Source organism: Marinobacter sp. V34, from assembly GCF_055524115.1.
Genome location: NZ_JBUPZY010000007.1, coordinates 115,343 through 173,013, shown reverse-complemented (window position 1 = coordinate 173,013; position 57,671 = coordinate 115,343). Strand labels below are relative to the sequence as shown.

Below are 57,671 nucleotides of genomic sequence, written 5' to 3'. Positions count from 1 at the left end.
GTGATCGAGAGCAAAGTCGCAGCCGCATAGAGCATACCATTCAGGACGTCCGTGCTAGCCTAGAGAAGTTGAAAATGGAATCCCAGGCGCTGGAGATTCGCGCTGGCAATCATTTGGAGCAGCTCGAGGAACTGGATGTCCGCCTGCAGGAGGTGCTGTCTACCCTGCCTGATGATGCCAGCGAGAAAGCCTGGGCCGAAGACCTGGAAAAAATTGGTTCCCGGATTCAGCGCCTGGGTGCGATCAACCTTGCGGCCATCGAGGAGTATCAGGTCCAGAGCGAACGCAAAACCTATCTGGACAGCCAGAATGAAGACCTGATGGAAGCGCTGGAAACCCTGGACAACGCCATACGCAAGATCGATCGTGAAACCCGTCAGCGCTTCAAGGAAACGTTCGATCAGGTCAACGGCGGGCTCCAGGCGTTGTTCCCGAAAGTATTCGGAGGTGGCAATGCCTACCTTGAGCTGACTGGCGAAGACCTGCTGGAAACGGGCGTTACCATCATGGCGCGGCCGCCGGGCAAGAAAAACAGCACGATTCACTTGCTCTCCGGTGGGGAGAAGGCACTGACGGCCATCGCACTGGTGTTCTCAATCTTCCAGCTCAATCCGGCCCCGTTCTGTATGCTGGACGAGGTGGATGCTCCGTTGGACGATGCCAACGTGGGTCGGTACGCCAACATGGTCAAGGAAATGTCAAAACAGGTACAGTTCATCTACATTACCCACAACAAGATTGCCATGGAGATGGCCGACCAACTGATGGGGGTCACGATGCATGAGCCGGGATGCTCTCGACTGGTATCAGTCGACGTGGAGGAGGCAGCCGCGTTGGCTGACGCATAATGCCATGTCGCTGGCGGAAAGGCGGTCAAGGTTCGAGCAAAAATGACAAAACGGCCATCTGGCCTGTGTTTGCGTTGTATTCATTACAGGCTTTTCTTAGAGTAGCAACGATATCTGATCTGCAAACAGGACAGCACCACTATGTCTCTTAGGGAATGGTTAATTGCCATCGGTACCCTGGTCATCCTCGGTATTGTAATTGATGGCCTGCGCCGGATGAGGCGCGCCCGCAAGGAATCAATCGCGATCTCCTCTGGTATGGGCGCGGATGATCTCGACGATTCGCCGTTGGAACAGGACCACAACCCTGAGCTTCCCAACGGTGGTGCACGCACCATTTCACGGGATACGCTGGAAGAACGTGGCTATGTAAAACCCGAAAAGAGCCGTTTTGCCAAGCCCAAACCCAAGCCGACCAGGCCGGTAGTGAGTAGCACCGATGCCGCCGTTACAAGGGGGGCTGGAGACGGTGCTGAGGGCGCTGAAGAAGATGCCGCAGAGGGCGCGCAAGAACCGGCCGCCTCACTGGAAGCCGAACCTGACAACCTGGCGGCCAGCGAGGCCGATGACCACGGCTATGATTCCGACACCGGTTGGGGCGCCGTTGACGACGAGCCGGAGGCCGATCTCGCAGAGGCAAGCACTGAAGATAAGGGGATTCCCCCCACGGTGACCTCCGAGGTAGAGGAAGACACCGCAAGGCGGGAAGCCGCCACTCGCCAATCCGGCCAACCCCTCGCCGGAGCCAATCGCCCGGAGGCCCGGGAAGTCATCGTTATCAATGTGCTGGCAAAAAGCGAGCAGAATTTCGAGGGCACCAAACTCAAGGCGCTGTTCGAAGCTTGCGGCCTGGAGTATGGCGACATGGACATCTACCATCGCCACGAGCAGTCTGACACCTCCAGCCCGGTGCAGTTCAGCGTGGCCAGCGCCGTGGAGCCCGGTACCTTCAAGCCCGAGGATATGCCAGCCTTGTCCACGCCGGGTATCAGCTTCTTTATGAGCATGCCCGGACCTACCAATTCCATGCAGGCCTTCGAGTTCATGCTGGAAACGGCTCAGTGCGTGGTACGTAACCTCGGCGGAGAACTGAAGGACGAGCGCCGCAGCGTGATGACTCCGCAAACCATTGAACACTGCCGCCAGCGCATCCGCGAATTTGAACGTAAGCAACGATCCCCCAGACAATGACCAAAGCCTCTCCCGACGTTATCAGGCGGGCCGGAGAACTCCGGGATATCATCACTGAGCATAACTACCAGTACTATGTTCTGGACGATCCCAGGGTTCCGGATGCCGAGTACGATCGCCTGTTCCGCGAATTGCAGGACCTGGAAGCGCAATACCCCGAGATCGTAACGCCTGATTCGCCTACTCGCCGGGTGGGGGCTTTGGCGGAAACCACCTTTGATGAGGTGGTTCACCGGATTCCTATGCTTTCCCTGGACAATGCGTTCAGTGACGAGGAGCTGAGGGACTTTGATCGCCGGGTAAAAGACCGGCTTAAGACCGGCGACGACATTGAGTATGTCTGCGAGCCCAAGTTGGACGGGCTGGCGGTAAGCCTTCATTACGAATCCGGCGTGTTGACCCGAGCTGCCACCCGAGGCGATGGCTATACCGGTGAGGACATAACCGCCAATATTCGTACCATTCCGTCGGTGCCCCTGAGGCTTCGCGGAAGCAACGTTCCTGAACTGGTGGAAGTCCGAGGCGAAGTTTATATGCCCCGGGAAGGATTTGAAACGCTGAACAGGCGCCTGGCGGACAAGGGAGAGAAGACGTTTGTTAACCCCCGGAACGCAGCCGCTGGCAGTCTGAGACAGAAAAAACCCACCGTGACGGCCCGCCGCCCACTCGAACTTTGCGCCTACAGCGTCGCACTTGAGGATGAAAGCCGGCTGCCCGCCACACATTGGGAGGGCCTGCAACAGGTCAGCGCCTGGGGTTTTCGGATCAATCCTGAAATGCGGCGGGCGACCGGCGTGGAGGACTGTCTGCAAGCCTACAATGAGCTGATGGATAAACGGCCCAGCCTGCCTTACGAAATAGATGGCATTGTCTTCAAGGTAAACAGCCTGGCATTGCAGCAGCAGTTGGGGTTTGTGTCCCGTGCCCCTCGATGGGCCATTGCCCAGAAATTCCCGGCGCAGGAAGAACTGACGGTCATTGAAGGCGTTGAGTTTCAGGTGGGCCGTACCGGCGCCATCACGCCAGTCGCCCGGCTCAAGCCAGTGTTTGTGGGAGGCGTCACGGTTAGCAACGCCACGCTGCACAATATGGACGAGATTCGCCGGTTGGACGCCCGTGTCGGAGACACCGTTTTCGTTCGGCGGGCCGGGGACGTGATTCCCCAGGTGGTCAAGGTCGTGGCCGAACGTCGCCCCGACAACGCCCTTGAGGTTGAACTGCCAGACGCCTGCCCGGTATGCCAGTCCGACATTGTGCAGATCGAGGGCGAAGTGGTGGCCCGCTGTTCTGGCGGGCTGTTCTGCCCGGCACAGCGCAAGGAAGCCATCCGACACTACGCGTCCCGAAAGGCCCTGGATATCGAAGGGCTGGGCGACAAGTGGATTGATATTCTGGTGGACAGAGAACTGGTGACCACCGTTGCTGATCTGTACCTTCTGAAGAAAGCCGACCTTACCGGCCTTGAGCGTATGGGGGAGAAGTCGGCGGGTAATCTGATCGAAGCCATCGATCGATCCAGCAATCCAGTCCTTTGGAAGTTCCTCTACGCTCTTGGCATACGGGAAGTGGGTGAAGCGACTGCCAAAGCCCTGGCCAGCCATTTTGGAACCCTGGAAGCCATCAGTGAGGCTGACGAAGATACCTTGCAGTCGGTGCCGGACGTTGGGCCCATTGTTGCAGGCCACATTCGTAGTTTCTTCGACCAGTCCCACAATCAGGAAACCATCCAGGCCCTGAAAAGCGCAGGGGTTCAATGGCAGACGGAAGAGATCACGGCTAGTGAAAAGCCTCTAAAGGGAGAAACCTGGGTACTGACGGGGTCGCTGTCGGACATGACGAGGGACGACGCCAAGGCAAAACTGGAGTCCTTGGGAGCCAAAGTGGCGGGAAGCGTTTCCGGCAAGACCTCCTGTGTCGTTGCCGGTGAAGCCGCCGGTTCGAAACTGACGAAGGCCGAGAACCTGGGTGTCCCGGTGATGGACGAGCCTGCTTTCGTCGAATTTCTTGCAACCCACGATCTGAAATAAAACCTCAAGCCACGGCGGATACTGTGATCCGTCCGTGGCCAGAATCTGAGAACTCGCGCAGATCCTACCTCCGTGAAATTGATTACCATGAGCCTGTTCTGTAACGGTGTGTAAAGCACCCATAAAAACAACGCTCTGAAACGGACTTTTTCATGCGCGCCGATTCGCTCTCTTGCCTCACTTTTACTCTTCGCCGCTTTCCCCGTGGGGGCTGTTTTGCCCTGTTGTCACTGATCGTGGTTGTCATTGGCGGTTGCAAGACCGAACAGGACGCCGAAGATCCCTACATTCTCGGAACACCGCCGGACGAAGCTTATCTGGGCGTTGAATACGCCTACAATTTTGGCGCCTTCGACAGCGACGACATCCTCGATTATTCGCTCACCAATGCACCGTCCTGGCTGGCTCTGGAAGACACCAGCAACAAGGCACGCCAGGGCGTCATTATGCGGGGTGTGCCGGGGCTGACAGGTGGTTCCCGGGGCCGGAATGACCTGGGCACCACGGAAAACATTACGCTGGTTGGCAATGACGGCCGCGCGGCCGGCAGTCAGCCATTCGAGATCGAGGTTCAGGAAAACGTGCTCAGCCTGGCCATTGACGATTTTACCGAAGGTAAAGAAATAGAGGCACCGGAGGACCGGGATAATCGGTGTGAGGCTCCGGAGATCGGAGAAATCGGTCGCCAGACATACGAGGTAAACGAATACGACGATGATGGCGCCGTCGTTCAAACCGTTCAACGTACCAGCGACACCTATCCCGTTATTGTGCGCGTACTGCTTGATCAGCCTTCTGTCACCCGTGTGGCGGTGGCCTTTGAGCTGGATTCAAGTTTCAACCCACAACGCTGTGACGAGGACATTGATCCCCCACACCAGCGTTGTGAAAACGGGGCTGCCAACGACAACGAGGCGATCATCGGCAAGGACATTGTCGGTTTGGGAACACAGAGCGAACCGACCTTACCGGTGCCTTCCTATCTTCAGTATCAGCCTGACGATGATGGATTCCTATCCAAGGGGGTGATCACTCTGGAACCGGGCATCACCGAATGTTACATCCGCCTGGAAGTCATTGAGGACACCGAGGCAGAACCCCTGGAAACCCTGAACATCCGGCTGACGGAGGTAAGGTCAGGGCTCGCCGGGCTTGGCAGCTCCAATTCCGGTGTCAGGGAGTTACTGCGGATCAATGATAATGAGCCCGTCGTGCGACTGGAAACCGAGGACGGCGGCACCCGCGATGCGCTCAATGTTGGAGATGTTCGCGAGTACGTTGCATTAATCAGCGGTGAACGTGCTGGCGCGTATAGCGTTAAACTCGGTGAGGATGACGACTCCGAGGCTATTCTGGGCGACGACTTCCTTGTGGAAGTTCGGGACGAGGACGGCGAATGGGCGGAAGGGGATCTTCTGACCTTTGCAGAGGGCGTTGATGAGATGCGCTTTCGCATCCGGATTCCCAACGATTACACCAACAGCCAGTTGGAAAACGATCGTTTCATTCTGCTGGGCCTTGATGAACGCTATCAATCGGGAAGGGAAAATTTTGCCGCCTCGGCGGACGCCGACAAGCTACGGGTGAACATCAACGAACTGACCTCACCGCTTGAGGTGGGTAACAGTGCGGAGTTTATTCCCACCGACACGGCCTTCGGGCACAACGGCCGTCTTTTCATTGCTGGCTATCGTGTTGATGACGGCAATCGGCCTTGGGTGCGTATCGTCACGCAAAAAGGGGAGATCACTGAGCAGTCGCTATCAGACGCCGCGGTTGCTCAGGGGGCCGAACCGGTGATCGGCTTTATGGAACGCGAAGTCAAGGAAGGGGATGAAGATGTCACCCGCTACGAATTCGTGGTTTCATTTGGCAGTGAACAAACACCCTCCGGAACCCCCGGTAGCAATGGTGTTGACACCTATACCCAGCTTTACTTCTTCGATACGGCCCAGGATCCGGACAGCTACGTACCCGTCTGGAGCATCGTGACTGGAACCTCCGGCGATGATGTTCCCAGGTGGACAGGGATCGATGAGGGCAGTGGGTACGTAGTGAACGCGGGGGAAACCAGTGGCCAGTGGCCTAACGAGACTGCCGCAGGTGGTGTGGATAGTTTTCTCCAGAGAATCGACACCACCGTTGATGGCAACTCGGTTGTGCCGGTGGTTGCCTGGACACGACAGGTGGGATCGGCTGGCCATGATGAGTCGGTTGTGGGAGGCAGTACCTCCACCAGCAGCCCGCTGCTGATCGGGGATTCCTCCGGCGCGGTGAGTGGTCAGCCTCAACTTGGAGGAAAAGATGCGTTCTTTTTTATCGCCTCCAGCGCAGACAGCACGATCAACGTCAGGCAGCGGGGAACCTCCGGTAACGAAACCCTCTCCGACGGCATCTATGGAACGAACAATGTTTGGCTGGTGGGCCAGGATACCGGTAATTATCGCGTCGAATCTGGCGACGGAAACCGCTCATTGCGGCGCCGGCAAATTAACAGTCAGGCCGGTTTTGCGTTGTCCTACACAGCATTGGGAGATGTGACTCGGGCCTTTACCTTCAATGACCGGGATGATGCATCCACCGAGTCGCTGCGCGCGGTGCGCACTTACGACCGAGACATCGTTGTTGCAGGAAGTACCAACGGTAATTTCAGCGAAAGCGAGGGAAATAGCCTGATCAATCCAATCCTGGCGAGGATTTCACTGGAGGAAAGTAGTGAAGATGGCGATGACAGGAGTCGGGAATGGAAAGCGCAGTTGCCACTGGATGGCGCAGAGGGCGAAATAGAAGGGCTGGAAAACTACCGTGATGACGAAATTTTGACCCTGGTCAAAATCGTAGGCGCTGCCTCGGACACCTGGGAGATCCGGCTGTTCACTGGAGAGGGGCTATCGTTGCATTAACTGAGGGCGGGCGGCATTCCCGATGCTATACGCTGCCCTCATGTCGGCTGGCGTTGGCGTACAACTTCAGGTAATCGGTGCTGGTGACGATGCCTGATGACAGGCCGTTTTCGTCAACGACCAGGGCGGCATTAAGTTGATGAGCGAGCATGAGTCTTGCCAGCTGATGGGCATCCGTCTCTGGAGACGAGGTCAGGAAGGCCGGTAGTTCAATATTGACGAAACTGGCGCTCATGGCGTTCGCATCGGTTTCGTGGAGCCAGGCTAGCAGCCAGCGTAAATCAACAAGTCCTGCTACGTTACCGTCTGCTGTAATCACGATATGGTTGACGCCGTTTTCGTCCATGGCGTCCATCGCTTCGGCAACGGTTGCGGCGGCTGGCAGGGAGTGTAGGGCAGGGGTGCATATCTGGGATACCGGCAGGTAGATCCGTCGTTCTTTGGGCTCACCGGACGCTGCGGCACCGTATTCCTCGATGGCACGCTGTCGACCGGAGCGGGCGGCAAGCTGGAATTCGGCGTCGGTCGTTTCGCTGTGCCGAACGTCGATATTATGGGATTCGCTCAATTCCGTAATATCGCCTACACGGCGGCCCCGGAATATCTCCGGAAGGCGTGTCCCAATGGGTCTGCCGGGTTCACTGACATGAATAGACATAATGATCTGCTCCGGTTACAACAAGGCCTTTTCCGGTTATCGGCAGAATATTTGATTTCTTCAGGCGCTAATAGTTTCCTGTTCTGTTATTTCCACGCGGTGGCATCGGCCCGTCGCGACCCGTTTTGCGAGGGAGCCGGGGAGGCAGGCAGGCTGCCCGGAGAGTCGGTCAGCGAGGTATTCCGCGAGCAGCGGAGCGTAACTCAACCCCTTGCTGCCCAGCCCGGTAAACAGGTTGATTCCTTCCAGTGGTTGGCCGTAGGCGTCCATTAGCGGGCCAGCGACCGGCTGATAATCATGGGTAGTGCATCGAAACGCGACCTTGCCATCAAGTGTTGCCGGATCAACGTCGCCTGCGTCTACCGCACCCGGAACCATTGCATCAAGCATTGAAAGGTTCTCCCGGTGGCTTTCGATGGAAAGGGTCGGTGATGGGTTATGAAGATCGAAAGTCGCACCAGCCAGTGTCATGGCGCCGTGGGCGGGATTGAGATACCCAGATCCGCACACCACCACATCAGGGCATTTTACCGCCTTCGCAGGCAAGTGGGTTACTTGCCCACGAATCGCGCGGAAACGGAAGCCACCCTTTAGCGGAATAAGATCCGGTGTCTTATGGCCGGCACATATAACGACTCGGTCGACCACAACATCCTGCTCGCCGTTACCTGCGATATGCCATTTGCCATTGCAGGGGGTGAGTCGGTGAACATCAAAGCCAAAACACTGAAAGATTCGCTCGTGCTCCATCAATGCCAGGCAAAGGCCGCCGGGCTCAAGCCATCCGCTGCGAGGGAACCAGAGGCCGCCCCGGCTCAGGGGAATGCCTGCAAGCTTAGAAGCCTGTTCCGCACTGATCTGCTGTAATACAGCGCTGGGGTAGTCGTTGCGGGCTATGAAACGGTTCTGGCGGTCTTGCTCGCTATCACTGTGGGCCAGTTGAACAAGTCCGGAGGGGTGCCAGTGCTCTCCGCCGAACTGTTCATAATAGCGTTGACTGAACAGCAACGATGAGAGACCGAGCTTTGCCTGATCATTGAACTCAATGCCCAGTTTGACATACAGCGCACCCTGGATATTGCCAGAGGCTGCTGTTCCAGCCTTACGAGCCTGGTCAATCACGGTAACATGCAGTCCTCGCTCCGCCAGATTCCGGGCGAGCAGGCTGCCCGCAATCCCGGCGCCAATTATGGCAATGGATTCAATGTCGTTTGCGGCCGGGGGTGTTGCGGGGCTGGTTGCGTCACCCAGTGTGCCGGTCAGCATGTCCCATTTTTGGCCAAATCCCGGCGCTTTCCGCATGGTGAAGCCAGCGGCAATCAGTCGTCGCTGAACCTCGTCAACTGATGCGGAGGTGGCGAGGGTGGTGCCGAGCTTGCTGTGGCCCGGTATGGCGTCGATGACTTCACTGGTCCACATGTCCGGATTACGGGCAGGTGCGAAACCATCCAGGAACCAGGCATCCGCCTGAAAATCCAGCTCACGCAGTGCATCGGCTACGTCGCCGAAAAACAATGTCAGCCTGACGCGACCATCGGCAAGCACCAGGCGATGGGTGCCCGCGATGGGGGCCGGATATTGTTCCAACAGTTGGTCAGCGTAGACCTTGAGCTCCGGCCACATCGCGAATGCTCGGGCAAGGTCGACAGGAGTCAGTGGATGGCGTTCAACAGAGACGAAATGCAGGCAACCATTGCCCGCTGTGGCTGACTCCTCCCAAGCATGCCAGGCTGCCAGGAAATTCAGGCCTGTGCCAAACCCTGTTTCTGCGATGACAAAGGAAGAGGCTGCGGGTAATAAGGAAAAACGTTCGTGAAGCCGGTTCTGGTCGATAAAAACATATCGCGTTTCTCCCAGGCCATTTTCGCTGCAGAAGTAAACGTCATCAAAGCGGCGACAGCGGGGCGCGCCGTTACTCCAGTCAATGTCGGCGGTTTCAACGGATGGGAGCCTGGGGTCAGTCACGGTCAGTGTATCCGGTTAGTAGGCTTAACGTGCTACTTCGCAGCGGTATCGGTTTGCCGGACCGAAACGCTACGGATAATGACGGGTTCCTGTGGCACGTCTGCCATGTTTCGGGACCGAACCGTTTTCTTGCTCGCAATGGCGTCCACGACACCCATTCCCCCTGTCACTTTGCCAAATACCGCGTAGCCCGGGCCACGGACACCTGCGTTCAGGAAGCCGTTATCGGTCAGGTTGATGAAAAACTGGGACGTGGCAGAGTCCGGTGAACTTGTGCGGGCCATGGCGATCGTACCGCGAAGGTTCTTGGCGGTTGGCTTGGCTTCGTTCCGGATGGGGCTACGGGTCTGCTTTTGCTTCAGATCCTTGTCAAAACCGCCACCCTGGATCATAAAACCCGGAATGACCCTATGGAACAGTGTTCCCTCGTAGAATCCATTTTTTGCGTAGGTGATGAAATTCTCAACGGTTTCGGGAGCAATGTCTGGGCGCAGGGTCACTTCAATGGCGCCTTCACTGGTTTCGATAATGACCTGGGGCAGCGCGTTTTGCTGCCCCTCAGCGGCCAGGCAGTTGGCAACACCCAGCATGAAGGTTACAGATAGAGCGATTTGCATCACATATCGAAACGGTTTTACGGAATTTGTCATTCTATAATGGCTCACGTAGTTAGTTCAGGGAATATTAGCTGCGATACTGTTCCCATGAATCGAGTCTGTTGCAGGATGTTAGCAGATAAAACTTGTCAAGTCGGGCATATTCCCTGCGGAGTTCATGACTATCAACTAACCTTTTATCGCATCAGTGTCATTGGTGCACTCTGACCGGGCCAGGTTGTACGGCAACTACTGTGAAGCTATTGGAGGCATACCTTGAAAATCCGTCAGGGCTTCGAAGAAAAATCCCGTCTCGGTCGGTTGTTGATAAACCGGGGATACCTTTCCGAAATTCAGCTGGAAGAGGGCTTGCGCCTACAGCATGAGACCGGTCAACGGCTCGGCGAGGTGTTTATACAGTCCGGCTGGATTACCGAGCGCGAGCTACATCGCGTGCTCAGGCACCAATCCCGTTACCGCAACGCAGCTGCATTGGTCACCATGGCGGTATTGCCATTTCAGCCACTGGTCAGTTTTGCTGCTGGCAGCACCACGAATGATTCACGAGATGTTACCGACGCCGGCCAATTGTACGAGCGTGCCGGTTTGTCTCCACTTAATGACGACGAGCTGGCCGGTGTGGCTGGGCAGGGTGATCAATCGTTGTTGGATCGTATTGCCAATGTGTCTGCCATGGCCGGTAATCATGACGGTACAGGAGAGGTTGACCCGGATGCCATTGAAGGCCTGAAACTAACGGCGAACATTTTCGTGCCGGTGCTGAGCTTTCTGGATTCCGATCTGACGATATCCGGGGTGCATTATCGGGATGACGTTCCCCGTTACGCGGTCCGTGACGATGGCGGGCTCACCTTGGCCTTCCCGGAAAGGATCGAACAGATCCGCATGGACAATATACGGGTCAGCGGCAGCCAGGGGCCATCGATGGGGAACATTGCTCTCGACAATATCCGCTTCCATCCGGATTCACAGATGACGATCTACACTCGATAATGAGGTGTTTTGGGCTCCGATGTTTACGGAGCCCAACGGCCAGTCAGGCGCTCGCCAGGATGGTACGGTGTGATACGGCTTTTTGCTCGCCCTGAGCGCCGTAGAGGGTCTGGTGGCCAGCAACACCGCGAAATATATCAGTCAGACGTGAAAGGCGTTTCTGCAGATGGCTGACAACCCGCCCATTATTGCTATTCAGCTGGTGACAGACCTTAAGGCGTTCATCGGCGTCCCGCCACAAGTCGTACACATCTGACAGGCCTGCACTGAGAATAAAGCGCGAGGGTGCTCCGTTTTCAGGTCGAAAACCCATTGATACCAGCAGGCGGATTTTCAGTTTGGCCCGATCACGAACCTGACCCAGCAGAGTGTTTTTCTCGCCAGTCAGGGTTTCGAGTTTACGGATATCAGACGTGGAAAGGCAGGCTTTTTCCTGCTTCAGGATGTCCGCCAGGGATTCAAGTTGGCGGATATCCTGGGATAAAAGGTCTTTCAATTCATCAATTGCGGCCATGATTTACTCACCCGAAAATGCTTTCATCCATCTCAAGCATTTTCTGGGCCAGTTTCTCTGCGTCAATCTTGTAAGAGCCGCTTTCCAGGGCAGAGCGGATCTGCTCGATACGATCATCGTCCATTTCCGGATAATTACCGAGCTTCTGTTCGAGCTGTTTCAGGTTTTTCGCCTGGCTGCTCAAATTGACATTTTCACCGCGGGCACTTTGCGCCTGGGTCTTTGCCTGCTCAGCCGTAGAGGGCTGAGTGCTCTGGGCACCGGAAGATTTGTCGGCCGTGGTTTTCTGGGTGTTGACCTGGCCTGGGCCTATTCCATTAAAGTCAACTGACATAACGTTACCTGCTTAGCTGATCAGCCGCGTTGGGCGGCTCCACGAATTTCATACCTGTCTAACGGCATGGTTTGACGTTTCTTTAGCGATTTTTGCAAGAGTTAAATGACACTCTTGTCATCTTTCCCAAAAGCCGGCAATAAATTGCCGTTTCCGGTGAATCAATGCCGGGAACGGGGCTACATGGGAATCTCAACATGGCCGGGTGCAGTCACACGGGCACGCACAGTACGGGAAGACGAGAGGTTCTCAACCAGAACCTGTTCTCCGATGCCGCCACTGGCCAGGGCCTTACCCCTTGAGTTTACCGAAAAATTGCCGCTGCGGGCGCTGATGATAACATGGTCTCCCCGTTCGATCGCTGCGGGCGCCAACACCAAATCCGGGGTAAATACGGTTCCGGCGTTCACTCCACGGCGCATTTCCATGCCCACAAGTTGCTCGACGTTGGTTATTGCACCCCGTCGAATCGAATTCACTACCACGTGATCTGATTGTATTGCCGTTTTTGTCAGCCGTTCGCCGCGGCCGAGCGGGCGGGCGGCGACCATGGCTTCACCGGTTATAGTGACCGATACCGGAAGGAACATGCGCCAGGGGCGGTCACCCTCGCAGGATACCAGCAGCGAGGGCTGCGTGGTCTTCCAGGGGTCGCCGCTGAACGACACACTGAGTGGTTTCTCACAGGTAGCGAGCGAGAGGCGGGCGTCGAGTTGGCCGGTATCGTAGGAAACCGTAAAGCCTTCTTCTGCCTGAGCGCCTGAAAATGCCGCCAGAAACTGTTCCGCGCCACCGTGAATCTGTTCCGCCGTGGTCATGGAAGCCATTGCAGGGCAGGCCGATACGGCGATTAGCAGTATGATAGTCAAATTGGTAATGCGCATACGCGGCAGTTTGTCCTATGCTGTCATTAATCAGGCAAGGCCCCGAGTTCGGGAATGTCCTAATGATTTCCGGATCCGGCCGTTAAACCTATTGAGTGAGTCAATAAACCGGCACATAGCTGGTATCAAGCGACTTTATAGATCAACGCAGCAAGATGCGTGCCGGCAGCAAGATGTTTTGAGCGGGAGATAAAAAACGATGGCAGGGGTATTAGACAGTGTAAATCAGCGCACCCAGCTGGTGGGGCAGAATCGCCTGGAACTGCTGTTATTTCGCCTTCGCGGCCGGCAGATGTACGGTATTAACGTCTTTAAGGTCAAGGAAGTGCTGCAGTGCCCCAGGCTGTCATCGTTGCCGAATAGTCGCCCTATGGTGCGGGGTGTAGCCCATATTCGTGGCGAGACTATCCCTATCATTGACCTTGGCATGTCAATCCGGCTTCCCGGTATTCCCAAGGAAGAAATGGCCACCAGCTTCGTGATCATTACCGAATACAACCGCAAAACCCAGGGTTTCCTGGTGGCCGGTGTTGACCGCATCGTGAATATGAACTGGGAAGACATCCTGCCGCCACCCAAGGGTGCGGGCAAAGACGTTTACTTGACGGCGGTAACCCACTTTGAAGACAAGCTGATAGAGATTATCGATGTTGAAAAGATACTCTCCGAAGTCTCTCCCTTTGAGGAGGATGTCACCGAAGACGTTCGCAACCGTAGTTCAGAGCGGGTGCCCGGCCATCTGCCGGTACTCGTCGTGGATGATTCCGCCGTGGCCCGACGTCAGATAGAACGATGCCTCACGGCCATCGGTATGGAGGTGGTGACAAAAAATGACGGCAAGCAGGCCTTGGATTACCTGAAAGAGATTACGGCGGATGGTTCTCGCGCCGTCGACCACCTGTGTTTGATCATATCCGATGTCGAAATGCCCGAAATGGACGGGTACACTCTGGTCACCAAGTGTAAAAATGAGCCTGCAATCAAGGACGTATTTATCATGCTGCACACGTCCCTGAGTGGTGTGTTCAACAAGGCTATGGTGCAGAAGGTAGGCGCTGACGATTTCATGGCTAAATTCAGCCCCGATGAGCTGGCCGAACGGGTCATGGAAATTGTCGATCGCGAGCAGTGACGCTCTTCCGTTACATCCGAGTCACTCGATAATGAGATCCAATGAAAGCTGAAATAACGCCACAGGAATACGAGGCCTTTAAATCATTCCTGCAGGATGCGTGTGGCATTTTGCTCGGGGAGAACAAGCAGTACCTGGTAAAAAGCCGTTTGCGGCGCATCATGGAAGAGAACAAGCTGAGTACCCTGGGTGACCTGCTTGATCGCGTGAAACGAACTGGTCGTAGCAGTTTGAAGGAAGTCGTGATCGACGCGATGACGACGAATGAAACCCTCTGGTTTCGGGACAATCACCCGTTCCGCATCCTGCAGGAAAAGCTGCTGCCGGAATTCGGCGATAGAAAATCAACACAGTCGCTTCGTATCTGGTCTGCCGCCTGTTCGACAGGGCAGGAGCCCTATTCGGTAGCGATGATTACTGAAGAATTTCGTCGCCAACGGCCGGGTAGGCTGCGGGACGTGAAGATCACCGCCACCGACATATCCAAAAGCGTTCTTGAGGTTGCCCGGCGCGGCGAGTATGAAATGATTGCCATTGGTCGGGGCCTGTCACCCGAGCGGCAAAAGCAGTTTTTCACCCCCGCAATGAACGGTAGCTGGCAGATCCGACCCCAGATCAAGAGCATGGTGGAGTTTCGGGAACTGAACCTGCTTGAACGCTACATGCTCGGAAAGTTCGATATTGTTATGTGCCGAAACGTACTGATCTACTTCTCGGCAGAGCTTAAAAAGGACATCCTGACCCGTATCCATGCCACTCTCAATCCCGGTGGGTATCTGATACTGGGAGCATCGGAATCGCTGAACGGGTTACCTCACCTCTATGAAATGGTGCAGTGCCACCCAGGGATCATTTACCGCAAGAAATAGGCCCCCCCAATGCCGATCAATGTATGGATACTGGTCGCCGCCCAGGCGCTTGCCATGTGTACAGCGCCTTTCATCGTTTTTATCGGAAGCATTCACGGACGTCTTCTGGCGCCATCACCCGAGTGGGCAACCTTGCCCGTGGGCCTTGTGGTTGTTGGGACGGTCCTGTCCATCAAGCCGGCGACGTGGATGATGGCGCGCCTGGGGCGCAAGCCGGTGATGTTGCTTGGTGCGCTGGCGGGTACGTTGTCAGGGTTACTCGGTGCGGTGGCAGCCTGGAGTGCAAGTTTCCCGTTTTTATGCGCTGCGGCGGTTGTGGGCGGAACCGGGTTGGCGGTGGTTCACCAATACCGCTTTGCCGCCATGGAGTCGGTGGCACCCGAGATGGCGGGTTCCGCCGCGGCCAGGGTCCTTCTCGGCGGTCTAGTAGCGGCTTGGCTGGGGCCGGAAATTGCGTTATTAGGTGGCGGAGGTCAGGCTGAACACCCCTTCATGGGCGGCTGGCTTGCCCTGAGTGTCGTGCAGGTGCTCGCCATGGCCGTTCTGGTGCTTGGCTACCGTGCCAGCGGCGAGCGGGTACGGGAAACCGTGGGTGAGGGCGGTCGCCCGATGACTTCCATCCTGCGGCAGCCGGTCATATGGGCGGCCATCAGCGCCGCGGCTATCGGTTACGCACTCATGAGTTTCATCATGACAGCAACACCGCTGAGCATGACGGAAGTCGCGGCTCACCCACTTGAGGATGCCAAATGGGTCATTCAGATCCACATCATGGCTATGTATTTGCCGTCGCTGATCAGTGGCTGGTTGATTCGTGTGGTGGGTATTCCAAGGATGATGGGGCTGGGATTGCTGGCCTACCTGGGGTGTGTGGCCCTGGCGTTTAGCGGCATCAGCTTTCACCATTACCTGTTTGCGCTCATCCTGTTGGGGGTTGGCTGGAACTTCCTGTTTGTCGGCGGCACCACGCTGTTGCCGCAGGGATATCGCGATGAGGAGCGGTTCCGGGTTCAGGGGCTCAATGACCTGATGGTATTCGGCTCGCAGGCGACTGCGGCACTGAGTGCTGGTGCGGTATTGGTGGCGTTTGACTGGAATGGGCTGTTGTTGATTGCCGTGCCGTTCCTGGTGTTACACGGTGTTTTGATGGCGGTTTGGCTGACGAGCCGGCCCCAGGGCAGGGGCCGGCATCCCGCCTAATCCGTTATATCAGGTTGTAGACGAACACGACGGCCACAGCAATGGGTGTAAAGTAACGCAGAACGCGATACCAGACCGAGAATGTGCCCGGTGACATGGCCAGTTCGCTTTCCAGAGTCTGTCGAGACAATGTCCAGCCGACAAACACGGCGACCAGCAGTCCACCCAGGGGCAGCAGGATATTTGCGGTCAGGAAGTCCAGAAGGTCAAAAATGGTTTTGCCTTCAAACATCGCAAACATACCCAGCGGTGTCACATCCGACCACAGGTTCAGTGAAAGGACGGAGGCCACACCCAATAACCAGCAGACGATACCTGCCCCGACGGTGCTCACCGTACGATTCATTCCCTTCTGTTCCTCTAGCCATTCAACAATGGGCTCCAGCAGCGAAATGCCGGATGTCCAGGCGGCAAAGATAAGTAACACAAAGAACAGCGTGCCGAAGAGGCTGCCCATGGGCATTTGCCCGAATGCCAGTGGCAGGGTTTGGAAAATCAGGCCGGGACCCGCGCCTGGCTCGAGGCCATTGGCGAATACGATCGGGAAGATAGCCAGCCCGGCCAGCAACGCCACGGCGGTATCCATGATTGAGACGGTTACGGAGGTCTTGGCGATGGAGATATTCTTCGGCAGATAGGAGCCGTAAGCCATCATGACACCCATGCCGAGGCTGAGCGTGAAGAAGGCGTGGCCCAGGGCAACCAATACGCCGGAGGTGGTAAGCTTCGAGAAGTCAGGCTGGAACAGGAAGGCTACCGCCTGGCCAAAGTGGCCAGTGGTCATGGCATAGCCCACGACAATCAGCAGCAGCACGAACAGGGCCGGCATCAGAATACTGACGGCACGCTCAAGCCCTGAACGGACGCCTCGGGCGACGACGACCATCACTAACGCCATGAACAGGGTGTGCCAAAGAAGCAGCTTCATCGGATCGCCCAGCAGTCCGGAGAAGATGGCGCCTATGGACTCAGCCGACTGACCAGCCAACTGGCCGGTGGCGGCGGTGCCCACATAGGAAATCGCCCATCCGCCGATCACCGAATAGAAAGAGAGGATCAGAAACCCTGCAAGAACTCCGACGGCAGCCACCCAGCGCCAGGCTGGTTTCAGACCCTCCTGGTTGGCTATGGCCCGCATGCTGTTAACTGGGCTGAGGCCGCCCCGGCGACCAACTAATACCTCGGCCATCATGATGGGCAGGCCCACCGCTGCAATACACAGAAGGTAAACCAGGACGAAGGCACCACCACCATTTTCACCGGTGATGTAGGGAAATTTCCAGATATTACCCAGGCCCACCGCTGAGCCTGTCGCGGCAAGTATGAATGCCAGGCGCGAGGACCACAGCCCACGCTTGGCTGTTGCCGGGCCCATGGCACCGCCTTCAGCGGATGAAGAAGCATTGCTCATTGTATTCTCCTGCTTACTGTTTTTGTTTTCGGGGGAGTGAGTGATGGCGGTTCGGCCGCCATCAACGGGATTTGTGCTGGAATCGCTCTTCAGCGAGTTGATCGGCAATCTGCCCGGTGGGCAGGCCATCGCGATCCGAGCGCTGGAAAATTTCTTCCAGAGTATTAGCAATGGAATCCACGTGTTTGCGAACGGCCTTGGGATCAGGGCCCTTGCGTTCGTAACACACGTCGATAATGCCGCCGGCGTTGATCACAAAGTCCGGGGCATAGAGCACCCCGCGTTCAAACAGTGCCCGGTCATGAGCCGGGGTGGCCAGCTGGTTGTTAGCGGCGCCGGCCACGATGGTGGCCTGTAGTTTACGAATGGAATGATCATTCAGAACCGCGCCCATGGCGCAGGGCGCTACTACGTCTACTGGCAGGTAGAGGATTTCGTCGGCGCTAGCCGGGGTTGCGCCCAACTCGGCTACTGCACGGTCCATCTGGTCCTGGTGGACGTCGTAGACCCAGAGCTTCGCGCCGGCTTCCTTCAGGTGTCGAGCCAAGCGGTAACCAACGTTACCGATGCCCTGAACCGCTACATTCAACCCCTCAAGGTCGCTGCGGCCGAGCTTGTGCTTCACGGCAGCACTAATGCCCACAAAGGTGCCCCAGGCCGTGGCGGGAGACGGGTCACCATTGCTGGGCCTACCATCAAACCCCGGGCGTTCGCTGATGCCGGCAACGTTAGACGTTTTGCGTCCCATGACCTGGAGGTCGGCAACGCTGGTGCCGGAGTCTTCGGCAGCAATGTAAAGTCCGCCGAGCTGTTCCAGGAAGCGCCCCATGGATTCGAGCAGGGCCTCGGTCTTGTGCTGGCGGGGATCGCCGATGATGACGGACTTGCCGCCGCCGAGGTCAAGGTTGGCCAGCGCCGACTTGTAAGTCATCCCCCGCGACAGGCGGAGAACGTCCGTCAGTGCCTCTTCGTCGCTGGCATAAGGATACATGCGGCATCCGCCCAGCGCGGGGCCACGGGAAGTATTGTGCACGGCGATAATGGCGCGCAGGCCGGTCTCGGGGTCGCAGCAGAACGTGAGGTGCTCGTGGTGGTCGAATTCAGGATGTGTAAATACAGTCATTGTTCGGGTTCCTTTTGCTCCGGGTGGTTCTTGCACAGGGGTTCGCCCTTGTTACGGAGGCCGGCAGTAGATTGCGGGCGCTGCCGAAACTCAATCGCTATCGGATGTTGGGGCCGATTAACTACCGGTCGGATTTAGTGATTGTGCGAGTTTGGACTGTCGTAAAGAATCCGGTCGGGGCGATCGAGATACAAAAAGTGTCTGAGAAAAGGAAGGCGCTATAGGGTGTTGTAGGGTGTGGGCACGCGGGCCCATGCTTACGGACTGATTTACCAGTGACATACTGAAATCCTCTTCCACCAAGCCGGATCACGGCTTCCGTGGTCATATTGTTGTTGTGCCCCGGCAGGTAGGCCGGTTGGCATGATTTCATATGCCGATACCCTTTTGGGGTTCGACGAGAGAAGACTAGATAGCTTTTACATCGTCGTCAATGGTTGAAATTCATGCATTTTTTGGTGATTTTGAAAATTTCAGTGGTAACAGGGAGATAGGTCTACTTTACGTAAACGTAAATGTTTTTATGACCCCCAATTCATTGGCAGTTTTGCCTGGAGTACGTCACAGGAAAGCTTTTATGTCAGCAATCAAAGCAATAATGATGTCCACTGCATTTTTACTCGTGGGTTGCACCGGTGTGCCTTCGGGAATTGATCCCGTAACGAATCTTGATGTGGATCGATATCTCGGCACCTGGTATGAAATCGCGCGACTGGACCATTCTTTCGAAGAGGGTTTGTCTAATGTTACCGCGGAGTACTCCCTCAGGGATGATGGTAGTATTCAGGTCGTTAATCGGGGCTATTCGGAAGAGGAAGGGGTGTGGTCGAAAGCTCAGGGGCGCGCGGTCTTTGTCGATGAAAATACAGGGCACCTGAAGGTTTCTTTCTTCGGTCCCTTCTATGCGTCGTACGTCGTGTTTCGTCTTGATGAGGACTACCGGTTTGCCTATATCACCGGTTATGACAGGGATTACCTTTGGTTTCTGTCCAGAACACCGACAGTGACCGATGAGGCCATGTCGGCATTCAGGCAGGCCGCAAAGGAGCGGGGATTCAACCTTGCTGAGTTAATCGTTGTTGATCAGAGTCGCCATCGCTGAAATCGAAGGCATCGGATGATCACACTGGAAGGTGGCCGGTTTTTACCCAAATGACTGTTTCTTCGTCGACAAAGGGGTGATGCTGGCTCATATGGGGGCTTCGCATCCAGGTGCCTGCAGGGTAACGCCCGTTTTCGTCACAGAACTCGCCTGACAGCACCAGTATTTCCTCACCCCCGAAATGTCGGTGGGGCTGGAACGACTCGTTTGCGGGCCATTTCACCAGTGCCACGTGCTCGTGCTCGAACTCGTGCAAGGGCATTACCTTCAAGCCACCGATACCTGGCAACCAGTCAGCGGTACTGGTATCGATGCGCACGGTAGCGGTATCACGCTCGTCAAACTGATGGAGCTTTACAAGCAATTCGCAGCCTTCTTTGCTGAACGGTGCGTGGCCACTGCCAGGCGGATTCCGGAGGTAGGTGCCTTTGCCGTAATCCCCGGTTTCGTCAGAAAACACGCCTTCAAGTACCAGAATTTCCTCGCCCCGGGGATGTTCATGCCGGTTGAAGCTGGCACCGGGCTCATAGCGCACGATGCTCGTGGCGTGGCCACGTTCGGCCTCTTCACGCGCGAGAGGTTTACGGAGTACGCCGCCAGCCAGGCTAGGGGTCCATTCCTGGTCACCGGTCGGAATGACGACTTGCTGGCTGAAGTCCATGTTGAGCATGGCAATCTCCGGTTATGTCATTTGGCCGTTAATACGACGACTGCCCGGTGTCGGACTTGTCCGTTTCCAGGACGCTATCTGATTAACTTCTGAACGTCCCGGAAGCGTGGATGTTCACTGTGTTGCATCCACTCAAAGGCGACCATTTCAACGGTCACAATGGTGGCGCCGGCTTTGTGCAGGCGCTCGAGGGCCGCATCCCGGTCATTGTCGTGGCGCGAGCCGGTCGCGTTCTCGACCACCCACACTCCGAAGCCGGCCGCGAGAAGCGAAAGGGCGGTTTGCAGCAGGCACACATGGGCTTCACAGCCACCGATAATAATCTGTTTGCGATCATTGGGGATGGCCTTCAGCAGGCCACCGCCACAGGCGTCAAAATGGATCTTGGTGATCGTCTGATCGGCAAGGGTCGCTACTTCGTCATCGTTGTGGCCCAGCTTTTCGGGAATCTGCTCCGTGACAATCACCGGCACCTTCATCAGCCGGGCAATCTCAGCCAGCTTCACGCATTCCGACAGCACCGAATCGCCATGATTAATAACAGGCATCAGCTTTTTCTGAAGGTCGATCAGAACCAGTATTGATTGTTCCGCACTCATCAGCATAAACGTTTCCTCCCTGCGGGCGGGGTTCTTGTTTAATCCCAGTATTGCACAAAGCCCTGGCTGGTTCTCGCCCGGAATACACTAGCAGGTGTTGATCATGGGCCGATGCCGGCCAAGACAAGAAGAAAGTGGGAGAAAGGATTTTTGAAATTGGAGTTGCCAAAGAGGAACAAAACCATTAGAGTTTGCGCCCTCAAATGAGCGACGACATTGCTGATTTGGAACGGTTTATTTAAAGAGTATTGGAGAGGTGGCCGAGTGGCTGAAGGCGCACGCCTGGAAAGTGTGTAAACGTTAATAGCGTTTCGAGGGTTCGAATCCCTCCCTCTCCGCCAATACGAAACCCCAGCAGAAATGCTGGGGTTTTTTATTGGTCGATTGGAAACTTCGGTGCTTAAGCCACCCCAGCCGTTCGCAACACAAACACCCCTGCCGTTACCGTCACACTGGCCATCAACGTGGTCAGCGCCACGATATTGGCCGCAAGCCGGTCGTTGCCACCCAATGCCTTGACCATGACAAAACTGGCTGCTGCCGTCGGGCTGGCGAAGAACAGGAACATCAGCCCGAGTTCGCGCCCTTCAAATCCGGCCAGCCAAGCGGCGAATGTGCACAATACCGGTAACGTCACCATTTTCATCACACTTGCACTGATCGCGAGCTTGCGATCGGTACGCATGGCGCTTAAGGACAGCGTTCCGCCAATGCACATCAGCGCCAAGGGCAAGGTAAGTGACGCGAAATAATCCCCGCTGGTCATCAGCCAGTTTGGCAGTTGTAGTCCGGACCAGGCAAAGGGAACGGCGATAACAACAGCCAGGATGAGCGGATTGCGCCCGATGTCTCCGAGGATGCGTCCCCAGCTCGTTGCCTGACCCGGCTGGTAGGCCGTCAGGACGACCACAGAGAGTGCGTTGTACGAAATGATGACAACGCCCAGCAGGAGGCCGCCGGCAGAAAGGCCGAAGTCGCCATAAAGGCTGGCCGCCAGTGCAAGGCCTACAATGCCGCAGTTGCCCCTGAAAGCGCCCTGGACATAAACGCCTCGGTCAGCCTGTGGTGCGGCCCGCATTGCCCAAAGCCAGCAGAACAGGAAGCTGGCCAGGGTAGCGGCTACGAAGAATCCAAGCAGTGCGGGGTTGAGCGTGGTATCCAGGTCTGCGCGCACAATGCTGAGGAATACCAGCGTTGGCAGAGTGGCGCGGAAGACCAGCGCCGACGCAGTGTTGATGAAGTTGGTGTCTATCCAGCCGAGCCGTCTGAGACCAAGGCCGATAAACACCATTGCGAATACCGGCAGCGTGGTCTCAAGGGTGTGAAAGAAGGTTCCGAGTAGTGTCATTCAGCCGGTGGTTACCGAACTCCAAAGTTAGTGAACTCACCGGTTGCAGAGTCTTCGGTAGAGTTGATTTTGTCGACGATTGCCGAAGGAGGGCCATCGCGACACCACTGTCTAAGCGAAACCAGTGACGCCGGTGAGCCCTCTGCAACGATTTCTACGCGGCCATCCGGCAGGTTTCTGGCGTACCCGGTGACGCTCAGGCTGTTGGCTTTTTCGACCGCGGAGGCGCGATAGCAGACGCCTTGGACCTTGCCGCTGATCAGCATCGTGAGTCTCTGGTGGCTCATTGCGTGATCCTCCTGACATCGATTGGCTGTTTACAGTTTGCGCCATACCAGCAGTCGATTGTTGGCAGGCATTTCGAAATCGCTTTCAAGCCCGAACCGAACTCGCCCTGCCAATTCCAGCATGTCATCCATATTACGGATTCCCATATGCGGGGCCTGACTCCGCAGGTGGTGATCGAATTGGCGATTGCTGTCGCTGGTAAATTGCCCTTCGTAGTTAAACGGACCATAGAGGCAGAACAGGCCGCCTGCAATGAGGCGTTTAGCCAGCCCTGCAAACATGGCCTCTACCTCTTGCCAAGACATAATGTGAGTTGTGTTGGCTGAATAGGCCCCATCAATGGTGTCTACCGGCCAGCTTCCCAGGGAAACGTCCAATTCAAGCGGTGTCCGGATATTGGCTAGGCGGGCCTCCTGGATCCAGCCCAGGGAATTATCAGCCCCTGGAGGCCGATCACTGGGTTGCCACGTGAGGTGGGGGAGCTCTGCTGCGAAATAAACAGCGTGCTGTCCCGTTCCCGTGCCAATCTCCAATATGGTGGCTGGCTCGGTGAACACCGTTTTGATGCGTTCCAGTATGGGTTGCCTGTTGTTTTCGCAGGCCTGTGAGAAGGGCTTGTTGTCGACCATCGTTTGCGCCTGTTCGGGTTCAGTACCAATCCAAAGGATATCGTGCCGGGGGCAATGGGTAAAAGAATGAACGTAGGGGATTTCCCGCGTGTCGGAAATTCGATGATGGTCTACAAGACGCTTTTTCGACAGAAAAGTGCGCCTATTGCGACATAAAAATGTCATAAAACAGGCATAAGCTCCATTGGATGAAACCCCAGTGGAGATACCATGCTCAGAACTGTCCGCAGCCGTATTCTGTTCTTTTCCTTTCTTTCCGTGTTTGCTTTGGCCGCATTGGCGGTCCTGTCATGGAGCATTATGGCCCGTGCGGAGTCAGCTTCAGAGTCGTTGGTCCGTGAAAATCTCTTGGAGTCCTGGCTTTTGGAAGACCTTGAGCAGGACCATCGCCGGCTGCAGGACCTGGCCTACAAGATCAAGGCGCAACTGATGCTCTGGGATGAGATAGATGTGGAATTCAAAGCTCTCACAGAGGTGTTACCAGAGCACTGGCGCTCTATCGAGGACAATGCCGGGCTGAGCGAGTGGGCGGAGCAAAATCGAGCGTTGTTTCAGAACGTGTTGGCACTCATTGAATCCATGAGACCTGGAATTGAAGGGCGAAGCTATTATCAAGTCGGGCAAGTTGTCGATTTTGACCTGTTTCCGGCACTTGGTCCTATGCTCAAGGCGATCAATGACCGTAAGGAAGCCAGTCGTACAACCATTGAAGTTCGTAGTCAAGACCTGCTTGCCTTCCTCGATACCCAGAAAATCTGGCTGTTGGCAGGAGCTACTGTTTTCCTTATGTCGGTGGTCTTGATGACGCTTTGGCTTCGCCGTTCCGTGATTGGCCGTCTGCAGTCGCTGGAATCGGGGCTTAGGGAAATGGACGAAACCTCCGATCTATCCCGGCGTCCTGTTATTGCCGGGAATGATGAGGTGGCAGGTGTTACCCGCGCGCTGGTGGGGCTGGTCAGCCGTTTTGAGCTCTTTATCGGAGAGGTAAGGACCACTGCCCACAGCATCAATGACCGGTCCGCATCGCTGGATTCCCAGGCAGAAGAGGTTCAGGCATCCACCGATACCACTCGCCGACAGATCCATGATGTCAGCCAGTCCATGTCTGCAATTGCCAGCCAGGCGTCAGCCATTGACTTGGCCACCGAAAACTCGGCAACCACAGTTCGAGATGCGGTAACGGCCAATGGTGTTGTTCAGGAAGGGCTCAAGAACAGTGAGCAGGCTGCCGAACACACCGTGGAGGTGATTGGACGGGTTTCGCGGTCCATACAGGCATTGAGTGAATCTTCAGGCAAGATTGAGAGCGTGATTGGTGTGATTGCCGATATCGCCGAGCAGACCAATTTGCTGGCGCTGAATGCGGCGATTGAAGCGGCCCGTGCCGGCGAACATGGCAGGGGATTTGCGGTGGTTGCCGATGAAGTGCGCACCTTGTCGCGGCGTACGTCCGATTCCACCAAGGAAATTCGTCAGTGGGTGACCGACCTGGTAACCGGTGTTTCCGGCGTTGAGTGCCTGCTGGATGAGATGCGAGATGCAGGGGGTATGAACCGGCGGAACCTTGAGGCGTTGAAAGATCACCTGGAGAGGCTTGCCGAACAGTTCACGGAGTTGGAGAACCGAAGCTCTGAAATTGGGGATGCGGTTGCCGTTCAGAGGGAAGAGATTGATCGCGTCGGGCGACGGTCCAGAGCGCTTGATGACAGTTCAGGCTCTTTGATAACCAGCGTTGATAATACCCGTCAGATCAGTGAATACCTGCGACAGGAATCGGTCACTATGCGCCAACTGATTTCGCGTTTTAAGGCTGCCTGATTCTCCGGTCAATGCTCAATAGTGACAGGAAAGGTCTGTAATCGGTCTTCTACAGTTCCGTTAAACCCATTACCATGGCTGCTTTGACGCGGAGTTGAAAATGACCGACGAAGCAGGCCATGAGCCCCAGCCAGACCCCCGCGAAGAGAAGTTCGTAGTGGATATGGAGCTGCTTTCAGAAGACCAGCTTGACGGGCTGGTGGACGAGTACTGCACTCGGTACCACGGGTTGAACGACACCGAAAACCCCATGGCAGAGCGTGAGCGGGTAAGAACAGCGGTTCGGCGACGAGATCTGGTGGTCTGGTTCGATCCGGTAGAGAATACCGCGGGCCTGGGTGTGCCACGTTGATGGTTGCTTCCTGAGCAGTGGGTCCCGGTATTGACGGGTGCACCTACCGTCGGGAACCCTTAACCGGTACAATTCATAAATTCCTATAAAAGCCGCGTGCGAGGTGAGTTTTGATCAGGGTATTGGTTGTAGATGACCATGAACTGGTCAGGTCCGGTATTACCCGGATGCTGGCGGACAACCCCGATATTGAAGTCATCGGCGAAGCATCTTCAGGCGAAGATGCTATTGATTCTGTGCGTAAAGACAGCCCGGATATCGTGTTGATGGACATTCGCATGCCCGGTATCGGGGGGCTGGAGGCGACCCGGCGCATCCTGCGCATTGACGATGCTGTGCGGGTGATCGTAGTGACCGCCTGTGCGGACGATCCCTATCCAACCAGGGTAATGCAGGCCGGCGCATCGGCTTATATCACCAAGGGCGCCGACATCAAGGAAATGGTGCGCGCCATCCGCATGGCCCACTCTGGCCAGCGTTACATAAGCCCGGAAATCGCCCAGAAAATGGCGCTCAAGCAGCTTGGTGGCGGTGACGCACGAGATGAAGACGGCGAGCTATCCCTGTTCGACCGGTTATCCGAACGGGAAATGCAGATCGCCATGATGGTGGTTGACTGTCAGAAAGTTCAGGACATTTCTGACAAGCTTTGCCTCAGCCCCAAAACCGTAAACAGTTACCGCTATCGCATTTTCGAGAAACTGGAAATTTCCAGTGACGTTGAGTTGGCGCTGATGGCGGTCAGGCTCGGGTTGCTCGATGCCGACAAGGTCTGACTCCCCGGTTGATACTGCCGAGGCAGAGAACACCAGGGAGTTTGACACCAAAAGCTTCCTGAAACAGTTGACCGAAAGGCCTGGCGTGTACCGTATGTACGACGCCAGCGGCAATGTGCTGTACGTGGGCAAGGCCCGCAACCTCAAAAAGCGCGTCACCAGTTACTTCCGCAAATCCGGCCTGGCCCCGAAGACCGAGGCATTGGTCTCCCGAATCAATTCCATCGAAGTCACCATCACCGGTAGTGAAACCGAAGCCCTGCTGCTTGAACAGAACCTCATCAAGTCCTTGCGGCCGCCCTATAACATCCTGCTGCGGGATGATAAGTCCTACCCCTATATCTACCTGTCATCCCACGATGATTACCCCTCCCTGACGTTTCGTCGGGGGCGCACGAAGAAGGGCGGCGGCACCTGGTACGGGCCGTTTCCGAGTTCTGGAGCAGTCAAGGAAAGTCTTAATATTCTACAAAAGATATTCCGCATAAGGTCCTGTAGTGAAAGCTATTTCAGAAACAGAACCCGACCTTGTCTTCAGTACCAGATCAACCGTTGCACGGCGCCTTGTGTCGGCTTTATCTCGCCCGAGGACTATCGGGAAGACATGCGCCACGCCACCATGTTCCTTGAAGGCAAGAACCCGGCGATCCTGCAGGACCTGATGGCAGCCATGGAAGCCGCAGCGAAGAACCTGGAGTTTGAGAAAGCCGGTGTCTACCGGGACCAGATTAACCACCTGCGCCACGTTCAGGAACAACAGAGCGTAGATGGCGAGGGGGGTGATGCCGACGTGGTAGCCATCGCCCAGGACGCCGGGGTGGTGTGCATAGTGGTGATCATCGTGCGAGGTGGCCGGGTACTTGGTACCAAGGACTATTTCCCGCGATACAGCATTGAGCAGTCCGAAGGTGAATTGCTGAGCGCGTTCCTGGGGCAGTATTACTTTGGGGGCAGTACCCGGCGGGAGATTCCCCCGGATATCCTGGTGCCGGTGGATGTAGACGGCCAGGAATTGCTCTCCCAGGCGCTGACGGAATCCGCCGGGCGCGACACCCGGGTGCGCAAAAATGTGCGCGGGGAACGCCGTCGCTGGCTGGATCTGGCCATGACCAATGCCAGGCAGACACTACTGACCCACCTGGCCAGCAAGGAAACGGTCTATCGTCGGCTGTTGGCCCTGCGGGACCTGTTGGAACTGGCTGAAACACCGTCGCGCATGGAGTGCTTTGACATCAGTCATAGCCATGGTGAAAACACGGTCGCATCCTGCGTGGTTTTCGACGAGAATGGGCCGCTGAAAAGCGACTACCGGCTCTACAATATCGAAGGTGTTACCGGGGGCGATGACTACGGCGCGATGCGCCAGGTGCTCACACGCAGGTACAAGCGCATGGTTGCGGGCGAAGGCAAACGCCCGGACCTGGTGTTCATTGACGGCGGTAAGGGCCAGTTGAACATTGCCCGGGAAGTGTTTGATGAGCTTGGAGTTTTGGATATTCCGCTGATCGGTGTGGCCAAGGGCGTCACCCGGCGAGCGGGTATGGAGCAGTTGATTGATGCCATGACCGGTGATCTCTATCGGGTCCCCGCGGACTCGCCGGCATTGCACCTGATCCAGCATATCCGTGACGAATCGCACCGTTTCGCCATCACTGGCCATCGGGCCCGGCGTGACAAGAAACGCCGGCAGTCGACCCTCGAGGGAATCGAGGGAGTAGGGCCCAAGCGCCGCCGTGATCTGATACGTTATTTTGGCGGTATCCAGGAGCTTCGCAAGGCCAGTATCGACGAAATGTCCAAGGTTCAGGGGATCAGCAGGAACCTGGCAGAAACCATCTACGCAGTACTGCATGACGAGTAGGGACAGCATGAATTTACCGAACATTCTCACCCTTTCCCGGATTCTGATGATCCCGGTCTTTGTGATTATCTACTATCTGCCGGCGCAATGGAGCTATCTGGTCAGTGCTGGCCTGTTTGCGCTTGCGGCGGCAACGGACTGGCTGGATGGCTACCTGGCGCGCAAACTGGACCAGAGCACGCCGTTTGGCGCTTTCCTGGACCCGGTTGCTGACAAGCTGATGGTGGCGGTAGCGCTGACGGTGCTGATCGAAGCCCATGCCAGCTTCATACTGACCATTCCCGCCACGGTGATTATTGGGCGCGAAATTGTGATTTCGGCGTTGCGGGAGTGGATGGCGGAAATTGGCAGCCGCGCGAGTGTGGCGGTTTCCTACATTGGTAAAATCAAGACAACGGCGCAGATGGTTGCCATTATCATGTTGCTGGCGTTTCCTCCTGGCGTCGTCTGGGCCCAGGCTGGAACAGTCCTGTTGTACGTGGCGGCTGGCCTGACATTCTGGTCGATGATTCTCTATCTCAAAGCCGCCTGGCCGGATCTCTTTCCGGAAAAAAATTCCGGTTGAGGGAAAGTCAGGGGTGCTGCTCAACCGTCCAGTTGATCACTTCGTGAGCCAGCTTGTTGCTGGCCTCGCCAAACGCTTCTACCACTGCTTCTATCTGTTCTCCGTTTGCCGGATGTTTTTGCTCGAAGCGCTTGCTTGCGAGAGTGTTGCGGCTTCGTTCGTCGATGAGTTGAAGGTCCAGCCGTATTAGCGCCACCGGTGTACCGTCCCGGTATTCGCTCTGAAACGCGCTCAATTCTCCGGCCAGGGTCAGGTCGCTGCGGGCCGGACTGGTGCCGGTGATAATGGTGGCGAAACGCCCATCCCGTCGGAACGCATCAACGAGCTGGTCCCGGAGCAGAATCGGCGCTTTGTTGCTCCAACGCACACCCTGATAGGCCTTGATTTCATTACCTTGTGGTTTCACCAGTATGCGCGCGCCATTCACCGGGCTTTCAGCGTGGAGCGTTGCGAGCCGGAGGGTTGTGCTGAACCGTTTGTTGTTGGTGATTGATTCCTCAACCGTCGAAACAGGTAGCTGGAATATCCGATTGGCCGGGCGATCCGGGAGCAGAGTGCAGGCGGATAGCGTGGCGGCAGCGGCTATGCAAAGCACCGCCCGTGATGCAGTCAGTCTCATGGATTAAACTCCTGTATCGGCTCGCGGCCCAACAGCAGGCCGGCGGGGTCGTCCTCCAGGCGGTGGATAAGGCTATCGAGGTTTTGCAGCGTCGATCTCAGTTCACGCATGGCTGGCGCCAGTTCACCGATGCCTTGCATACCCTGATCCAGAGAGCCTTCGTTGCGCGCGGTGAGTGCTTCCAGCCGGGCGGTGGCTGTTTCCAGAGAGGTCATCGCACTCTGGGCAGTGGTCATCAACTGGCGACCTTCGTTGTCCAACAGGCCGTTTGCTGTATCGCCAAAGTGACGGAAGGTTTCCAGCGTGGCTTCGGTCTGCACACTGAGCTGATCAAAGCTCGTCACCAGATTGCTCAGTTCGTTTCGTTGATCCATCAACCCCGACGACATGACCTTGATGTTCTTAAGGCTGCGGGTGAGATTGCGGGCGTTTTCCTTAGACACCATGGCGTTGGCGTTGGTGAGGAACTGATCAAGCTTGGCAAACAGCTCCTCACTGGACGCCATCAGGGTGGTGAAGGCCGAGGGCTCGGCCTGGATGGTCGGTGGCGATTCACGGCTTCCGGTCAGCTTTCGGCTTCCGGGGGTGCCGCCCTTCAGTTCGATGTTCATGCTGCCGGTAATGTTGGTTAACGCCAGGCCAGCCCGGGTGTCCTCCTTGATGGGCACATCGTCGTAAACCCGAATCAGAGCCCGGACGTTGCGCGGGTCCGTTGGGTCGAGGCTCAGTTCGGCCACGTCGCCCACTTCAATGCCGCTGTATTTGACCGGGCTACCTTCCGAGAGCCCGCTGACCCCCCGATCGAAAACCACTTCATACCAGGCATATTCGCGGTCATTGCCGGCCTGGCCTAACCACAGGGCGAAGGCGAGGGCGCTGGCAAGCGCGATCAGCGTGAAAAGCCCGATCAGGACGTGATGTGCTCTGGGTTCCATATCAGCGTGCCTCTCCTCGCGTCGTCGCTGCTGTCCGGCCCCTTGGCCCGTGGAAATAGTCGCGAATCCAGGGGTTGTTGGTGGCTTCCACCACGGCTAGCCGGTCGGCTACAAGCACACGCCGTTCCGCCAACACGGCAACCCGGTCGCAGGTTGTGTAAAGCGTGTCCAAGTCATGGGTAACCAGGAATACGCTGAAGCCCAGAGCATCCCTTAGTGTGACAATCAAGCGATCGAAGGCGGCCGCTCCGATGGGATCGAGCCCGGCCGTGGGTTCGTCCAGGAACAACACCTCCGGGTCCAGGGCCAGGGCTCTTGCCAGCGACGCCCTTTTGACCATGCCACCTGACAGTTGGGCCGGGTATTTTCCGGCCGCGTTTGCGGGCAAGCCGACCAGTGCGAGCTTCACCCGGGCCAAATGTTCCGAATCAATACGGGACAGCTTGGCATGTTCAATCAGCGGCAGGGCAACGTTTTCCTGAAGTGTCAGGGAGCTGAACAGGGCTCCGCTCTGAAAAAGCACGCCAAAGCGCCGTTCTACGCGGGAGCGTTGTTGTTGAGAAAGAGCCTGCAACTGCTCACCAAAGACCTCAATGGTCCCGGAATCCGGAGCGTGAAGCCCGACAATGCTTCTCAGTAGTACCGACTTGCCGGTTCCCGAGCCGCCAACCACCCCCAGTATTTCCCGGTGATAAAGGTCAAGATCGAGATCCGTATGTACCTCATGACTACCGAAGCGGTTACACAGGCCTCTCACGCTGATAACCACATCCTGGTGCGCGGCCTCTTCTATCACCAGCCCATCTCCATAAAGAATATCGCTGCTATGGAATCCAGCAAAATCACCATAAAGATCGACTGTACCACGGCGGAGGTGGTGTGCTCACCGACAGACTGGGCACTTCCGCTGGCCTTGAAGCCTTCCAGGCAACCGATCACGGCTATGACGAATGCAAAGACTGGAGCTTTGCCCAGCCCCACCAGAAGGTGAACCACCTTTACCTTGGTTTCGAGAATATTCAGGATTTGCGGAACGGAGATATCCAGCGCCAGAACGCACACCATCGAGCCGCCAATAATGCCGCTGATCATGCCCACGAAGGTCAGTATCGGCAGTGAAATCACCATCGCCAGCACCCGGGGGATAACCAGCAATTCGATAGGGCTCAGCCCGAAGGTTCGCAGAGCGTCGATTTCCTCATTCGCTTTCATGGAGCCGAGTTGCGCGGTGAAGGCACTGGCCGTGCGACCCGCCAGCAGGATAGCCGCCAGCAGAACGCCGAATTCCCGCAGGAATGAGAAGGCCACCAGATTAACCGTGTAAATGGTAGCGCCGAAATCATCGAGAATGGTGGCACCCAGAAAGGCAACAACGGCACCCACCAGAAACGTCAGCAGCGCCACGATGGGCAAGGCATTCAGCCCGGTTTGCTGTACATGGGCCACCCATGAGGTAATCCGCCATCGCCAGGGTGTTGCCAGAATGCTCGCCAGGGTTGCCAGAATCCGGCCGGTAAAGCCAATCAACAGCCGTTGCTGATGCCAGAATCCTTCGACCTGCTCGCCTATACCGGCAAGGAATCCCTTAATGGGGTGGGAGCGGTGTGGTTTTTCACCGTCGGGGCTGGACATCGTGCTGGCAACCAGGCGCAGCAGTTCCTGGCGTTCGCTGGAAAGCCCGGGAGTCTGGCCGGCCAGGTCATGAAGCCGCTGCGCCCCGAGAAGGTCCACCAGCAGGGACGCACCGGAAGTGTCCAGAGCATTGATCGTCGCCAGGTCGATGGAAAGCCCGGCAGGCGCGTCCGTTGCCGCGGCACGTTGGATATCCCGCTTCAACCTGCCGTAATTCGGAAGCGTCCAGTCGCCCGATACGGTCAGGTGTCCGTTCTGGAGCTCAAGCTTACCGGGAGAGGGCATCTGGAAATACTGTCTCCGTTATTTTGAAATGGCGGTTGATGTTCCGTGATACTAGCTCAAATTTGAGAAAGGGAAGGCCTCGCGTTCAAGGAAAATCGATCAGAATCTGAAGTAAAACAAAAAGTTGAAAAAAGTGGTTGACGCAAACGGTCGAATCCGTAGAATACGCCCTCGTTGATCAAGCGGGAATAGCTCAGTTGGTAGAGCACAACCTTGCCAAGGTTGGGGTCGCGAGTTCGAATCTCGTTTCCCGCTCCAATCAACACAGTCTCTCAATGCCCACCTGAGAGCATAAAAGTATCGAATCCCCTTCGAACTTTTACCGGCGCGGTGGCAGAGTGGTTATGCAGCGGACTGCAACTCCGTGTACGCCGGTTCGATTCCGACCCGCGCCTCCATTTTTACCCTTTAAAATCAACAAATTACTTCATCCCCATTTAGTTGATTTTCTCACCCAAAAAATATCCAAATTAAACCCAAAATATTATCCGCTTCAATCCGTGGTATAAGAGCGGACAAGTGAATGTGCAGGGCATCTTGAGCAAGCGTGATTAGTTGTCTGTTGTGACCAAAAACACAGCCTCTTGCTCTAACGCCTTACCGCTCAGCTTAAGCGCCTCAATCAGCTCCAGCACCTCATCCGGTTCCTGATCCAAATTTAAACTTTCCTCGGCATTGGCTACATATTTAAGATTATTTCGCCATACCTCAGGATTGCCATAGCGCTCCAGTTTGCGTTTCCAGTCAGGCATTAGCCATAGTTCGGCGTCCTCACCCAGCGCTTTGCGCAGGCGGGCATAGTTCTCTAGTCCGACGCCATCGTAGTCTGGAAACATGAGAATCCGTGGACTTCGTTTTTTCCCGCATAGCCACTCTATCAGTCGTTCACTGAGCTGGCCCTGATAATAGAGTACAGATCCGTGCAAGTCTCCGGGCACCCAGCTGGTGTCATCCAGCAACCCCTGGTTCTCCACCAGCCACAAGGGGCTGTCGGTGGCCAGAGGCGTTTCATTCTGGCTGATATCGATGGCGAGGGCGCCGGCGATGGATGTCAGCTGCCATAGGTCGAGCAACTCTCCATTACGATTCCAGACTACGCCCGGTATTGTTGCCTTCAGTAGTCGGTAAGAAGCTGCGTGCGAACTCTTTCGACCTTTGGTGGACCGGGTAAGCGCGAGGTTTTGTGCCCGAACTGGATCCGCCTGGTTGGCTGAATTTACATCGGGCCGCAACTCCCGAAGGTGTTGCTCAAAAACCGGTGAGTTGCTGACGCGATAAACGAAGCCATTGCCCCGACGCAGCTTGGTGACACATGCGGTTCTGCCGAGAAACTCCTCAAGAACGCGCTTCTGTGAGGGGGTGAACCGTGATCCAAGACATTCTCCATCGGAATCCTCAAGTTTAATCAATGCTTCTCTGAGTGACCTGTTCATTGATGAAAGCTCATACCTCGACAGCTTCAAGCGGCTGCAGAATCTGCCAGTGCTTGCGGCTGATGTGGTTTTTTCCGTTGCTCAACTGTTGGATAGGGACGCAGTAATGGGCGGTAATCAACGGTGAAGGGGAAGCGAACATAAGAGCGAATCCGAATTCGGAAGCGGTTTTGATCAAACTTCTCTGGTTTGCAGCATCCAGCGCCAGTGCTTCGTCCAGGTAGCAAAGGGCTTGAACATTACGGCTCTTATCCTGCATCAGGTGGAGCATGGCCAGGCCGGTCACCAACTTGGCCATGAGCACGGTACCGTTGGAAGCTGCGCTGTCGATGTCGTCAAAGCTTTCTACGTCCTGGTTTTCTTTGCCCAGCTCGAAAGTGAGGCGAAACAAATCGGCAACCTTCAGCCCTTGTCGAGCGCTACCTTCGTCGATCAGTAACTGGCGGGCTTGGTCCAGCTGTCGGTCGTCCAGTACGCTGGATTGGTTGAAGAGCTCGAAGGATTCGCCAGACTCCACTTTTTCTGCCGTTTGGATCAACAAGTCGATCGCTTCGACAAGGTGATTCTCGTGAACCGGCTGAATGCGGAAGACCTTAAGATCCGACAGTTTCCTGCGGCTGATCAGACGGTTGAATTCATGCATGGCGTTTTGGAATGACTGCAGGTTGTCCCGAAGATCCCTGAGGCTGGCCGTCACAGTGACCACGGCACTGCGGGCTTTCTTTTCCAGGGCTTCTGCCTCTCGGGCCAGATGATGGCGGAACTCTACCATCAACCGGATTTCCTCTTCCGGGTTGGGGGCATACTGGAATTTCGTCAGGCCACCGCTATGCAGCGTGATGCGTCGGTGCTGCAGATCCCGGTCCAGTTCTTTTAACTGATAGCAGTCCTGCTGATAGTTACGCAGCGTTTGCGCCAGTTGGTCGAGCGGTAGCTCCGGGTCGCCAACCCAGGGGGTATAGGGCAGGTCAGCAAGCCAGTTGAACTGCTCGTCGGTGTCGCCACGGTTCTGGCGGATACGATCTATCTCCTGGTGAGCGGTATCCAGTGCTTGCCGCTGCTTGGCGACTTCCTGGATCTGCTCCCTGAGCGTCTGTTGCTGGGCACCCGCCTGTTTCTGAGCGTGCTCTATCTCTGCCAGCTCTTGATTGGTTGCCTCCATTGCTTTCAGGCGATCCGGGCGCGATTTCTGAAGTTGAGCCAGTTCGTCAAACTGTTCCAGGTCCTTTTCCAGGCGTTTTACTTCCTGCTCCAGTTCTACCTTGCGCTTCTTCTGAGTGTCCAATTCTTCGGTGGCGGCCTTTTGTTCCTGCAATTGCCGGTGCCGGTCTTGGCAATCCTCAATCAGTTGGGCAATCTCTTCGTCTGATCGCTGTTCATACTGCGGCGCTTGGTGTTCAACAGACAGATTCAGCCCGGGTAGTTGAAACCGATCTTCGCGCATTTCCTGCAGCCATTGGCGCAGCTGGCCCGAATCCAGTTGATAGTCCCCAGGCGGCAAGGTAAGCAGTTGGCGGTTGAGCCCTCGGTTGAGAATACTGATCTGCTCTTCGGAGAGGTGCTGTTTAAGTGTGAGATAAAGATTGTCCGAGAGTGTTTCCTGTTCCTTGCGCAGTGCTGATAGCTCCTGCTCCTCCCGCCGCAATTGATGATCAGTGGCGGTCGCAGACTGCCCATGGGCATTGGCGAGTAAAGCAATCTGACGGTCGCGTTCTGCGGTGGCACTAGCAAGTTGCTGCTCAAGCTGGCTGCGGTCATTGACCAGCGCGAACCGGTTCTCCAGTTCGTCACGGCGCTGCTCGTCCTTGTTCAGTGCCTCCAACTGCTGATTGAGCTCACTCTGGCGGCGGGTCTGCTCCCTGTCCCTCTGAAGCAATTCTGCTTCCTGCTTGTGCAATTTCCCATGCTGATGCTGGAGGCTTTCGCTTTCTTTCTGGTAATGGTTCTGCCAGCGTTGCAGGCCATCGTCGATGAGCGGTCGGCGGGCAATGATTCGGCCTCTGGTGGCGAGTCGTTCGTCCTGCTGGCGTTCCAGGTCGTCAATCTGAGTTTGCTGGTTTTTGGCGGCCCGGTATTGTTCCCGATCCTGGTTCACCTCGGCAAAAGCCTTATCCCATTCCTGTTTGAAATCCACCACGGAGTCCGGCAACAGACGGCTGAAGATCTGCAGCAGGTGGCGTTTTACTTCGCCGGAACTGAGTTTGTCGAGACGTAGGGTGCGGGTAAGAACCTGACGGTAGGCGTTTGCATCCTTGCGGTTCTCTAGCCGGAAAATGGTAAATTCGGAGCTGGACTGTCCCCGCTTTCGGGCACCGCCGTAGACCATTTCGGCAAACTCAGTCGATGAGTAGAAATTGGCCGTTCGCCCGTGATGAGCCAGCTGCTCCAACAGCTGTGGCTGCGTCACCAGCTTGCCATTGGCCAGCCTGTACTCCTCAATTTTCAGAGGGCCCCGATAGGCAAAATAGGCGTAGTCATGACTAAAGCCCTTGCCCACACACCCCAGCACCACAGAGCCAGCTTCAGGTAAAGTGACTTCTAGCAGGATATAGCTGCTATTGGATGGGAAGTAGAAACGTCTCGCTTTGTCTTTGTCGTGGGCACCAAAATCCAGGTGCCGCTTGTCGATAATCAGCAGATATTGCAGGGCATTAATCAGGCTGGTCTTGCCAGTATTGTTGGGGGCAATGAGAGAAACTGACTCATCCAGAGGGAGCTCTGCGCGCTCATAGCCGGCGCTGTTGAGAAGTACCAGCTGCTGGAAGCCGTAATCGGAACTCATAGGGAATTATCCTCGTCATCCTGATCGCTAGCCCAGGAAACATCTTCATCCTGATCCACCTGGCTGGCCAGTTCTTCGTAATGATCCAGGTAACGACACACAGCAGGCAACAGCTGCCATGCTCCGCTATCGTAACGGGCAAAGCCGAAGTTTTCTGCGGTTCTCATCAGGCTCGCCAGGCCGGACAGATCCAGCTCTTCTGCCTTCAGCAAGTCCTGGTGTTGCTCGAAAACCGTTGTCAGCAGGGTTTGATCGATTCGCCAATGCTCGAATTTCATCAGCGGAATGCCGGCATCCGCTTGAGTATCAAAGATGACCATGAACAACAGGGCCAGTTGCCGGGTGGCTTTGTTTGTATTGCTGCTGCCGTCGTCCTGATGGAACCAGGCGAAGCCCCGGCCATCAAGGCGAAGGTCAAAACCCAGTGCGGTAAAAATGGCCACATAATCGTCGAGGTTGCGTTCAAGCTCTTCCCACAATACTGGTTCTGAGATCCGGTTGAGATGCCGGCCCCGGTTGAACCACCGAAAAAGATGGGCCAGGTTTGGCAGGTTGCTAGCGATTTGTTGGAATTGGCTGGTATTACTCACGAGTTTTATTCACCGGTTGTGTCAGACGGTAGGGCCAGTAGTGCACTGAAATCAGGGAAAGGGCGGATATTGTAGGCTGCGCTTCCAGCTCCATCTCCCATAGGTCCTCTCGTGCCAGGTCATGATAGAGCCGCAGAAGAACCTGGTCAGGCAGGGAGGGGTAGTGGTGCTTCAGCCACTCCAAAAGGTTGCCGACCGGGAGGTCCTTTAACAACTGTTGCCGGAGCTGTTCTTCGTCAATCCACTCAGCAATGGTTATGGGTGCCGCATCGACTTCGCCCGGGAACTCCCGTTCAGAAGGCTCAAAGTTCCTCGCTTCCGCCATGATTGTTTTTATTTCGTCGCCTACAGACACACTGCGGCTTTGATTCACGCGCCACACCGGCAGCCAAGACTGATCCTGGCGTTTGCGAAAGGTGCGGTTGAGCCCTTTTTTGCGAACCTGTCCCAACAACCGGCTGATAGCTGAGGAAAGATTGTTATGCTGGCGTGCTTCTTCTCGGAGGGGTAACAGAATATCAGCACATTGCTGAGCCGTGATTCGTCCCAGTCGTCGCAATTCCTTGGCCTGATAACCAACGTGACGGAGACGGCTAAGATGGCTGTAGAGCGCGCCTTTGGTAACCAGGCGATTGTAGCCGAGGTCGAGGGCGTCTTCTGCAGCGGCGAGGTGGTGGTAGAAAATGCCCGAAGGTCCGGAATCCATCATCTCGTTCATCGGTTCAACATACTGATCGTAGGCGTCGAGGACGGACTTGTAGCGTTTTGCTATGGGAGCCCGGGTGTCTGCTGATTTTGCTTGCTCGGCCAGCTCGGCAATCGCATGGCGGTCCTGCTCGAGCTGGCGGGCAATATCTCTGAACAGGCTAGATAGTCGGTTAATGGCCTGAGTCTGCTGACCGGCATCTCCGGCTTCGATACCTGCGGTGAGGGTCTCTGTCGCGCCACGAATCGCTTCGATGCGCGCCTGAATGACTGATGATAGTCCTAGTTCGTGTTCATGCGTCAGGCCACGCACAAACTCAAGTACATGTGCATTGACCACGAAGCTTTCAGAGCGACTTTGAGTCTCCAGTACGCCACTTGCCAAAAGCCTACGTAGAGCATCCCTGACTTGGACGTCGTCCAGGGCCGGTTGAGCCTGGCGAATGGCAGCAAGAACCTGCTCCTCGGAGAATGCCGGCATCTCCCGGGTGGCCCGAACCAGTGCCTCGACAGTTTCCCATTGCTCATAAAGTGTTCGAGTGAGGTGTTTTGGGCTAGCCATGGTGCTTAGTTGCCCTTTGAAGCAAGGCGGGCGTCGATACCAAAGAAAACCGCTGCGTTCACCAACGCTTCATCCTCACTGATAAGTTGAGCCTGGTGATGTTCTGCGCATGCCAAATGAAGTGCATCCAACGTTCTCAAGCTTGTCTTCCTTGTGCCAATCCAGTGGCTGGCCCGTTTGTAGTGGGCCGTTTCAATGGGGCACAGGCTGAAGCGGCCATGGCTAACATCATCATGGAATGCACTTTCGATCCGGTTCGCCTGGGGTTCGCTGAGCTCGCCCATCCGAACCCATCGGGCCAGTGCGCTTGCCACCTCGACTTCCGTCAGATGACTGATAAGAACCGGCTGGGTTTGCGACTCAAGCAATGCCTGAACACGATCGCTAGCGTGCTCTTGTCTGTAGTAGGGGAGAACGGCGCTGGTATCGAAGTACAACATTAATAGCGCTCTTCATCTCTGAGTTGCCGCAGCGCATGAGCAGAGCTTTCCCGGACGGGTGGCAGAGATGCCCTGAGTTCCGAACGGTTTGGAAACTGAATCTTTTCGGGCAAGGCCGCGGTTAGGCGTGCGGCAGGTTTACCGTGGCGGAGAATTACAACCTCTTCTCCTGCGGCCACAGCGTCCAAAAGATTTGAGAGCTTTTCCCGAGTTTCTCGAACATTGATCGTTTGCATGATTCTCATCCTATCCGTGTACACAATGAGTGTACTCTCAGTAGAAGTTCCATAGCAATCAGGATCGTTGGAGATTTTTCGGTTTTATCTAACTCACTCAGAAACTTTCCGTTCCCGCTCAAATCTGATCGTTGTCCTCGCCCGCTTGGGCGGCTTGATCAACCGATAATGATTCCGCATGGCCTGCGTTTCATGTCCGCCTTTGTCGTTTTCTCCTTGGCTCAGGAATTCTTCGGTCAGTCCTTTCTTGCGGAGGTCTCTGAGGTGGTACATGCCTCCATAGCCTGCTGTCTTGCAGGCATCTCGCCAGGCGGCCTGCATAGTTCTGTGTTTTACTTGTTGAGCTCTGGAACGCTTATCGAAGTAGCGTGGGTATACTAGGAGGTATTCGCTTATGATGGCCTCCTTCCGCTTGAACTCCACAAACCACTTCCACAGACCGGCAAGATCCTCGTTCATCTCGAGTTCGATGCCGATTTTAGTTTTGTGGCGAGCAAAGCGGATCACTCCGTAGGCGAAATAGTCCCCGCGATCGATGGGTTTGTCATAGAGCTCACCTTGGCTTTCCTTCAAATTGAAAACGTCAATTGGCTGCTGACTCATCATGTAAATGAGATCGCAAATCTTCGCACGCCACGTGCCGTCCATATCTCGCTTGTTATGACGATGGACGCACAGGTGTTCAGTTATCTTCCGGTAGGCCTCATCAGGGATGAGAACTTGGCGTTTTTCTTCGGCGGCTTTACGTATATCGATCATCGGATTTCGGTCAATGAGACCTTCCTGAACCGCATGGAGGAACACCCGGTTCAACGTGTTTTTGAGACCGTTGTAATGGGTCGGCATCGGCAGCCATGGGGAGAGCAGTTTGCGAATCTTGCGAAGGATTTGCGGATCAGAAAGCGGGAATTTTGCGTCTTCGCTCTGCTCCAATTGTCGGGCATCACTCGCGTAATCGACTCGGGTTGGTTTAGCGATAGGGGCGCCTTTATTTGGTCCTCGTAGGGATAGGACTCGGCACTCTGACCAAACTATGCTCTTTCCCTTTATCTTATGGCCAAGGACCTCCGTTCTCCATTTCTTCAGGTAGTCCTGGAGAAGGATGTGATCCCCCTTGCTTGCTGGTATCGAGAGGCTATCCAATTTTCCTGCCAGGGCGTTGGTTTTCCGTTCTTGGACTTCGGCCTCCCACCTGTGGTTTAGCATCGACCATAGTCGGATCGCTTGGTTCCTGTCCCGGGTGTCCAAGGTGCCACGTTTTTTCGTAATCGGATGGATAACGAAGTAGACACCGTCCTCGCTCTGATAGAGGCCAGGGTACCTGTGCAGCGACGAGTGTTTCTCAGAACGGTATCTTGGTGCCATTTTAGGAAGCTAGTCTATTTGCCAAGTCATGGATAAAGGCGTCTTCTGCAGCGTCAGATCCGGACACCCGACGCTCCATCTCCCGAAAATACCCGTCCAGGTCGATTTTCCAGGCTTTCCCCAGCTTAAAGGCACCGGGGATAACTGCCAGTCCGCTATCGTCTTTTGCGGCACAAAGTCGACGAATAGTTGAGGGGGCAGGTGGCGCGCTGTCGTATTCAAAAACGACCTTTATAAAATCCTCAATCGATACCGGACGCATGGCAATCTCCCGAACTCACTGGTTTGGACGCATCTGAGCCCCTAAAGTGGGCAGTTTCAGAGGCACTTCTGCTCAGACATTGAGATCACTCTACGTTTTTTTCCGGGAGAGCAAGTGCAAAACGACCGCGGAAAATTGCCGTCGTTTTGCATAGGTAAAAGGGTTTGAGGGTGTATAGGCATTTATCGTGATAACAATAGTTCAACAATATCCGAGCCAAATAAACTCGCGGTATCAAGGCTCTGCTATTGACGGGGTACTAGAAGCGTTTGGACAGTGTGCTGTAAAGTCCGACGACATAAGATTTTTGAGAGTCCCATAACGCCAGGCAAGGATCAGCCAATGTCGAATACCGCCGTCCGCTACCTCACCATGCTACGAATGGTGCCGCGATACCCTAAGTCCATCACCACAACTGAGCTCGCAGACAGGCTTGATGAGCAGGGTTTTTCTGTGACCATGCGTTCCATCCAGAGAGACTTAGAGAAGCTGAGTATCGAATTTCCGTTGCTCGTGGATGAATCCTCTCGCCCATTTCAGTGGTCTTTCGACCGTGAAGCCACGATGGACATCATTCCAGCATTGGACTTGCCGGCTGCACTGACTTTTGAGCTTGCTAAGGCCTACCTCACGCCGATGCTTCCGCCACGAGCGTTATCCCATCTGAAGCCGCATTTTGATGAGGCGCACCGAACCCTTTTGCGTGAGCGCAACCCGCTTGGGCAATGGCCGAATCGCGTTAGAGTGATTAACCGTGGCTTAGGCGGTCAAAGACCCCCTATTGATTCCGATGTGTTGGAAACCGTAACTGAAGGTTTATTACGAGAGGTACCTTGCGAACTTACTTACCAGGCCCGCAACTGGCGTGAACCGGCCGAGATTATTGTGCACCCTCTGGGCCTTATCTTCCGTGACCCAAATGTCTACCTGATTGGAACGATTGAGGGAAGGGAGGGTGTGCGCCAGTTGGTTTTGCACCGGGCCACCGGCGGCAAGCTGGTGGAGAAGCCCCTTGAACGGCCAGAAGACTTCGATCTGGATCTGTACATCTCCTCCGGTGCTATGGGGATTCTTCATTCTCGAGCGCCGATTTTCCTGCACCTTCGCTGCGACAAGCCTGTGCTCAATCATTTGATTGAATCTCCTTTGGGTTTCGACCAGGTGACAACGGACATCGACGAAGACACTTTTGAAATAACGGTCACCGTCGGCGATACCCAGGATTTGCGCTGGTGGCTCACGGCCCAGGCGGTGCATTGCGATATCTTGGAGCCTGATTGGTTGCGAGAAGAAATCTCCCTCACTCTGGAGAAGGGATTATCTCGTGCACAAAAAGCTGGATGAGTTTGCTCTTAACTTTGAATCTTTTTTGAGTCTGCGACCGTAGCTGTCGCTCTGTTTGTTCAGTATCAGTAACCGAAAAGGAGCGGGCTATTCGCTCGCTTTGCATTGTTCTATCGAAAAAGGATGTCGAAATGAAATTGACTAGAATTGCCCTAATGGTCTCCGTCGCCGCAATGGCCAGTGCACCAGTTTATGCTGCCGAGGCACGGCCCGGTTATTTTGGTATTTCCGCCGGCCAAGCCACTGTAGATGATTTCTGTGAAGGATCATCGTCGTGTGACGACAGTGCGCTGGCCGTTAGGTTTTACGGTGGTACCGAACTGAATAGCTTTGCCAATCTCGAGTTTGGGTACCGGTATATAGATGATGTTGAAGCTTCCGGTGTAATTAACGGTGTTGGGGTGGCAGCGGCAGTAAATGGTCATTTTGTTGATACAACGCTTCAGCTGGGCATGCCTGAAACAGGTCCATTCAAGGTATTCACCAAAGCGGGCCTCATGCTGTGGCGCTTGAATTACGAGGCTGCAGCGAGTAACGGATTTCAGACTATTTCCGTGAGCGATGACGACACAGGTGTCGCATTCAGGACGGGTCTTGGCATGAGCTATGAAGTTGCCGAGGGAATCCGGCTACGGGCAGATTGGGATCTGCTGTTGAACGTCGGTGATGAGGATGAGCTAGGCGAAACTGATATCAACGTGTTCTCCGTTGGGCCGGAGTTCAGGTTCTAATCCGACGCTCCGGTCGCCAGAAGGTTCTCGTAGTTATTAAATTTTTGGAACGGTTGATGGGGCGCCTGCCACGCCCCTCCAAAACTTGTCAGACCGGCAAAAAATCAACAGTTTGAAGGAGCGCCATTTGAGTAATTCGCCAGAGTCACAGGTCCGGGCCAAAGTCGGCAGTGCCTTCCGCATCGAATTCGATCGAGCAGAAGAAGGGAATGAGTTGCGAATAGCGCGTCAAGAACTCGCGTCTCTATCGCCTTCGCTGGCGGTCCTATTCTCTGGCCCCATAATGATTACCGCATCAACGGATTGGCGTGCTCTATCACTTTATTCAGTACGCTGGTGGGATCAACTGCTGCCAAGAATTTGGCGTTTACCGAAGGAAAATCTGGACGCTCGGCGCTTTATGAGCCTATTCTTAGGTTACGCCTACCTTATTGATGCTAATGAAGATTTTCATCTTTCTCAAACCAACTCAGTTTACGCCGACTTGAACAGTAGTGTCGGAGTCATTGTTGCGTTTGGTGAGGATTATGCGGAGATATGGTCAGAGTCACAGTTGGACGCCGTGTCTCTTGGTATTAAGCTCGAAAATGTTTAGATTTGAGCCTGAACATCTGAACTAGTTCACTTCCTCAAATACATAAAAAAATCAGAAACTAAGCTGCTAAAAGTTACAAACTAACCCTTTCCCTTTGCACCAATCTGACGCATCATCCTACGCATAACTAGACCATTATTTTTCATAAGCGACATTGGATGTCGGCCCATTTGGTTAGCATCCCTTTTCCGATTAAACGTCGCTTCAGGTTCAGGGATTCGGCATGCAAGCACTATACGCTCCAGGGGCGCGCGTAGTTATCCGGGATTGCGAATGGATCGTCCGCCGGGCAGACCCGAGCGACGATGGCGGTTATGTACTCACCGTGGACGGCCTTTCGGAACTGGTGAATGGAAAAAGCGCTCGCTTCCTTACCCGGCTCGAAGAAGCCGAAGACGCGATCCGTGTTTTGGACCCTGCAGAAACCAGCTTTGAGCAAGACCTGACCCCGGGTTTTGAAAAAAGCCGTCTGTTTATCGAAACCCAGTTACGCCAGATTACCCCTGCCGACCAGCGTATCCACCTGGGCCACAAGGCTGCCATGGATCCGGTTCCTTACCAACTGGATCCGGCCCTGCAAGCCCTTAAGCAGAACCGGCAGCGCATTTTGATTGCCGATGCCGTAGGCCTGGGTAAAACCCTGGAAGCCGGCATACTGATGACGGAGCTCATGCGCCGGGGCAGGGGAAAGCGCATTCTTGTGCTGACCCTCAAAAGCATGATGACCCAGTTCCAGAAGGAGATGTGGAACCGCTTTACCATCCCACTCACGCGGCTGGACTCTGCCGGCCTCCAGCGTGTGCGCAACAACATCCCTGGCAACCACAACCCGTTTTACTACTACGACAAGTCGATCATCTCCATCGACACCCTCAAGCAGGATAACGAATACCGTCGCCATCTGGAGCAGGCCTACTGGGACATCATCGTTATCGATGAAGCCCATAACGTGGCCGAACGCGGTAGCAGTTCTCAGCGTGCAAAACTGGCACAACTGCTGGCGGGGCGTTCGGATACTTTGATCATGCTCTCCGCAACGCCCCACGACGGCAAGGCACGAAGCTTCGCCAGCCTGATGAACATGCTAGACCCCACAGCCATTTCCGATCCGGATGACTACGCCAAAGAAGACTTCCGCGACAAAGGCCTGGTCATACGCCGGTTCAAGAAAGACATCCGTGATCAGGTGCAGCAGGAATTCAAAGAGCGGGTTGTGAACGACGTCTACCTGGATGCCTCACCGGAAGAAGAGGCGGCTTACCAGGCTTTGCTGGAGGTTCCTTTCACCTATCGGGGCGAACACAATGCCGAACGCAACGGCCAACTGGTTCGCATAGGTCTGCAGAAGTCCATCTTCAGCTCGTCTGCAGCGGCGCAGGCTTCTGTTGAACAGCGCATCAAGAAGTTGAAGAGCAAAGACGAAATTACCGAGGACGAGCAACAGGAAATCGAGGCTCTGCAAAGCTTATTGCTGGCTCTCCGCAATGTCGATGCGGCTCACTTCAACAAATACCAGGAATTGCTGAGGCTGCTGAACAGCAAAGAATTTGGCTGGAAGAAGACCGATACCGAAGACCGCCTGGTCATCTTCAGCGAGCGCATTGAAACCCTTAACTGGCTGCAGAGCCAGATGATGAGTGATCTGAAGCTGAAAGACGACGCCGTGCAAATCTTGCACGGTGGCATGAGTGATATCGAACAGCAGGAAATTGTCGAAGCCTTCGGTAAACAGGAAAGCAAACTGCGTGTACTGCTTTGCTCTGATGTCGCCAGCGAAGGTATCAACCTGCATTACTTGTCGCACCGACTGGTGCACTTTGATTTACCTTGGTCGCTTATGGTGTTCCAGCAGCGCAATGGCCGGGTTGATCGTTACGGCCAGACAGAGACGCCAATTATCACCTACCTGATTAACCGCAGCGACAACCCCACGGTGAAAGGTGACCAGCGGATTCTGGAAATCCTGAAAGAGAAGGATGAGCAGGCCTACAAGAACATTGGCGATCCCGCCACATTCATGAAAGTCCATGATCCGGAAGCCGAGGAAGGTCTTACTGCAGATGCCATGGCCAGCGGCACCGAGGCAGAAGCATTCGATGAGCAATACCAGCCGGACGACAGCAACGAAGGCGATGACCTTCTGGCCCTGTTCCTCAATCCCGAGGCCGCACAACCCAAAGCAGAAGAAGAGGTATTCCAGCATACCGCGGAACGCTACAGCCTGTTCCCCAGCGATTACGAATTTGTCCGTCAGGCCCTGGAAGCCATCAACCGCGACCGAAAGCAGGTGAACTTCACTGCGAATATCGAGAAGCAAACCCTAACGCTGACACCGCCGGATGATCTGAACTATCGCTTCCGCTTCCTGCCATCGGAAATCAGCCCGGAAAACGGCAGCCTGGTGCTTACGGCAGATAAGAGTCGATTTGAAGAGGAAATCCGCCGTAGCCGGCAGGATGAGAACGCCTGGCCCAAACTTCATTATCTATGGCCCCAGCATCCGGCCATTCAATGGCTGGAAGACAAACTGCTGGCCCAGGTGGCTCGCCACAGCGCGCCGGTACTGGCATTGCCAGACTCACCTCAGGTAAGTGGCACCCTTCAACCAGGTGAGGCTGTTTTTCTTGTTAGCGGGCTTATTCCTAACCGAAAGGCGCATCCGGTTATCTGGCAATGGTTCGCCATCCGTTGCAAGAGCGGTTCAGTGGTTGAGGTGCAGAAGGGCGAAGAGTGGCTGCAGCAACTTCAGCTGAACACCAAGCTGCCCAACCGCGCTCGGCCTATTGATCTATCAGAGCTGGAGGCTCTGCGTAGCCCGGTGATAGCGGCTGCGAAGGCTGAAATGCAGGAACACCAGCAGGAATACACGGCGGCGAAACAGCCTGAACTGGCGCAGCAGCTTCAAGAGCTGGAAGCGCTTAAAGGCCGGCAGGTCCAGCAGTTAAATCTTCAGCTGGAAGGCTCTGGCCAGGCTGAGCATTTCAAAGCTGCCAAAAAAGAAGAGCGCCTGAGCCGCATCGAACGGGTCTTTAACGACTACGAAACCTGGGTGCAGGACACCCTAACCATTGAGCCGGTACCGTTCATACAGATTATCGCCGTGTTTACCCGGGAAGACGACTAAACGCCCGGGTAGGGCAAAGGAGCATTATCAGATGGCCGTTCAGGATACCGCCGCCACGTTCATTGGACTGACCAACGAAAACGAATTCTTCAGCGCCCATTACCTGGCAGAAGTGTTCCAGGGCGACTTTGCCGATACCATCAAAGATTGGGAGGCTCGTGAAGAATCGGCGAAAGAAGAGGGGCGCGATTACACCACGCCTCACCGTGCCCTGAGGAATCTCAACCAGAGCTACTTCGCCCTGCGCCACAAACTCAAAACCGAGCGCAGTGCAGCAGAACGAATTCGTCTGCAGCGCGATTTCTTCAAAGATCTTACCTCGGTACTGGGTATTGCTTATCAGCCGGACAATCGTGAGGTGGCACCCAACACTGAACTGCCGGTTCTCTCAGCTTTGGGCGACCAGCTCTGGGTGCTTGGTGCACTGGATGCAAACAACGAGGGCGAAGACCCGCTCTCTCTGAAACTGCACAGCAACCAGTTCTTTGGCCCGAGCCCGCACCAAGACAAACTGAAAAACACCGACTGGTACAGCATCCTCAACGAGGCCGTCTTCCGGCAGGACAATCCACCGCGATGGGTGCTACTGCTTTCCGATCGACAGGGCATTCTGATCGACCGGTATAAGTGGTCGCAGAACCGTATGCTCCGCTTTGACTGGGAAGAGATTCTCGGCCGCCGCGACGATAAAACCCTCAAGGCCACTGCCGTTCTTTTGCATCGGGAAAGCCTGGCTCCCGAAGAAGGCCAATGCCGTCTCGACAGCCTGGATGAGAACAGCCACAAGCATGCCTTCGCGGTATCGGATGATCTTAAATATGCCCTGCGAAAAGCGATCGAATTACTGGGCAACGAAGCAGCCGAACAACTGGTAGAACAGGCCCGCGATCGCAAGGAAGGCATCTACACCGGGCAGAATGCTCTGGATGCGGACCAGCTTTCTAAGGAGTGCTTGCGCTACATGTACCGCATACTCTTCCTTTTCTACATCGAAGCTCGCCCTGAACTCGGTTATCTGCCGGCTGAAGACGAAACCTGGCGCATGGGTTATAGCCTGGACAGCCTGCGTGACCTGGAGAGCGTGCGCCTGACCACTGAAGAAAGCCGCCGAGGCGAGTATTTTCATCAAAGCCTGCAACGCATGTTTAGCCTTATCTACAAAGGCAATCAGGTCAGCCGGCAGAAAGACGATCTTCACGAAAGTAACGCCAATGCCTTCACCCTGCAAGGCCTCGACAGTCACCTGTTCGACCCGGCTAAAACCCCGCTGCTCAACCGCGTGGCCTTCAGCAACGAAACCCTGCAGCAGATTATCCAGAGCATGTCGCTCACTCGCCCCACAAGCGGCAGAAAACGCCGGGGCCGCGTCAGCTACACCCAGCTGGGCATCAACCAGCTCGGCGCCGTGTACGAAGCCCTGCTCAGCTACCGTGGCTTCTTCGCCACCGAAGACCTCTACGAAGTGGCGCCCAAAGGCGAAAACATCAACCCGGACGAGCTGGACACCGGCTACTTCGTCACCCAAAGCCAGCTGGACGAATTCGACGACAAAGAGCGGGTGTACGACAAGATCGACGGCAAGCTCAGCCTGCGCGTGCACCCCAAAGGCAAATTTATCTACCGCATGGCCGGGCGCGACCGGGAAAAGTCCGCCAGTTACTACACCCCGGAAGTGCTCACCAAAAGCCTGGTGAAATACACCCTCAAAGAACGCCTGACGGAAGAGGTAACCGCCGACGATATCCTCAACCTGACCGTGTGTGAGCCCGCCATGGGCAGCGCAGCCTTCCTCAACGAAGCTGTTAACCAGCTCGCCGAAGCCTACCTGACCCGCAAACAACAGGAACTGGACGAACGCATCCCCCACGAGGACTATCAGCGGGAACTGCAGCGGGTAAAAATGCACATCGCCGACCACAATGTGTACGGGGTCGACCTCAACCCTATCGCCGTGGAACTTGCGGAAGTCTCCCTGTGGTTGAACGCCCTGAGCGGCGGCCACAACGTACCCTGGTTCGGCTACCAGTTGTTCACCGGCAACAGCTTGATCGGCGCCCGCCGCGAGGTGTACCCCAAGATCGCCCTGAAAAAACAGGCCAAAGAAGGCTACTGGTACAACAACGCCCCGCGCAGATTAAACCCGGAAACCTTGCAGAACCCGTCAGGCGGGGGTGGGCGTAGCGAAGGGGAGATTTACCACTTCCTGCTGCCTGACCCCGGCATGGCCGGCTACAACGACAAAGTGGTCAAACAGCTACGCCCGGATACGTTCAGGAAAATCAAAGACTGGAAAAAAGATTTCTGCGCCCCGCTGGACGAGCAGGAAATCAAAACCCTGCAATGCCTGAGCGAAGCGGTAGATCGTCTGTGGCGTGAACACACCCAGATGTTGGAACAGCACCGTGGGCGCACCGAAGATACCTACCCCCTGTGGGGTCAGCAAGGCGTGGAAGAACACCACACCAGCACCCGGGAAAAAGACAACCTGCGCGCCCATGGCATTTTCAACACCAACGCCCGCATCGCCTCCCCGTATCGCCGCCTGAAACTAGCCATGGATTACTGGTGTGCCCTCTGGTTCTGGCCGCTGGATAGGGTGGGCCAGTTGCCAGACAGGCAAAAATGGCTATTCGACCTGAATACCATCCTCAACAGCGCCGGCACATTTGATTTCGCCCCGGAGCAGGAAAGCCTGCTGGACAACGCTGCTGCCTCTGAGAACGAAGAGACCGCAGAGCAGGGCGAAAACCTGTTCGCTAAACCCGTAGACGACCTGTTCGCTGCCGACGAGCCTCAACAAACCCTGCGCGCCGAAACCCGGGCCGCCCGGGAAGTGAGCAACCAGCGCGGCGAGCTCAACCTGGAAAAACTGTTCAAAAACCCATTCTTCAACACTCTGGCCATCGCCAATCAACTGGGCGAACAGTACCGCTTCTTCCACTGGGAGCTGGCTTTCGCCGACATCTTCGCCAACCGTGGCGGCTTTGACGTCACCCTGGGTAACCCGCCCTGGCGCAAGGTGGAATGGCAGGAAGGCGGCATCCTTGGCGATCACAACCCGGCTTTTGTGCTTCACAAACTTAGCGCCAAACAACTGACCGACGAGCGCGAAGCCGCCTTCGAGCGCAGCCCGCAATTGCAGCAGGCCTGGTTTGCAGAACTGGTGGAGGCGGAAGGTTCGCAGGCATTCCTTAATGCCACCCAGAACTACCCGCAGCTCGCCGGCCAGAAGGCCAATCTTTACAAGTGCTTCTTGCCCCGGGCCTGGGCGAATGCGAACGGGCAGGGTGTGAGCGGCTTTTTGCATCCGGACGGCATTTATGACGATCCCAAGGGTGGGGCGTTTCGGCGAGAGGTGTATCCGCGTTTGCGCCAGCATTTCCAGTTCCATAATGAAGTTGGACTGTTCGCCGAAGTGCATCACGCCACAATTTACAGCATAAATGTGTATGGCCCGCAGCGCTCCGAGCCGGAATTTCGGCACATCGCCAATCTGTTTATTCCTCAAACCGTGGATATCTGCTTTGCTCACGAGGGGCAGGGCCGTGTGCCCGGCATCAAGGAAGAAGTGGCGTCAGCCAGCGGGGCCATCAGAACTGTCTGGAACACCAACGGCCACCGCGACCGGATCATTGAAATCGGTCAGCACGAACTGGCCCTGTTCGCTCAGCTCTACGACGAAGCCGGCACCGATGCGCTGGAGGCCCGCCTGCCAGCCCTACACGCCCGCCAGTTGATGGCGGTGCTGGATAAATTTGCTGCCCAGCCCCGGCGGCTGGGGGATCTGAAAGGGCAGTACTATTCCACTCAGCATTGGAACGAAGTCAACGCCCAGCAGGATGGCACCATGAAGCGGGAGACCCGCTTCCCGGAAAACCCGGAGCAATGGATACTCTCCGGCCCCCACTTCTTCGTCGGCAGCCCGTTCTACAAGACTCCGCGAGCGGAGTGCAAGCTTAGCAGCGACTACGATATCCTCGATCTGGAAACCCTGCCGGACGACTACCTGCCGCGGACGAACTACACCCCTGCCTGCGACTCTGCCACCTACCGCGACCGCACCCCGCGCGTGCCCTGGGTGGAAGAGGGCGAGCATCGGGAGAGGTTGGTGACGGGGTATTATCGGTTGGTTAACCGCGAGATGATCGGCCCATCATCTGAGCGGACACTGATCACCGCGATTATGCCCAAAGGTGCGGCGCATATTAATACCTGTCTCTGCTCCGCGTTCAAATCTGAGAAGACGATGCTGGATTATTTCAGCATGACGCTTTCTGTGGTTCTTGATTACCGGGTGAAAAGTACCGGTATGGGTCACGCAAATACCTCGTTGATCAATCAGCTGCCGGTGCTCAACGGTGATAAATATCGCGCAGCGATGCACATTAGGGCGCTTGCCTTGGTTGGCATCACGAATCACTACGCCGACCTCTGGCAATCCAACTGGCAAGACAACTTCCGCCAACAACACTGGGCCACCCGCGAACCCATCGCCGCACTGCCCCAGGACTTCTTCGCCAATCTCACCCCCGAGTGGCAACGAAACAACCACCTGCGCACCGACTACGCCCGCCGCCAGGCCCTGGTAGAAATCGACGTCCTCGTCGCCCAGGCCCTCGGCCTCACGCTGGAAGAGCTGCTCACCATCTACCGCGTCCAGTTCCCCGTCATGCGCCAGTACGAAGCCGAAACCTTCTATGACCAAACCGGCCGCATCGTATTTACCCCCAGTAAAGGCCTGGTGGGCGTAGGCCTGCCCAGAAAAGCCAACAAGAAGGAACTGGGCGATGGCACCTTCTATTGCATAGACACACCCGAAAGAAAAGAAGACGAAATAGCGCTTGGCTGGGAAGACATTCAGCACCAGCAGGAAGGCAGCGTCTACAAAACCTACCTCGACGACACGCTCCCCGGCGGACCAACGGAGCGGACGGTGGAGTACAAGGCGCCATTCTTCCGGCCGGACCGGGAGGAGGATTATCGGGTGGCTTGGGAGATTTTTGAGGGGCAAGCTCTGTGAGTTTCCTCTTGGACCTTTTTTCAGCCCTTCTGGGTGAAGAGAACAAAGCACGCTCGCCGGTGAAGAAATCTCATCAAAGGTCGAGTTCCTCCTCTAGAAGCGTTTCATATAGCCCTGGCGACGTTTTATCAGGTAACGTCCAAATTGTTCGGGAAAAGTTTGCCAAAGTTGCATCAGGTGATCTGACGGCCGTTGTTTTTCCTGGAGAAATGTCAGACGTTTTCGTTTCTGATCCAGCGAATGTTTTAAGTGAGGGCCAAACTGCGGAATTTGTATTGCTCAACAAGGATGACCGGGGTTGGAAAGCCAGCATAAGAGCAGTCGGGGAAGCCAAAGCTAGGAAAGCCCTGGCGAAATTGGAAGAAGGCGATCTGATTACGGGACGCGTGGTTCAACTTGAGGACCGCGGCGTACTTGTCGACGTTACGGACTTCCAAGCATGGATTCCAATCTCCGAACTTGCTTGGCATTGGGTTGATCATCCTTCTGAGGAAATCTCCATAGGGGAAGAGATCGAGGCCGAAATAACTCGGATTGAGATGCCCGACGGTTGGCTAACGGATAAGCGGAAAAGACGGGCAAGAGGAATCGCAAGCATTCGTGCGTGCATTCCAGAGCCTGAATCACCCTCTGTACCGGTCGCATTCAGTGGTATGCCATTCAAGGTTTGGGCCGTGGCCAAAACACCTCGTAGTTGTGATGCAGTATCAAGATTCGTTTTGGAAGAACTCGTCGCTGGAAAGGACAGAAAGGCTATTGCGACAACTACGGGGTTTGACGTAACTACGCTAAACAATATCCACGATCTCCTTGCTGATAATTCTCTGGCTGAGAACTGGGCGGCGACCAAGAAGGGAAGGGACATCGTGGAGGCCATCGAGCTCTCTCGTGAGCTGAATGAAGACCCGATCCGTGGACTGTTCGTCAGTGCCGCGCACCCGGCTAGGAGACTTATTTCGGTCGATGAGCATAAAAAGCAAGAGTCATATCCCCGGGATTGGCCGTCACCTGTGTTTCATAAGCCTGATGAAGAAACCTTCGCGAAGGCAACAGATGAAGCCATTCCTGAATCATTGCTGAAGAAGTTGGTACCTGAAGAAAAACGAGAAGGGCTTGCACAACTGCAGGAAGACAGTCGACTTCGCGTGTTTTTACGCCGAGATGGGACAAGAATCAGGAAAGATGCGGTAATTGAAACCCCAGAGTATTGGCTTCTCGCTGGGCTTTGGAGGGCATTCCGACCATTAGCTGATCGACCCTATAGGCCTGCTAAGGGAAGTGAATGGTGCCAGAACTTTCTTATGGTGCGTTGCCTGCTTGTAAAAGAAAGTCGAAAGGATTCGTCTCAGGAAGCGGTTTTTTTCGAACCTTTTACCGAGACGCTCTGGTGTTTAACGCCGGAGAGTAAGGTGCGTGTAAGAGATCGGCGGGGGGATCGTTTTCCGGCGTTGCCCAATGTAGGAACGGCCACAGATTCTGATGCTGACAGATCTATTCTGGAGCTCACACCTGATTCATGGTGTGTTGTGAGGGTGTTTTAGAGATGACGACTCGTGTTCCGAAACAAGCGCTTACACTGTTGGCAAACACTGCGGTTTTGGCTAGCAAGTATGGTTTTAAGAAGGGCATGGGCAAAGCTGCGGCGAAGGCCAATCCTGCGCTCATGCTGCTGGAGGCAGCGGTTTCAGTCGCTGACGCTGTGAATTCCTATTTGAAATTGAGAGAAGCCAAGGCTCATCGTGATGGTCTTATTCAATTCATTCCCCAGGAGGAAAGGAGACTTGAGTTAGAGCGCGAGCAGCTTTCCGAGCAGATAGATCTGGCAAGAAAAGAATTGGCTCAGCGTTCTCAATTGCAGGAAAGACTCGGGAAGCTGGTTCTAACGTGCCATTCGGCCTATCGAACCGCCTGGTATGAGCTTCATGAAATACGTAGCTCTGACCTTCCGGATATTGAAGCTTTTGATGAACAACTGATTGAGCTTGAGGATGTCTGGGCAGAACTAAAACATGCGCTCCAAAACTACAATGAAACCAATGCATAGAGGTTAACGCCATGCCGGACCAGAAACTAAAATTATCTGAAGAATTGCTGTCGCGTGTTTCTAAGAGTAGCGCCTCGGCAAGTTCAGAGGCTAAACAGATTGAGACATTAAAAACAGAGAGAGCGGGTATTGAGGCAGGAGCCAAAACGGAGGTTGCCCGGCTTCAGGTTGCGAAAGAAGCAATTGAAGCCGTAAAGGGTGTTTTCGAGGTCATAAAATCCCACAACCAGCTTAAAGCAACACTCGTAGAGTGGCAGGGGCGTGTTACTCAAGCGGAAATCGAGGTCAATCGGGCTGAAGTGAATCTTCAAGCAGCCAGAGAGAGTAACCAGATTAGAGTTGAGGAGCTGGCTCAGTCACGAGCTTTGATGGATCCGATTCTGAAGCTCTTTGACGCTACTATGGAGGAGTTAAGGAACTCGAATTGCTCAAAGGAAGAAAAGGCGCAGTTGCGACAAGAGCTTCAAATTATTTCGGATAACCTCGTGAAACTTAAGCAGTAACGGCCAATATTCGTGATTCACCTCTTCGTAATAGCGGGTATAAGCCTCACTGCGACGGGCGTCAGTTGGTGGAATGGCCAGCGAACTGAAGCCGTTCAGGCGCAAATCAAGGCCTTGGAGGAGCAGCTCGAGGCACTTTATGAAGCTGATGCAAAAGAGCGCCATGAATTGCTTGTCAGCTACGTGAAGGACTTGGAAGCTCTGGTAGTTCAAGAGCTAGAAACACGGAATTGCGTTGCTACTGAATTAATTGCAAGCCATGCGAAGGCTCGGGCGGTAATGGCTAAGCGTTTGGGGAGCCGAGAGAGCGATGCTTTTAACCAGGTTGTCCTTGAGCTAGAGCTTGCGCTTAGCCGAGTTGATGCAGAAAGGGCTCACCTTGGCTTGGTGAAGGGAATCCTGGCAGATGTCGTGAATGGTAGATGTGGTGCGATTCCTACTCCTGCTGAACTTCAATTGCCTAATGATTTTCCTCGTGAGGGCGGGCTGGTTCATTTTGAAGGGGAGGTTCCCGACGCGCTTCATGGCTATCGTCTGGTGGTGGAAGACTGGTCGGAAGAGCTCAACGGACGCGCAATGCTGTTCGGCGTTGACCATAAGAAGCGTTCTGCGAAAGTGTCAGTAATCGGTGCAGCACTTTTAGAGGCTAATCTTACGGACGGCGGTGCCCCTATGACCGCCAGAGTTGTTAGCCGAGAGCGGGAAGGGATTTATCTGGATTATCTGGGAGCTCGTTTAATTCTGGAGGCGAGGGCTCAGGACCACAGTCGGCTGACGCCCGAATCCTCCGTTGATGTGTATCCAAGCGTATGGATGCTTGAACAGCTTACTCGACTGGACCGGCAAACCCCTTTACCCGTCAGATTAACGGCGAGAATTGGAGGAAGCCGCGAGTTCTGGTCACCAATTCTGCTGTCGGTTCCAGAAAGCAAATTACCCGATTTAGTTTCAGCCTATCAAAAAATTGATGAGTCCTCACAGAACTCTCCCTGGAGGGTACACCTTATCGGTTCAAGTCAGGTTGGCTTTTCTATCGACAATGTGACGTTAGTTACTACGGCCAACTCGTCGGAGAAAGCATTTGTTTTGGACCATGTTCTACACGGCGCTGCTGATCCGCCTGTTTCCGTTCGTTTTCATGCTGGACTGTGTGCTTTTGCTTTTGGCTCCGAGGACGAAGCCAATATTGATCGGTCAATGTTTTATCCATTTGTAGAGGCCCTACACGCTGAATTAAGCAGTCAGAAGCAAATGCTGCTTCAGCGCAAATCCGCTTTGAGGCTCCGCAAGCTCTCGCTGATCTATCAGGACCAGCAAGAGCATATTCAATTGGAAGGATCTTGTGGATTTTTGCCTGGGGAGTCGCAAAAAAGAGGTCATGTTGTGGTTGGCATGATTACAGCGATGAGTCGCCCAAGCTGGCTGGATGAGGCAATCTCAAATGAAGGTAAAACACGGATTCGCGCTGTCGGACACGCTGAGGTTCGAAAAATAAAGCATGCGAGCTGGGTCGATCGGGAGAATGGCATTTGTAGGTTGGAGCTTGAGGCCCATTATCAGGAAGGTTTTCGGGAGATTAACCCCTTCGGCCTAACCCGGATTGAACGAGTCGGAGAGGGCTCTCAGCAACAGACACTGAGCAAAGCGCTTGAAAATGCCATTCTGGGTAAATTTGTCTCGCCAAAAGTGCACACAACTTTACTTGGTCTCTCTGGAGATCCGGTTCCGAATAGCAACCTAGACCGCTCGAGTGTCGAGAATTTGCTGGATTCAGACGAGCCTGTTGTCTGTGTTTGGGGGCCCCCAGGTACCGGTAAAACCACGCTATTGGTCAAGTGGTTGGCTTCGCTTTTTTCGGCAGATAATAGTCAAGGTTGGCCTAGCATCCTAATCACTGCCCCGACCCACGTTGCGGTGACCAAACTCGTCTCTGACCTTTTGGAACAGATTCCTAAGCTACGAGACGAGGTTGTTCGATATGGTAACAATGAGAAAGTTCAGGGAACTGATCTGGAGCCAGTTTGGCATGAGCGTTTGTTGTCGGTATTGGACCCTGAGCGCGGCAACCAGAGTCAAGCCGATGTTTCTTTGCAAAGATGGGAAAAACTATTAACAACTCGTGAAGGCCGAGAGTCTGCTGCTAAATGGCTTTTGGGATCCAAGCATCTTCACGCTGCGACCTGCACGGGCATGGCGCGAGCGGACTATGGTTTATGGCGTCGCACCTTTGACATCGCAATCATCGATGAAGCCGGCAAAGCCTTTGGTGCTGAGCTTTTGATTCCTGCTTCGGTTGCTAAAAAAGTTGTGTTGGTTGGCGACCATAATCAGCTTCCGCCAACTGTCACGACAGATGTTCTGGATATAGATATCGGTTATCGCTTGTCAATGACTGAGGTCGAGGAACTGCTGCGCCGAAATATGTTCCATGAGATTTTTGAACAGCTTCCCGCCGATGGAAAAGGGATGCTAACGACACAGTTTCGGATGCACAAAGACATTGGTGATGTTGTCAGTGAAATGTTCTATGACGGCCACCTTGATTCTGCCAGGAGCGATGAAGGATGGGACCTCACTCGTCGCCGAATGACATTTGTCGATTTCAGCAAAGTTTCGAATTATCGGCACCGCAAAAGTAATGCCTCTCAGTCGATCGAGAATCGGACTGAGCGAGCTGCCGTTCATACGCTACTCGCCAGAATGTCAAAAACAGGCAAGTTCAAGAGTCTTAGTATCCTTGTCGTTTGTCCTTATGAAGCACAGCGGAAAGCTGTTAAGGATGAGATTGATCGCAGCGGTTATGAACTGGATCTTGAAGTAACGACGGTTGATGCCGTGCAAGGTGGTGAAGCAAACATCGTCATACTGATGATGACCAGGAGCTCCGGAAGGGTCCAATTCTTACTCGATAGGCACCGATTAAACGTCGCACTCTCACGGGCCAGAGACGCGGTTATCGTTTTGGGGCACATTGAATGTCTAACCAAGAATGCTGACAGCCCTGTCTCTCAGTTATTGCAAATTGGTGAACGGAATAAAAGCCTAGATATGGTTCGGTTGGGGGCAAGGGCTGATTTTAGACGAGATGTTGCATCGATAATCACATGATTAAGCTGCATGTGAGGTGTGATCCGCGCTTAAGACAAAGGCAAGTGGACAACCATTTGAAAGTAACTTTAAGTAAGGGAATGCATGAAGATCTCCACACTTCTAGATCAGATTGAAATTGGCCAAATAGCATTGCCAGAGTTCCAGCGCGGCTACGTTTGGAATCGGGATCAGGTGCGTGGCTTGGTTCGCTCTTTATATAAGCGCTACCCGGTGGGCAGCCTGCTTGCGTGGATTACGGATTCCTCCCAGGCACAGGGGAGGGGAACAAGTGGGCTCGCATCCGGCCAGCAGGTAAAAATGTTGTTGGATGGTCAGCAGAGGATGACTTCGCTATACGGCATCATTAAAGGACAACCTCCCGCTTTTTTTGATGGAGATGCTAACGCGTTCAGGGGGTTGTACTTTCATGTAGAAACCGAAGAGTTCTCGTTTTATATGGCCTCCAAAATGCAGGGCAACCCCCTTTGGGTAGATGTCACTCGGCTTATGAAGGAGGGCGTGGATAACATTCTTGAGGAAATTCAGGAGTGCACTCAGGATTTCAAGCGCACGACTCACTGCGGCAATCGATTAAACCGGTTGCGTGATGTTCGTGAGATAGATGTCCACATTGAAGATGTGTCTGGACCAGAAATGACGTTGGATGTGGTGGTGGATATCTTCAACCGAGTGAATA

Annotated in this window: 49 protein-coding genes and 3 tRNA genes (2 of these 52 running past the window's edge); 27 read left to right on the top strand and 25 right to left on the bottom strand. The window is 55.0% G+C overall.

The features are described 5' to 3' along the window. From smc to AC0B60_RS13200, 4 genes are all read left to right on the top strand, one after another. Positions 1 to 848 carry the final stretch of a chromosome segregation protein SMC gene (smc, locus tag AC0B60_RS13215; RefSeq protein ID WP_465086285.1) on the top strand. The gene continues 2,647 nt to the left of window position 1, outside the view, so only the last 848 of its 3,495 coding nucleotides appear in the window; the start codon falls outside the window, past its left edge; the stop codon is at positions 846 to 848. A gap of 141 nt (positions 849 to 989) precedes the next feature. Further along, positions 990 to 2,039, top strand: a complete 1,050-nt coding sequence (gene zipA, locus AC0B60_RS13210; protein ID WP_465086284.1) for a cell division protein ZipA — start codon at positions 990 to 992, stop codon at positions 2,037 to 2,039. After that, positions 2,036 to 4,066, top strand: a complete 2,031-nt coding sequence (ligA, locus tag AC0B60_RS13205; RefSeq protein WP_465086283.1) for an NAD-dependent DNA ligase LigA — start codon at positions 2,036 to 2,038, stop codon at positions 4,064 to 4,066. Before zipA ends, ligA begins: the two co-directional genes overlap by 4 nt. A 152-nt stretch (positions 4,067 to 4,218) precedes the next feature. Then, a complete protein-coding gene (locus tag AC0B60_RS13200; protein ID WP_465086282.1) occupies positions 4,219 to 6,969 on the top strand; it encodes a hypothetical protein in 2,751 nt (916 codons plus the stop codon). 25 nt (positions 6,970 to 6,994) lie between these two features. Here the strand turns inward: AC0B60_RS13200 and AC0B60_RS13195 are convergent, their stop codons facing one another. Genes AC0B60_RS13195 through AC0B60_RS13185 form a run of 3 tightly spaced genes read right to left on the bottom strand, consistent with a single transcriptional unit; the run spans position 6,995 to position 10,242 of the window. Next, positions 6,995 to 7,627: a CBS domain-containing protein gene (locus AC0B60_RS13195; protein WP_465086281.1), complete on the bottom strand. Its 633-nt coding sequence runs from the start codon at positions 7,625 to 7,627 to the stop codon at positions 6,995 to 6,997. 60 nt (positions 7,628 to 7,687) lie between these two features. Further along, positions 7,688 to 9,598, bottom strand: a complete 1,911-nt coding sequence (mnmC, locus tag AC0B60_RS13190) for a bifunctional tRNA (5-methylaminomethyl-2-thiouridine)(34)-methyltransferase MnmC2/FAD-dependent 5-carboxymethylaminomethyl-2-thiouridine(34) oxidoreductase MnmC1 (RefSeq protein ID WP_465086368.1) — start codon at positions 9,596 to 9,598, stop codon at positions 7,688 to 7,690. 26 nt (positions 9,599 to 9,624) lie between these two features. Beyond that, the gene (locus AC0B60_RS13185) at positions 9,625 to 10,242 is read right to left on the bottom strand and encodes a peptidylprolyl isomerase (RefSeq protein WP_465086280.1); all 618 of its coding nucleotides are present in this window, start codon (positions 10,240 to 10,242) and stop codon (positions 9,625 to 9,627) included. A 222-nt stretch (positions 10,243 to 10,464) separates the two neighbouring features. Between AC0B60_RS13185 and AC0B60_RS13180 the strand changes: the two genes are divergently transcribed. Then, positions 10,465 to 11,202, top strand: coding sequence for a pilus assembly protein PilB (locus tag AC0B60_RS13180; RefSeq protein WP_465086279.1), 738 nt, complete (start codon positions 10,465 to 10,467; stop codon positions 11,200 to 11,202). Positions 11,203 to 11,245: 43 nt separating this feature from the next. Here the strand turns inward: AC0B60_RS13180 and AC0B60_RS13175 are convergent, their stop codons facing one another. The 3 genes from AC0B60_RS13175 to flgA all read right to left on the bottom strand — a co-directional run bounded on the left by AC0B60_RS13175 (position 11,246) and on the right by flgA (position 12,934). After that, positions 11,246 to 11,716 (bottom strand): flagella synthesis protein FlgN, encoded by a 471-nt coding sequence (locus AC0B60_RS13175; RefSeq protein ID WP_465086278.1) that lies wholly within the window; start codon positions 11,714 to 11,716, stop codon positions 11,246 to 11,248. Positions 11,717 to 11,723: 7 nt separating this feature from the next. Continuing rightward, positions 11,724 to 12,050 (bottom strand): flagellar biosynthesis anti-sigma factor FlgM, encoded by a 327-nt coding sequence (gene flgM, locus AC0B60_RS13170; RefSeq protein ID WP_465086277.1) that lies wholly within the window; start codon positions 12,048 to 12,050, stop codon positions 11,724 to 11,726. A 179-nt stretch (positions 12,051 to 12,229) separates the two neighbouring features. Continuing rightward, positions 12,230 to 12,934 (bottom strand): flagellar basal body P-ring formation chaperone FlgA, encoded by a 705-nt coding sequence (gene flgA, locus AC0B60_RS13165; RefSeq protein ID WP_465086276.1) that lies wholly within the window; start codon positions 12,932 to 12,934, stop codon positions 12,230 to 12,232. A gap of 199 nt (positions 12,935 to 13,133) precedes the next feature. Here flgA and AC0B60_RS13160 point away from each other — a divergent pair, with 199 nt between their 5' ends. From AC0B60_RS13160 to AC0B60_RS13150, 3 genes are read left to right on the top strand one after another with little or no spacing between them, the layout of a single operon-like run. Next, positions 13,134 to 14,066: a chemotaxis protein CheV gene (locus tag AC0B60_RS13160; RefSeq protein ID WP_465086275.1), complete on the top strand. Its 933-nt coding sequence runs from the start codon at positions 13,134 to 13,136 to the stop codon at positions 14,064 to 14,066. Positions 14,067 to 14,107: 41 nt separating this feature from the next. After that, positions 14,108 to 14,935 carry a CheR family methyltransferase gene (locus AC0B60_RS13155; RefSeq protein ID WP_465086274.1) on the top strand — a complete coding sequence of 276 codons (828 nt, stop codon included), beginning with the start codon at positions 14,108 to 14,110 and terminating at the stop codon, positions 14,933 to 14,935. A 9-nt stretch (positions 14,936 to 14,944) separates the two neighbouring features. Continuing rightward, complete coding sequence (locus AC0B60_RS13150) at positions 14,945 to 16,135, top strand: MFS transporter (protein WP_465086273.1); 1,191 nt, start codon at positions 14,945 to 14,947, stop codon at positions 16,133 to 16,135. A 4-nt stretch (positions 16,136 to 16,139) separates the two neighbouring features. On the opposite strand, the gene AC0B60_RS13145 is transcribed toward AC0B60_RS13150, so the two are convergent. Further along, positions 16,140 to 17,546 carry a sodium-dependent transporter gene (locus AC0B60_RS13145; protein ID WP_465086272.1) on the bottom strand — a complete coding sequence of 469 codons (1,407 nt, stop codon included), beginning with the start codon at positions 17,544 to 17,546 and terminating at the stop codon, positions 16,140 to 16,142. Positions 17,547 to 17,607: 61 nt separating this feature from the next. Then, positions 17,608 to 18,669, bottom strand: coding sequence for a Glu/Leu/Phe/Val family dehydrogenase (locus AC0B60_RS13140; RefSeq protein ID WP_465086271.1), 1,062 nt, complete (start codon positions 18,667 to 18,669; stop codon positions 17,608 to 17,610). 577 nt (positions 18,670 to 19,246) lie between these two features. On the opposite strand from AC0B60_RS13140, the gene AC0B60_RS13135 reads away from it, so the two are divergent. Beyond that, on the top strand, positions 19,247 to 19,771 hold the full coding sequence (locus AC0B60_RS13135) for a lipocalin family protein (RefSeq protein WP_465086270.1): 525 nt from the start codon (positions 19,247 to 19,249) through the stop codon (positions 19,769 to 19,771). Positions 19,772 to 19,790: 19 nt separating this feature from the next. Here the strand turns inward: AC0B60_RS13135 and AC0B60_RS13130 are convergent, their stop codons facing one another. Together AC0B60_RS13130 and AC0B60_RS13125 are read right to left on the bottom strand one after the other, a co-directional pair. Further along, complete coding sequence (locus AC0B60_RS13130; RefSeq protein WP_465086269.1) at positions 19,791 to 20,441, bottom strand: cupin domain-containing protein; 651 nt, start codon at positions 20,439 to 20,441, stop codon at positions 19,791 to 19,793. Positions 20,442 to 20,515: 74 nt separating this feature from the next. After that, complete coding sequence (locus AC0B60_RS13125; RefSeq protein ID WP_465086268.1) at positions 20,516 to 21,046, bottom strand: isochorismatase family protein; 531 nt, start codon at positions 21,044 to 21,046, stop codon at positions 20,516 to 20,518. Between the two features lie 244 nt (positions 21,047 to 21,290). Here AC0B60_RS13125 and AC0B60_RS13120 point away from each other — a divergent pair. Then, positions 21,291 to 21,381: transfer RNA gene (locus tag AC0B60_RS13120), tRNA-Ser, on the top strand. 59 nt (positions 21,382 to 21,440) lie between these two features. On the opposite strand, the gene AC0B60_RS13115 is transcribed toward AC0B60_RS13120, so the two are convergent. From AC0B60_RS13115 to AC0B60_RS13105, 3 genes are read right to left on the bottom strand one after another with little or no spacing between them, the layout of a single operon-like run. Then, positions 21,441 to 22,388: an AEC family transporter gene (locus AC0B60_RS13115; RefSeq protein ID WP_465086267.1), complete on the bottom strand. Its 948-nt coding sequence runs from the start codon at positions 22,386 to 22,388 to the stop codon at positions 21,441 to 21,443. An 11-nt stretch (positions 22,389 to 22,399) separates the two neighbouring features. Continuing rightward, complete coding sequence (locus tag AC0B60_RS13110; protein ID WP_465086266.1) at positions 22,400 to 22,675, bottom strand: acylphosphatase; 276 nt, start codon at positions 22,673 to 22,675, stop codon at positions 22,400 to 22,402. Positions 22,676 to 22,705: 30 nt separating this feature from the next. After that, positions 22,706 to 23,305: a DUF938 domain-containing protein gene (locus tag AC0B60_RS13105; RefSeq protein WP_465086265.1), complete on the bottom strand. Its 600-nt coding sequence runs from the start codon at positions 23,303 to 23,305 to the stop codon at positions 22,706 to 22,708. Between the two features lie 210 nt (positions 23,306 to 23,515). Between AC0B60_RS13105 and AC0B60_RS13100 the strand changes: the two genes are divergently transcribed. The 5 genes from AC0B60_RS13100 to pgsA all read left to right on the top strand — a co-directional run bounded on the left by AC0B60_RS13100 (position 23,516) and on the right by pgsA (position 28,677). After that, positions 23,516 to 25,123, top strand: coding sequence for a methyl-accepting chemotaxis protein (locus tag AC0B60_RS13100; protein WP_465086264.1), 1,608 nt, complete (start codon positions 23,516 to 23,518; stop codon positions 25,121 to 25,123). Positions 25,124 to 25,223: 100 nt separating this feature from the next. Continuing rightward, on the top strand, positions 25,224 to 25,475 hold the full coding sequence (locus AC0B60_RS13095; protein ID WP_465086263.1) for a hypothetical protein: 252 nt from the start codon (positions 25,224 to 25,226) through the stop codon (positions 25,473 to 25,475). Positions 25,476 to 25,585: 110 nt separating this feature from the next. After that, positions 25,586 to 26,251 (top strand): UvrY/SirA/GacA family response regulator transcription factor, encoded by a 666-nt coding sequence (gene uvrY, locus AC0B60_RS13090; protein WP_036207973.1) that lies wholly within the window; start codon positions 25,586 to 25,588, stop codon positions 26,249 to 26,251. Beyond that, positions 26,235 to 28,112: an excinuclease ABC subunit UvrC gene (uvrC, locus tag AC0B60_RS13085; RefSeq protein ID WP_465086262.1), complete on the top strand. Its 1,878-nt coding sequence runs from the start codon at positions 26,235 to 26,237 to the stop codon at positions 28,110 to 28,112. The genes uvrY and uvrC overlap by 17 nt, the downstream gene beginning before the upstream one ends. Before the next feature lie 7 nt (positions 28,113 to 28,119). Further along, positions 28,120 to 28,677, top strand: coding sequence for a CDP-diacylglycerol--glycerol-3-phosphate 3-phosphatidyltransferase (pgsA, locus tag AC0B60_RS13080; RefSeq protein WP_465086261.1), 558 nt, complete (start codon positions 28,120 to 28,122; stop codon positions 28,675 to 28,677). 7 nt (positions 28,678 to 28,684) lie between these two features. Here the strand turns inward: pgsA and AC0B60_RS13075 are convergent, their stop codons facing one another. From AC0B60_RS13075 to AC0B60_RS13060, 4 genes are read right to left on the bottom strand one after another with little or no spacing between them, the layout of a single operon-like run. Then, positions 28,685 to 29,296 (bottom strand): ABC-type transport auxiliary lipoprotein family protein, encoded by a 612-nt coding sequence (locus AC0B60_RS13075; protein WP_465086260.1) that lies wholly within the window; start codon positions 29,294 to 29,296, stop codon positions 28,685 to 28,687. After that, a complete protein-coding gene (locus AC0B60_RS13070; RefSeq protein ID WP_465086259.1) occupies positions 29,293 to 30,231 on the bottom strand; it encodes an MlaD family protein in 939 nt (312 codons plus the stop codon). Before AC0B60_RS13070 ends, AC0B60_RS13075 begins: the two co-directional genes overlap by 4 nt. Position 30,232: 1 nt before the next feature. Then, positions 30,233 to 31,027, bottom strand: a complete 795-nt coding sequence (locus tag AC0B60_RS13065; protein WP_465086258.1) for an ABC transporter ATP-binding protein — start codon at positions 31,025 to 31,027, stop codon at positions 30,233 to 30,235. After that, the gene (locus tag AC0B60_RS13060) at positions 31,024 to 32,148 is read right to left on the bottom strand and encodes an ABC transporter permease (RefSeq protein WP_465086257.1); all 1,125 of its coding nucleotides are present in this window, start codon (positions 32,146 to 32,148) and stop codon (positions 31,024 to 31,026) included. Before AC0B60_RS13060 ends, AC0B60_RS13065 begins: the two co-directional genes overlap by 4 nt. Before the next feature lie 182 nt (positions 32,149 to 32,330). On the opposite strand from AC0B60_RS13060, the gene AC0B60_RS13055 reads away from it, so the two are divergent. Then, positions 32,331 to 32,406 (top strand) — tRNA-Gly (locus AC0B60_RS13055). Positions 32,407 to 32,472: 66 nt separating this feature from the next. Then, positions 32,473 to 32,546 (top strand) — tRNA-Cys (locus AC0B60_RS13050). A gap of 153 nt (positions 32,547 to 32,699) precedes the next feature. Here the strand turns inward: AC0B60_RS13050 and AC0B60_RS13045 are convergent. The 8 genes from AC0B60_RS13045 to AC0B60_RS13010 form a co-directional block, all read right to left on the bottom strand. After that, positions 32,700 to 33,581 (bottom strand): DUF7281 domain-containing protein, encoded by an 882-nt coding sequence (locus AC0B60_RS13045; RefSeq protein ID WP_465086256.1) that lies wholly within the window; start codon positions 33,579 to 33,581, stop codon positions 32,700 to 32,702. A 10-nt stretch (positions 33,582 to 33,591) separates the two neighbouring features. After that, positions 33,592 to 36,363, bottom strand: a complete 2,772-nt coding sequence (locus AC0B60_RS13040; RefSeq protein WP_465086255.1) for an ATP-binding protein — start codon at positions 36,361 to 36,363, stop codon at positions 33,592 to 33,594. After that, positions 36,360 to 36,953 carry a condensin complex protein MksE gene (locus tag AC0B60_RS13035; RefSeq protein ID WP_091848202.1) on the bottom strand — a complete coding sequence of 198 codons (594 nt, stop codon included), beginning with the start codon at positions 36,951 to 36,953 and terminating at the stop codon, positions 36,360 to 36,362. Before AC0B60_RS13035 ends, AC0B60_RS13040 begins: the two co-directional genes overlap by 4 nt. Beyond that, positions 36,946 to 38,220, bottom strand: a complete 1,275-nt coding sequence (locus tag AC0B60_RS13030) for a hypothetical protein (RefSeq protein WP_465086254.1) — start codon at positions 38,218 to 38,220, stop codon at positions 36,946 to 36,948. The genes AC0B60_RS13035 and AC0B60_RS13030 overlap by 8 nt, the downstream gene beginning before the upstream one ends. 5 nt (positions 38,221 to 38,225) lie before the next feature. Next, positions 38,226 to 38,660, bottom strand: coding sequence for a type II toxin-antitoxin system VapC family toxin (locus AC0B60_RS13025; RefSeq protein ID WP_465086253.1), 435 nt, complete (start codon positions 38,658 to 38,660; stop codon positions 38,226 to 38,228). Then, positions 38,660 to 38,896, bottom strand: a complete 237-nt coding sequence (locus tag AC0B60_RS13020) for a type II toxin-antitoxin system Phd/YefM family antitoxin (protein WP_465086252.1) — start codon at positions 38,894 to 38,896, stop codon at positions 38,660 to 38,662. The genes AC0B60_RS13025 and AC0B60_RS13020 overlap by 1 nt, the downstream gene beginning before the upstream one ends. A 93-nt stretch (positions 38,897 to 38,989) precedes the next feature. Then, positions 38,990 to 39,829, bottom strand: coding sequence for a site-specific integrase (locus tag AC0B60_RS13015; RefSeq protein ID WP_465086251.1), 840 nt, complete (start codon positions 39,827 to 39,829; stop codon positions 38,990 to 38,992). A gap of 433 nt (positions 39,830 to 40,262) precedes the next feature. Beyond that, entirely contained in the window at positions 40,263 to 40,523 is a 261-nt protein-coding gene (locus AC0B60_RS13010; RefSeq protein WP_465086250.1) for a hypothetical protein, read from the bottom strand. 342 nt (positions 40,524 to 40,865) lie between these two features. Between AC0B60_RS13010 and AC0B60_RS13005 the strand changes: the two genes are divergently transcribed. The 10 genes from AC0B60_RS13005 to AC0B60_RS12960 all read left to right on the top strand — a co-directional run. Further along, positions 40,866 to 41,867 (top strand): helix-turn-helix transcriptional regulator, encoded by a 1,002-nt coding sequence (locus AC0B60_RS13005; protein WP_465086249.1) that lies wholly within the window; start codon positions 40,866 to 40,868, stop codon positions 41,865 to 41,867. Between the two features lie 131 nt (positions 41,868 to 41,998). After that, positions 41,999 to 42,598 carry an outer membrane beta-barrel protein gene (locus AC0B60_RS13000; protein WP_465086248.1) on the top strand — a complete coding sequence of 200 codons (600 nt, stop codon included), beginning with the start codon at positions 41,999 to 42,001 and terminating at the stop codon, positions 42,596 to 42,598. A 127-nt stretch (positions 42,599 to 42,725) separates the two neighbouring features. Beyond that, complete coding sequence (locus AC0B60_RS12995) at positions 42,726 to 43,193, top strand: hypothetical protein (RefSeq protein WP_465086247.1); 468 nt, start codon at positions 42,726 to 42,728, stop codon at positions 43,191 to 43,193. 223 nt (positions 43,194 to 43,416) lie between these two features. Beyond that, a complete protein-coding gene (locus tag AC0B60_RS12990; RefSeq protein WP_465086246.1) occupies positions 43,417 to 46,317 on the top strand; it encodes a DEAD/DEAH box helicase in 2,901 nt (966 codons plus the stop codon). A 31-nt stretch (positions 46,318 to 46,348) separates the two neighbouring features. Next, positions 46,349 to 51,337, top strand: a complete 4,989-nt coding sequence (locus AC0B60_RS12985; protein WP_465086245.1) for an Eco57I restriction-modification methylase domain-containing protein — start codon at positions 46,349 to 46,351, stop codon at positions 51,335 to 51,337. Continuing rightward, entirely contained in the window at positions 51,334 to 52,878 is a 1,545-nt protein-coding gene (locus AC0B60_RS12980) for a S1 RNA-binding domain-containing protein (protein WP_465086244.1), read from the top strand. The genes AC0B60_RS12985 and AC0B60_RS12980 overlap by 4 nt, the downstream gene beginning before the upstream one ends. A 2-nt stretch (positions 52,879 to 52,880) precedes the next feature. Then, positions 52,881 to 53,381, top strand: a complete 501-nt coding sequence (locus AC0B60_RS12975; RefSeq protein WP_094182504.1) for a hypothetical protein — start codon at positions 52,881 to 52,883, stop codon at positions 53,379 to 53,381. A gap of 11 nt (positions 53,382 to 53,392) precedes the next feature. Further along, positions 53,393 to 53,884 (top strand): hypothetical protein, encoded by a 492-nt coding sequence (locus AC0B60_RS12970; RefSeq protein WP_465086243.1) that lies wholly within the window; start codon positions 53,393 to 53,395, stop codon positions 53,882 to 53,884. A gap of 12 nt (positions 53,885 to 53,896) precedes the next feature. Beyond that, the gene (locus AC0B60_RS12965) at positions 53,897 to 56,992 is read left to right on the top strand and encodes a DEAD/DEAH box helicase (protein ID WP_465086242.1); all 3,096 of its coding nucleotides are present in this window, start codon (positions 53,897 to 53,899) and stop codon (positions 56,990 to 56,992) included. Between the two features lie 84 nt (positions 56,993 to 57,076). After that, positions 57,077 to 57,671 carry the 5' end (the start) of a GmrSD restriction endonuclease domain-containing protein gene (locus AC0B60_RS12960; protein WP_465086241.1) on the top strand. It continues 1,655 nt past the right edge of the window, so the window shows 595 of its 2,250 coding nt (coding positions 1–595); it begins with the start codon at positions 57,077 to 57,079; its stop codon lies beyond the right edge, outside the window.

What these genes read in the sequence shown, in the direction of transcription:
- flgA (WP_465086276.1), bottom strand. Translation starts at nt 12,934, where the DNA reads ATGCGCATTACCAATTTGACTATCATACTGCTAATCGCCGTATCGGCC.
- ligA (WP_465086283.1), top strand. Translation starts at nt 2,036, where the DNA reads ATGACCAAAGCCTCTCCCGACGTTATCAGGCGGGCCGGAGAACTCCGG.
- AC0B60_RS13130 (WP_465086269.1), bottom strand. Translation starts at nt 20,441, where the DNA reads ATGCTCAACATGGACTTCAGCCAGCAAGTCGTCATTCCGACCGGTGAC.
- AC0B60_RS13155 (WP_465086274.1), top strand. Translation starts at nt 14,108, where the DNA reads ATGAAAGCTGAAATAACGCCACAGGAATACGAGGCCTTTAAATCATTC.
- AC0B60_RS13095 (WP_465086263.1), top strand. Translation starts at nt 25,224, where the DNA reads ATGACCGACGAAGCAGGCCATGAGCCCCAGCCAGACCCCCGCGAAGAG.
- AC0B60_RS13115 (WP_465086267.1), bottom strand. Translation starts at nt 22,388, where the DNA reads ATGACACTACTCGGAACCTTCTTTCACACCCTTGAGACCACGCTGCCG.
- AC0B60_RS13000 (WP_465086248.1), top strand. Translation starts at nt 41,999, where the DNA reads ATGAAATTGACTAGAATTGCCCTAATGGTCTCCGTCGCCGCAATGGCC.
- AC0B60_RS13125 (WP_465086268.1), bottom strand. Translation starts at nt 21,046, where the DNA reads ATGCTGATGAGTGCGGAACAATCAATACTGGTTCTGATCGACCTTCAG.
- AC0B60_RS13100 (WP_465086264.1), top strand. Translation starts at nt 23,516, where the DNA reads ATGCTCAGAACTGTCCGCAGCCGTATTCTGTTCTTTTCCTTTCTTTCC.
- AC0B60_RS13110 (WP_465086266.1), bottom strand. Translation starts at nt 22,675, where the DNA reads ATGAGCCACCAGAGACTCACGATGCTGATCAGCGGCAAGGTCCAAGGC.
- AC0B60_RS13030 (WP_465086254.1), bottom strand. Translation starts at nt 38,220, where the DNA reads ATGGCTAGCCCAAAACACCTCACTCGAACACTTTATGAGCAATGGGAA.
- AC0B60_RS13005 (WP_465086249.1), top strand. Translation starts at nt 40,866, where the DNA reads ATGTCGAATACCGCCGTCCGCTACCTCACCATGCTACGAATGGTGCCG.
- AC0B60_RS13185 (WP_465086280.1), bottom strand. Translation starts at nt 10,242, where the DNA reads ATGACAAATTCCGTAAAACCGTTTCGATATGTGATGCAAATCGCTCTA.
- AC0B60_RS13075 (WP_465086260.1), bottom strand. Translation starts at nt 29,296, where the DNA reads ATGAGACTGACTGCATCACGGGCGGTGCTTTGCATAGCCGCTGCCGCC.
- AC0B60_RS13105 (WP_465086265.1), bottom strand. Translation starts at nt 23,305, where the DNA reads ATGGTCGACAACAAGCCCTTCTCACAGGCCTGCGAAAACAACAGGCAA.
- uvrC (WP_465086262.1), top strand. Translation starts at nt 26,235, where the DNA reads ATGCCGACAAGGTCTGACTCCCCGGTTGATACTGCCGAGGCAGAGAAC.
- AC0B60_RS13175 (WP_465086278.1), bottom strand. Translation starts at nt 11,716, where the DNA reads ATGGCCGCAATTGATGAATTGAAAGACCTTTTATCCCAGGATATCCGC.
- AC0B60_RS12985 (WP_465086245.1), top strand. Translation starts at nt 46,349, where the DNA reads ATGGCCGTTCAGGATACCGCCGCCACGTTCATTGGACTGACCAACGAA.
- zipA (WP_465086284.1), top strand. Translation starts at nt 990, where the DNA reads ATGTCTCTTAGGGAATGGTTAATTGCCATCGGTACCCTGGTCATCCTC.
- AC0B60_RS12975 (WP_094182504.1), top strand. Translation starts at nt 52,881, where the DNA reads ATGACGACTCGTGTTCCGAAACAAGCGCTTACACTGTTGGCAAACACT.
- AC0B60_RS12970 (WP_465086243.1), top strand. Translation starts at nt 53,393, where the DNA reads ATGCCGGACCAGAAACTAAAATTATCTGAAGAATTGCTGTCGCGTGTT.
- AC0B60_RS13135 (WP_465086270.1), top strand. Translation starts at nt 19,247, where the DNA reads ATGTCAGCAATCAAAGCAATAATGATGTCCACTGCATTTTTACTCGTG.
- AC0B60_RS13045 (WP_465086256.1), bottom strand. Translation starts at nt 33,581, where the DNA reads ATGAACAGGTCACTCAGAGAAGCATTGATTAAACTTGAGGATTCCGAT.
- AC0B60_RS13145 (WP_465086272.1), bottom strand. Translation starts at nt 17,546, where the DNA reads ATGAGCAATGCTTCTTCATCCGCTGAAGGCGGTGCCATGGGCCCGGCA.
- flgM (WP_465086277.1), bottom strand. Translation starts at nt 12,050, where the DNA reads ATGTCAGTTGACTTTAATGGAATAGGCCCAGGCCAGGTCAACACCCAG.
- AC0B60_RS13195 (WP_465086281.1), bottom strand. Translation starts at nt 7,627, where the DNA reads ATGTCTATTCATGTCAGTGAACCCGGCAGACCCATTGGGACACGCCTT.
- AC0B60_RS13160 (WP_465086275.1), top strand. Translation starts at nt 13,134, where the DNA reads ATGGCAGGGGTATTAGACAGTGTAAATCAGCGCACCCAGCTGGTGGGG.
- AC0B60_RS12990 (WP_465086246.1), top strand. Translation starts at nt 43,417, where the DNA reads ATGCAAGCACTATACGCTCCAGGGGCGCGCGTAGTTATCCGGGATTGC.
- AC0B60_RS13150 (WP_465086273.1), top strand. Translation starts at nt 14,945, where the DNA reads ATGCCGATCAATGTATGGATACTGGTCGCCGCCCAGGCGCTTGCCATG.
- AC0B60_RS13060 (WP_465086257.1), bottom strand. Translation starts at nt 32,148, where the DNA reads ATGCCCTCTCCCGGTAAGCTTGAGCTCCAGAACGGACACCTGACCGTA.
- AC0B60_RS13040 (WP_465086255.1), bottom strand. Translation starts at nt 36,363, where the DNA reads ATGAGTTCCGATTACGGCTTCCAGCAGCTGGTACTTCTCAACAGCGCC.
- pgsA (WP_465086261.1), top strand. Translation starts at nt 28,120, where the DNA reads ATGAATTTACCGAACATTCTCACCCTTTCCCGGATTCTGATGATCCCG.
- AC0B60_RS13140 (WP_465086271.1), bottom strand. Translation starts at nt 18,669, where the DNA reads ATGACTGTATTTACACATCCTGAATTCGACCACCACGAGCACCTCACG.
- AC0B60_RS13025 (WP_465086253.1), bottom strand. Translation starts at nt 38,660, where the DNA reads ATGTTGTACTTCGATACCAGCGCCGTTCTCCCCTACTACAGACAAGAG.
- AC0B60_RS13010 (WP_465086250.1), bottom strand. Translation starts at nt 40,523, where the DNA reads ATGCGTCCGGTATCGATTGAGGATTTTATAAAGGTCGTTTTTGAATAC.
- AC0B60_RS13200 (WP_465086282.1), top strand. Translation starts at nt 4,219, where the DNA reads ATGCGCGCCGATTCGCTCTCTTGCCTCACTTTTACTCTTCGCCGCTTT.
- AC0B60_RS13020 (WP_465086252.1), bottom strand. Translation starts at nt 38,896, where the DNA reads ATGCAAACGATCAATGTTCGAGAAACTCGGGAAAAGCTCTCAAATCTT.
- AC0B60_RS13070 (WP_465086259.1), bottom strand. Translation starts at nt 30,231, where the DNA reads ATGGAACCCAGAGCACATCACGTCCTGATCGGGCTTTTCACGCTGATC.